The sequence below is a fragment of the Verrucomicrobiia bacterium genome (assembly GCA_019634625.1).
Classification (GTDB): domain Bacteria; phylum Verrucomicrobiota; class Verrucomicrobiia; order Limisphaerales; family CAIMTB01; genus CAIMTB01.
The window spans coordinates 1-57,671 of record JAHCBA010000039.1; the positions used below are offsets into that span (position 1 = coordinate 1).

Genomic DNA, 57,671 nt, shown 5'->3' on the forward strand with positions numbered 1-57,671 from the left:
AGGTTACGGGGCGGTGAATTGACAAGGCAAGCGCCGGGGGGGCATGGTGACCGCCGTTCGCGAGCGCGGGCGTAGCTTAGTGGTAAAGCTCCAGCCTTCCAAGCTGGCTATGAGGGTTCGATTCCCTTCGCCCGCTCCACTTCCTGGGGAATCCGTCTTCTGGGGATTCCGTATCCATCCGCCACGGTCAGGTTGCCACGGGAATGCCGACAGGGTGAAGGTGGAGCCATGACGACGATGCTTCCGATCCGGGCGCTTCTGATTTCGTGGGTGAGCTGCATGACGGTGTGGGGGGCCGGGGCGAGCCGGTTCGAGGACGACTTCCGGGGCGGGCCGGCATCGGGTTGGACCGTACTGCGGGAGCGTTCCGATGCCTGGCGGATCGGGGAGCGGGGACTGGAGGTGCGGGCATTGCCGGGGAACCTGTGGGGCCCGGCGAACGATGCTCCGAACACGTGGGTGCGTCCGGCACCGGATCCGGAGAAGGGGCCGGTAACCGTCACGGTCGAGGTGGAGAACCGTCCGACCGAGCAATACGAGCAGGTGAACCTGGTGTGGTATTACGACGACGGGCACCAGGTGAAGCTGGGCCAGGAGATGGTGGACGGGAAGCTCTGCATTGTGATGGGGCGGGAGGAAGGAGACCGGACCCGGACCATTGCGATCGTTCCGATCGAGGCCGACGCCTGGGTGGTGGAGGTGCGGTTCGAGGTGGAGGGGCGGACGATCAGGGGGTTGTTCCGGATGCCGGGATCGGAGGACTGGCGGGAAGCGGGTGTGTGCGATCTGCCGGTGAAGGGGGAACCGAAGATCAGTCTTCAGGTGTACCAGGGGACGGACCGGGTGGAACGGTGGGCGCGGTTTGGTCGGTTCCGCATGGAACAGCGGCGGGAGTAGCCCTGCAGCGACGCAGGGGTGGGGGGACAATGGAGACGGACATCGTCCGGACTAGACGTTGAGGCCGGGGGTCCGGGATGCGGCGGGTTCCGTCCGAACGATTTTCGGGCGACCGTTCAGGCGGGGACGGTTTCGTCCACGGGTTTGTCCACGGGTTCGATTCTGACGTCGGCCGGGGCGGGCAGGGATGGCGGCGGTTCGTCGTGGGTCCGGGCGGCATCCTCCCAACGGTCGAGGACCTTCTTCAGTTCGGCGAGGGTGACGGGTTTGGCGAGGTGATCATCCATGCCGGCGTCGAGGCAGCGTTCGCGGTCGCCGGTCATGGCGTTGGCGGTGAGGGCGACGATGGGGAGGCGCCGGCTGGGGGCATGGAGGAGGCCGACGCGCTGACGTTCCAGTTGGCGGATGGCGCGGGTGGACTCGTAGCCGTCCATGTCGGGCATGAGGCAGTCCATGAAGACGAGTTCGTAGGGGAAGCGCCGGACCATCTGCACGGCTTCGCGGCCGTTGCCGGCGACGTCCACGCGGCAGCCCAGACGTTCGAGCATGCGGATGCCGACGCGTTGGTTGACCGGGTTGTCCTCGGCGAGGAGGACGCGGCGGCGGGGGTGGTTGCCGTTGGGCTGGGTTGGGGGGGAGGGAACCGGGGATTGGGAGGGGTCCGGTGCCAGAGGCGGGGAGGAGGGACCGGGGGCAATGCGGAGGGGATGATTGGTCCAGGCCTGGGCAAGGACGTCCAGGAGCTGGCGGGGACGGACGACGGGTTTGAGGAGGAAGCCTGCGAAGCCGGCATCGAGGAAGCGTCGGGCGTCGCCGCGCTGGCTTCCCGAAGTGAGCATGATGAGGGCGGTCGAGCGGAGCGTGGGATCCTGGAGGATGCGGGCGCCGAGGGTCGCGCCGTCGGTCCCGGGCATGAGGTAATCGAGGAGGGCGATGTGGAAGGGTTCGCCGGCGGCGGCGGCGGACTGGAGGCATTCGAGGGCCTCGTCGGCGGAGGCGGCGGCGTGGCAAACCAGGTGCCAGCGATGGAGCTGGGTGGTGAGGACGCGGCGATTGATGTCGAGGTCGTCCACCACCAGGACACGGAGACGGGCGAGGTCGGCGGGATGAACGAGGGCTGCCGGACCTTCGTCGTGGGCGTGTGCGGGGGCGATGGGGAGGGTGAACCAGAAGGTGGAGCCGCGACCGGGCACGCTTTCGACGCCGATCGTGCCGCCCATGCGTTCGACGAGGCAGCGGCAGATGGCGAGGCCGAGTCCGGTCCCGCCGTAGCGGCGGGTGGTGGAGGAATCGACCTGTTGGAACCGGTGGAACAGGATGGAGATCTTGTCGCGGGGGATGCCGATGCCGGTGTCGTGGATGGCAAAGCGGAGGCGGGGGGAGGGATGGTCGGGATGGTCGATCCCGACCTGGAGGGCGACGTGGCCCCGGGCGGTGAACTTGATGGCGTTGCCGACGAGATTGAGGAGGACCTGACGGAACCGGCTGACATCGCCGAGGCCCTGCGGGAGGGAGTCGAGGCCGGGGTGGAGGACCAGTTCGATCTGCCTGGCCTCGGCCTGGGGGGCGAGGAGGTCGAAGACTTCCTCGACGGCGGCGGCGACGGGGAAGGGGACGGATTCGAGGGCGAGGTGACCGGCCTCGATCTTGGAGAAGTCGAGGATGTCGTTGAGGAGGTTGAGGAGGGAGTGGCCCGAGGACTGAATGGTCTCGGCGTAGTCCCGCTGCTCGTCGGAAAGGGGGGTATCGAGGAGGAGGTTGGTGCAGCCGATGACACCGTTCATGGGGGTGCGGATTTCGTGGCTCATGGTGGCCAGGAAATCGCTCTTGGCGCGGTTGGCCTCCTCGGCGCGGGCGGCGGTCTGCTTCAGTTCGTCCTCGATGCGTATGCGTTCCTCGATTTCGAGGCGGAGGTCGCGGGTACGTTCCTCGACGCGGAGTTCGAGTTCCGAGTGGCTCCGGCGGAGGGCGTCGTCGCGCCCGGCGATCTCGTCGAGCATGGCATTGAAGCTGTCGATGAGCGTGCCGATCTCGTCGGCGGTCCTCTTGCTGGCCCGGACACTGAAGTCCTTGTGCTCTCCGACGCGGCGGGCGACGCGGGTGAGATCGAGGATGGGCGAGGAGACGATGCGCTGGAGGCCGCTGGAGACGCCGAACGTGACAAGGAGCGAGACGAGGAGGGAGACGCCGAGGAGGCGGGCGTGGTGGTGGAGCCGGTCATGGAACTCGCGAAGATCCGACTGGAGGAGGACGGCGCCGATGGGCTGACCGTTGACGAGGATGGATCGATGGACGGTGAGGCGGTCCTTGTGGAACTCGTGTCCGCCGAGGGAAAGAAGATTAGGGCTGGCGGGATCGGCGGGAAGGCCCGGGCGTCGATACTCGGCGAAGGGCTGGCCGTCGCGGTCGTACACCCAGCCGGCGACAACGCCGGGTTCGGATTCGACGGACCCCAGGATACTGTGGGCGGTTTCCGGGTCCTCGAAGGTGAGCGCGGCGTCGAGGTTCCGGCCGACGACATCGGCGACGGTGGAAAGGTGGCGGACGGTGGTCTGGCGGAGGTTGAAGAGTTCCTGGGTGGCCAGTGCGAGGCCCAGGGCCAGCAGTCCGATGGCACTGGCGGCGACGATCACCAGGCTGAGCTTGCTGCGGATCGAAAGGCTCCGGAAGCGTGACATATCAGGGGGAGGGTTCGTTGGGTGCGCGGTGGATCCGTTGGGCAAGGCGCAGGAGTTGGGCGTGGACGCGGAGGTTGGCGGTGGAGGCGGAGGCGAGGTTGACCTCGAAGCGCAGGCGGGTGCCGTCACGAACCAGGTGAATGACGCCGCCGCGACGGGCGAATCCGTCGATCTCGCCGGTGGTGAGGGTTCCGGCGGTGTGGAGGGACTGGAGTGCTTCGGCGAGGCGCCAGTCGGCGTTGGCGGCGAAGTGGACGATGTGGCACGCGGGCAGGTCGCGCCAGGTCGGGGCGGGGCGCACGACGACGGGGCGTCCGTCGAGGCCGCGTTCGCGGAGGATGGATTCCAGGTCGGAGGCGAGTCTGGGGTCGGCCACGATGCCGAAGACCAACGGGGTGTCGGCCGACTCGAAGACGTGGGACGGCCAGGTGACGAAGCGGGCGAAGTTGAGGAGGAAGGCGGCCTTCAACTGGGATTCGGTGGGCGTCTGGGCGGCCGGGCTGGCGGCGCGGGCCGGCGCGAGAAGGAGGGACAGGCAGAGACCCAGTTGGAGGGCGGAAGAAAGGGCCCGCACAACGGCGTTTCCGGCCGCGCGGGGAAGCGGGACTGGATCGCGGTGGCTGGGGGTGGGGCCCATTTCTAGAAGCGGTAGGTGAGTTTGAGGCGGAATCCGAGGCCGTCCTGGGGGATGGTGTCCTGACGATGGTCTGCGGCCCCGGGGATGGCGTAGCGGGTGTCGAAGAGGTTGTAGAGGGTGGCTGAGGCGTCGAGGCCGGGGAGGAGTTCGCGTCCGAAGAGCGTCAGGTTGACGAGGGCGAAGTCATCGGCGGTGTTGCCGAGGAGGGTGCGGGATTCGCCGCGATAGCGGACTTCGAGGCCGGCGAAGAGCTTCTGCCGGTGGATCGGGGCGAGGAGGTGAAGGCGGGCGAGGTGCCGGGGGGAATTGCTGAGTTCGGCGCCGGTGGTGCAGTCTTCGGCCCGCTGGAGGGCGTAGCTTGCCTGGGCGATGATGCCGTGGCCCAGGTGGCTTTCCCAGGCGAGTTCGACGCCGTGGGACAGGGCGCGGTCGAGGTTGGCGTAGAAGATGGAGCCATCGTCCGGATCCACGGTCTGGGAGATGAGGTCGTCGATCGTGTAGCGGTAGGCGGAGAGGCGGAATCGATGGGCCGGGGCGAGGCGCTGTTCCCAGACGAGTTCGTAGGTGTCAATGGTCTCGGGGCCGAGCTGGTCGGAGGCGCGGAAGTTGCTGGCGGACAGATAGTGCTGCTCGAAGTCGTTGGGGGCGCGGAAGGCGCGGCCGTAGAGGGCCTTGAAGGTCGTCGAGGACCATGGGTGGTAGATCAGTGCGGCCCGCGGATTCACGCTGTCGCCGAAGGACGAGTAGTGGTCGTAGCTCAGCCCGGCGATGAGGTGGAGGTCCTGAAGAAGGGCGATGTCGCCCTGGGCGAAGGCGCCGACATTGCGGCTTCCATGTTCGTCGTCCAGGTACACCGCCGGGGGGTCGTCGTCGGTATTGGACTGGAATTGGCGGAGGTTCTCGCGGTAGTCGGCGCCGGCGATGAGGACGTGGCGGTCGGCGAGGGTGCGGTTGTACTGGATCTCGGCACCGGCCCATTCGCCGGCCGACCGGTCCCGGTTGAGGATGACGCCTCCGGGGCCGGAGTCGTCCGCGTAGGGGTAGGTTCCCCGGTAGTGGTACCGGTCGTAGAAGACGCGGCCGAGAAGGCGGCTGTCGTCGTCGAGTTCGCGGTCGAAGGCGAGATCCAGGTAGGCGCGGGTGTCGCGGGTGGCTTCCCGGCCGTCATTGAAGACCGTGCCGTAGGAGGCGGTGGGGACGGTCTTGTCCCTTTGATTGAAGGCCCCGGTGAGGGTGAAGCCGCCGAGGGAGGCACGGGCGGAGAACCGGTACGCCTGTTCGTCGTCGAGGCGGCGGGCCCAGCCGTCGCCGTCCTCCGGGTTGTCGAACTCCGGGTAGTAGAGGGCGCTGTGGCCGGCGCTGTCGTAGAGGGAGGCGGAGGCGACGAGGTCGAGATCGTTCTGGAAGCGTTGACCGAAGGTGAGGCGGCCCGAGTAGGTGTCGAGGCTGCCCGCCTCGGCGGAGGCCTGGAGGCCATTGATGGCGGCGCCGGACTTGGTGACGACATGGACGACGCCCAGCAGGGCGTTGCTCCCGTAGAGGGTCGAGCCGGGTCCGGGGATGAACTCGATGCGCTCGATCAGGTCGAGATCGACGATCCCGTCGGCGCCCAGGTAGAAGCTGTCGTAGAGGTTGTCGTTGATCCGGTGGCCATCGACGAGCATGAGGACCCGCGAATTGTAGTCGCCCGGACGGAGGAAGCCGCGGACCCCGAGGTAGGAATAGTTGCGGTCGTTGGAGACGTAGAGGCCGGGGATGGCTCCGAGGGCTTCGCCGAGGTTGCGATAGCCGAAGTGTTCGATGTCGCGGGCGGTGAGGACGGTGACCGCGGCCGGGGCGCGGTTGGCCTTCTGGCTGAAGCGGGAGGCACCGTACACGGTGGGAACCTCGATCTTCATGAGGGCATCGAGGTCGAGGGCGGCCAGGTCGAGGGGGTCGGGGTCGGACGTGGCGGGGAGCTCGGCAGCCGGCAAGGGGGTGGTCAGGGCGCCCAGCAAGGCGGCCAGCGCGAGGCCGGGGGAAGATCCGTGCGGGCGGCTTCGGGCATCGGGGCCCCTGGAGACAGGGGGCCGAGGGTGGCGCCGGCTCTGGACTGGGAATGGATGAATCACGTGGAGTGCGACAGTGGCACTCCATGGACTAACGGCGTCATCCGCTCGAACTGAAGGTCCCGAGGCCGGATCAAGGGGCCCGGCGGTTGCGGAACCGCCTCCAGATGAGGATGAAGCCGCTGGCGAAGTCTTCCGGGCGCCGGTCCACCCAGGACGACACGACATCCGGGTGGAACCATTCGCCGCGGTCGATTTCCTCGGGTTGGAGTTGGAAGGGGCCGTCCGAGGCGCATCGGTACACCCAGACGAATTCGTGGCCGGTTTCGGGGCAGGCCCGGACGTAGAAAAGTCGTTGGGGCGGGGTATCGAGGGTCAGGCCGAGTTCCTCACGGAGTTCGCGGACGGCGCAGGGGTCGTAGTCTTCGCCGCGGTCGAGATGCCCGGAAGCCGAGGAATCCCAGGTGCCGGGAAAGCAGTCTTTGCGGAGGGAACGCTTCTGGAGGAAGAGGCGTCCGGCGGAATCGAAGACCAGGACATGGACGGCCCTGTGGTTCAGGCGGAGACGGTGCACTTCCGAGCGCGGCCGTTGACCGATGACGACGTCGTGGTCGTCCACCACATCGAAGATTTCCTCGCTCATGTGGGGAGTGTCGGGGGAGGGCGGGGAAGGGGAAAGCGGGAAGAGGGAAGGGGAGGGGTGCGATCGGAGGGCCGAGCTCTGCGAGGCCGCAGGGGAGTGGAGCGATGGATTGAGGACTCGCGGAGCTCGTCCCTCCGGGTTCACGGGACCGGGGTGTTAAGGAGGTGGGTGAGATCGGCGAAGGTCCCGGGGGGAAGGGTTTCGGCGCGGGCGTCGTCGGACAGGTGCAGGGCGGTCCAGGCGGGGGCGAGGCGTTCGTCGGGCCAGGCGGCGCGGAGGACTTTGCGGACGCGTTTCCGGCGCTGGGAGAAGGCGAGCTTCACGAGGCGGGAGTAGTTCCGGGCGGATTCGCGGGTGGGGGTCAGGGGTTGGGGGCGGCGGACGAGGCGGACGCAGGCGGAGGTGACATCCGGGACGGGGAAGAAGCAGGTGGCGGGGATGGGAAACGACGTTTCGACGGAGAAGGTGTGGGCGAGCAGGAGGGAGAGGATGCCATAGGCGCCGGTGCCGGGCCGGGCACGGATGCGGTCCACCACCTCGGCCTGGAGGGTCACAGTGGCAGACGTGGGGGGGAGGGGGAGCTGGGCGAGTTCGACGAGGATTGGGGAGCCGACGGAATAGGGGAGATTGGAGACGACGTGCTGGTCGGAGAGATCGGGTTGATCGCGGACCAGCCAGTCGAGGGCGTCGGCTTCGAGGATCTGAAGATCGGGGTGATGGGCGAGGCGCTCCCGAAGGATGGGGATGAGGCGGCGGTCTTTTTCGATGGCGAGGACCCGGGCCCCGGCGGCGAGGAGGACTTCGGTGAGGGGACCGAGGCCGGGCCCGATTTCGAGGACGCGATCTCCGGGGCGGATCCGGGCGAGTTCGACGATCCGGCGGAGCTGGTTGGCGTCGTGGAGGAAGTTCTGGCCGAGGGACCGGGTGAGGCGGAGTCCGCGGGCATCGAGGAGCTGGCGCATTTCAGAAGGCGTCATGTCTCGTTTTTGTAACGCTACGTCCCTTGCGCCTTTTCGGAATGTGGGGAACCTAGGCGCGCACCGCCGTTCCACCCCCGGCCAAGACGTACCATGAAAACTGCGACCGACACGATGTTCCGCCCGGAGGCGTTGCGTGCCACCGGCCGGTGGTCGCCCGCTGAGGGGCGCCTGCAAGTCAACACGAGCGACTCGGATTCGCCGTTGCTGCGACTCCTGGCGCACCGCCTGCAACGGCGGGAACGGCGGCGGTTGTTCAGCACGCGGCCAGTTCCTCTCCCAGCGCGCGTATCGCCCGCGATAATTCCGTCTGCGGAATGACCAGTGGCGGGGTGATTCCGATCACCTCGCCCTCGGGACCTTCCGGAAGGAGGATGAACCCGCGATCGAGCAGGCGCCGGACGACGCCCAGTGCGGCCGGGCCGTCCGGGCTTCCCGCCGGAGTGCGCAGTTCCAGGCCCTGCATCAATCCCACGCCGCGAGCGACGGCGGGACGTCCGCGTTTCGAGGTCTGGCGGGCGAGGGTGACAAGGTTGCTGGACAGGGACCGGCCCAGCCGTTCGGCGCGGGCGGGAAGACGGAGGCGGCGGAGTTCCCGGATCTGGGCGAGCGCCATGGCGCACCCGACCGGGTGTCCCAGGAAGGTGCTGGTGTGGATGGCTTCGCCGGTGCTCTCGGGCCAGGCGTCGTCCATGATCGATGCCCGTCCCACGCACGCGGAAAGGGGGAATCCGCCGGTCATGGCCTTGCCGAGGCAGACGACATCCGGGACGACCCCGACGCGATCCGAGGCGAACCAGCGTCCGGTGCGCCCGAAGCCGGTGTAGATCTCGTCGAGGATGAGGAGGATGCCGTGCTCGTCGGCGCATCGTCGGAGGAACGGAAGGAAGTCATCGGGCGGGACGCGGACGCCGCCGCGGGCCTGGATCGGTTCGACCAGGATCGCGCCGATGGGGTGATCGCGGAGGAGGCGGGGCAGGTGGGAACGGACGGCGTCCATCGAGGCGCCGGACGGCTCGTGGACATCCGGGAACGGGAGGAACCGGGCGAATTCGCGGAGCTGATCGCGGAAAGGATCCCGGAAGTGGGTTCGGTGGGTGGCGTTGAGGGCGCCGTAGCCGAGCCCGTGATAGGCGCCCTGAAAGGCGATGATGCCGGGCTTGCCGGTGGCGAGGCGGGCGGTCTTGAGGGCGGCCTCGACGGCTTCGAAGCCGCTGTTGGTGAAGAGCGTTTTTCCAGGGCCGGCCTGGTGACGTTCGAAGACCAGGCGGCTGAGTTCCCGGGCGAGTTCCCCTTTGAGGGCATGGGGATGAACGTCGCCCATGGCATGGAGGAGAGAGGCCATCTGGCGCTGGCCGGCACGGACTACGGCCGGGGCGGCATGACCCGCCGCGGCGACGCCAAAGGCGGCGGTGAGGTCGAGGTAGCGGCGGCCCTCAATGTCCCAAACGTGGGAGCCTCGGGCCCGGGTCCAGACGATCGGCCAGCCACCGTCGTGGGCGATGAAGGTGACATTGCGGCATTCGTGGCGCCGGAGCGTGTCGAGGACGGCGCGGGTTTTTCGGCCGGGCCGGGGCCTGGATCGGGAACCGGCGGGGCGAGGTGGTTTCGGGGGAGGTTTCATACCCCGCGCTGGTCGGGGGGCCAGATGAGCTTGTGGAGCTGGGATTGGAACCGGACGGGCAGGGCGTCGACGACGAGGGCCTCGACGAGTTCGCGGCGGTCCATCGGGGTGTGGTGCGCGGGGACGGGGCGAAGGGATGGGTCCTGTTGCTCGCGACTCAGGGGATGGACCCAGGAGACGAGGAGCGGGCAGATCGAGGCGAGGCGGTGCCGTTCGATGATGTCGCGGGTCCAGGCGTAGTCCTCATGCGTGCCGATGACGAACTTGATTTCGTCGGTGGGACGAAGGAGGGCGAGGTTTTCCCAGCGGTTCCGTTCGGCCTCGCCGCTGCTCGGGCATTTGAGGTCCATGATTCGGCGGACGCGGGGATCCAGAGGGGAGAGGTCCACGGCACCGCCGGTTTCGACGAGGGTGGTGTAGCCAAGGTCGCAGAGGGCGGTGAGAAGCGGGATGGCGGCGGGTTGGAGGAGGGGTTCGCCACCGGTCAACTCCACCAGCGGCAGGCGATGCGCGACGGCCGTTGGGGATGGAGGAAAGGGTTGGGCGAGGCGATCCACTTCCGCGAGCACCTCGTCGGGGTGGCGTCGCGTGCCGCCGGTGAAGGCGTAGGCGGTGTCGCAGTAGGAGCAGCGGAGGTGACAGCCGGTGAGACGGATGAAGACACAGGGGAGCCCGGCGAAGGTGCTTTCGCCCTGGAGGCTCAGGTAGATCTCGTGGACCCGAAGGCTGTCGGACACCGGGGCAGGGTAGCGGGAGGCGGGCTGGCGGGCCATCCCCGTGAGCGTTCGGATGGGGACCGGGATGCCGCGACGGCGTGACATCCCGGTTTCGATTCGCCGCAGTCGCCGCTTTCGACTTGAACCGTCGGCGCGATTCCCCAGCCTGACCGGCTCACAGTAACGCGATGCAATTCGTACCTACCCAAAACATGAGCAAGACCCTCCGCTGCCACCTTGCGGCGGCCTTGGTGAGCGCCGCTATCGGGCTCGCCCCGGCCTCGCACGCGGCCATCACCGATGGCCTCGTGGTTCACCTGCCGTTCGACGACACCTTCAACGACGCCACCGGGCGCGGCAATCACGGCACGCCCGTGGTGGTCGAGGATGCGGATGTCGTCGATCCCACGCTGCCCGGATTTGTCTCGGGTGGGGCGATCGGCTCGCACGCCTTGCGGTTGACGCTTGGCCAGTACGTCACCCTGGGCAGCCCGTCGGATCTCCACTTCGGTCCGGACGTCGATTTCTCGGTGGCCTTCTGGGTCAAGGGCGATCCGGGCGCATGGACCAGCGATCCGTCCTTCTTTTCGAACAAGGCATGGGCATCGGGCGGGAATCTCGGTTGGATCATTGCCGCGCAGGGCAACGGCGGCTGGAAATGGAACTGGCGCGCCTCCGACTTCGGCCGTCGCGACACTCCGAACCTCGCGGTCATCGCCACGGGCGGATGGCGACACATCGCGGTGACCCACAACCGGCAGGGAAATGCCGTTTTCTATCTGGACGGCGTTCCCATCGGTGCGGAGATCCCGATCGTGGATGACGGGGACATCGACAACTTCGACACGGTCTACAACATCGGCAACGACGGCACCGGCGGGTACGGCTTCAACAACGACCGTGGTGCGCGATTCCTGGATGTGCAGATGGACGATTTCGGCGTGTGGCGCCGGGCGTTGTCCGCGGGGGAAGTGGCCGAGATCTACGGTGCGGGTCTGCAGGGATACAATCTCGCCAGCACGGCCCAGGCCGGGGCGTTCTTCCAGAATCTTGCGCCGGCTCCCGGGGCCGTCGATGCGCCCGCTTCGCCGATCATTCGCGGCGAAATTCAGGCCGGCGCGTCGGCCATCAGTGCCGACAGCGTCCGCCTTCTCCTCAATGGCACGGCGGTTGCGGCCGAGGTTACGCAGGCCGGAGGTGTGACCTCCGTGCGCTACGCCGTTCCGTCCCTCGTTCCGGCGGGATCCGTCCACACGGTGCGCATCGAGGCCCGGGACGCCGCGAACATCGAGGTGGTGCAGGAATGGTCCTTCACGGTGGCGAATTACCAGACCCTGCCCGCCAGTCTGGCCCGTCCGCTGGACAGCCGCGGCAGTCCCGGACTTCTCTTCCGTTCGGTCTGGGCGTCTTTCGGGTCCCTGGCCAATACCATTGCGCGCGCCGAGGCCCAGCTTGCCGGCACCCTGATCGACCCGGCGACTGAGGAGCCGTACTTCGATGATGCCGAGCCCGGCCCGATCAACGGGTTCTACGCGGTCGATGTGATCAACTTCGAGCAGGCCGCCCAGAACGCCGGGAACTTCCCCGGAGATCAGGCGTTCCCCGGTCTGCCGGAGATGGACGTGAACAATTTCTCGACCGAGGCGCTGGCGTGGCTGGAACTGGCGCCCGGATTCTACCGACTTGGCGTCAATTCCGACGACGGCTTTGAGTTGCGCACCGGCGCTCCGCCGCGGGACGTGCTCGACGGGATCCGGATTGGTGCCTTTGATGGCGGACGCGGGGCGGCGGACTCGTTGATGGACATTGTGGTCACGGAAGCGGGTTTGTATCCGATCCGGCTGATCCACTTCGAGGGCACCGGCGGTGCCAGTTGCGAACTCTTCTCCGTGGACGTGGCCACCGGCGACAAGATCCTCGTCAACAACCTGGGCGATTCGCGCGCCATCAAGGCCTACCAGACCTCCGTTGGGGCACCCAGCCTTCCGTTCACCCGAAGCGTCTCTCCGGCGCCTGGCTCGACCGGCGTTCGGGAGAACGATCCGATCACCGTGACCATCGTCGATGGCAGCGCGCAGGTGAACACCTCGGGGATTCAATTGCGCGTCAACGGCGTGGACGTCACGCCGACCCGCAGTCGCGACGGCAATGTTTCCACGGTGAACTACGTGCCTTCGCCCCTGCTGCCTTCCGACAGCCAGGTGACCGCCACGGTGATCTACGGCGATGGTTCCAACACCAAGACCCAGTCGTGGACCTTTACCACCCAGCCGCCGAGCCAGCCGCCGGCGATCGTTGGGCATTGGGACTTCAACGGAAATCTGGGCGCCACCGTCGGGTTCCCGCTGGAATACAGCAGTGCGGCGGCGCAGGCTGCTTCGCAGTTCGGTACGACCGAGAGTTTTGGGATTCCCGGGATCGGCGGGCAAACCCTCCAGGTGCTCCGCTTTGCCGGTGCCTCGGCTCGGGACATCCACTACACCATGCGGCACAATGCCGCGCCCAACGGGGATGGACGCCTTGTCAATCTCTGGACCCTCATTCTGGATCTGCACTTCCCCGAGAACGGCTCTGGCTCCTGGTTTTCCTTCGGGCAGATTGACAACCTCGACAACACCAACGACGGGGAATTGTTCGTCAATTTCGCCGATCGGGATGGCGACGGGATCCCCGACGGCGGCATCGGCATCGGCGGTCAGTACACCAACGTCGAGGACTTCGAGACCTACATCCAGCGCGGCTCCTGGCACCGGATCGCCTTTGCCGTGGACAAGACCAACGACAACGACTTTGGCGAGGCGGTGCTGTCGAAGTTCATCGACGGAAAGCCGTTCCAGAACCAGCTCCGCGGAAACACCCAACTGGACGGTCGTCACGCGCTGCGCGACCGGTTGCTTCTCTTCGCCGACGAGGACGGCGAGTCGCAGGTGGTGTTTGTGGGCAGCATCCAGATCCGCAACTACAAGATGACCGATGCCGAGATCGCGGCTCTGGGTGGACCCAGCGCCACCGGCATCCCGATCAACACCGCGGTCATCAATCCGCCGGCGCCGGTCGATGACGTGGAACTGGCCGCAACGATCGCAGGCAACCAGCTCACGCTGACCTGGACCGGTGGCAGTGGCACCTTCCAGGTCCAGCGCCGGGCGGCCTTCGGGGAAGGCACATGGACGACCGTTGGCACGACCACCGACCGGACTTTCACGACTGAGGTGACCGGCGACGCTGCGTTCTACCGGATCGCCCAGTAATCCCATCGCTCCCATCGCACGCTCCCTGTTGGAGGGAACGTGGAACTCACGGGCGCCGCAGGTGGCCAATTCCAGGCTGCCGCGGCGCCCGCAACGTTTGGCGACTTACGACACCGCATCGACTCGCAGATCGCGCAGCACGGTAAGCCCCGGGATCGGGGCGCCTCGAATGATCCGTGCGCCGCTCTTGCGGCCCTTGCTGAACTTGTCCCGGTGCTGCTCCCACATCCGGTCCACAAACTCCTTCGATCCCAGGAACACCCCGTCGGTCATATGCCGGATCCGCAACCGCAGGATCTGACCCAGCGGCAGTTGACCGCCCCGCGCCAGTTCCGCCCGGATCGCCTCAGGGTCCAGCGCCCGCTTGTCACTTCGTCCTGACGTCCCGCCAATCACGTAAAGCGCCAGGCGATATTCTGCTGACGCCGCGCTCCAGTCGGCTGCGCCCAGAAAGCCCATGATTCCGCGGCGGATGACCTTGTCGCCGGTGAGGGCGGCGGCGTAGCCGCAGAAGCGGTAGTCCTTGGGATCGTTGACCAGGCCGGCACGGACGGGGTTGAGGTCGATGTAGGCGGCGATGGCGCGGAGGGTGCTGGGACAGTCCTCCACCAGGACACTGCGGAAGCGTTCGCCCCAGAGGTAGCCGGTGCGGTCGTGACGGCGGTTGTACCAGCGGGAGAAGCGTTGTTTGAACTCCTGGAGGAAGATGGAGAGGTCGGCGATGCGGGAGAGGACGGCCTGGCGGATGTCGTCGGGGATGGGTTGGCCCTTATTGAGGGCGGCACGGGCGAGGGTGGGGAGGGTGGCCTTGGACCCGTAGAAGTCCTCGAGTTTGGCGAGGATGACGTCGTCCGGGATGGAGTCGGGGAGGGGTTTGGGAGGGACGCGGATGAGGAGATGGAAGTGGTTGGACATCATGCAGAAGGTGATGACGTCGATGTCGCAGAAGCGGGCGAGGTGGTGGAGGATGTTGATGAGCTTGTGTCTGGCGGCGTCGTCGAGGAGGTGGAGGCGGCCGGCGACGCGGGACATGCAGTGATAGACCGCCGGGAGGGAGGGATCGGCTTTGATGCGGTGAGTTCTCATAAAGAGTGGGGGCATTAGCATTAGCAGAGTGTCAGGGTGTCAAGAGTTCACGGCGAGGGGGGCGACAAAGTGGGGGGCGACAAAGTGGGGGGCGGGTGAACTAGAATGAAGTGAATGCTTGGATGAGAGGATGCACGACGTGGGCGACCAAGTCAATTTCATTTAAACTGTCTTATTGTAGTTTGTTAAGTTAATATACCTGTCATATTGACATTGATATTGAGTCTCGGGACGGACACTCGGGACGGACCGTCTTGCCATGGGAACGGGATCGGGGGAGGGTCGTCCATTCCTGGTGCACGGATCGGAGGTGGATCGGTGCCGGGCCGGGCGATCAACCACACGAGCCTGAAACGAAAATGACCGAGGATATGCTGCTGGAGGCGGTACGAGAGGTGTTGGGCCGGTACACGGAGGTGCCGGGGCACCAGATCCATGCGGGGCTGAGCTTTGAAGACCTGGGCATCGATTCCCTGACGGCGGTGGGGGTGGTGGCGGATCTCGAGGAAAAGCTGGGGATCACCATTCCGAACGACGAGGCGCTGGAGGTGCGGTCGGTGGGGGATGTGCTGGAGAGGCTGGGCCGGCACTTGGGCCTGGAGGGAGGCGAGGCCGGGGGGACGGTGACGGCAGGGTAGGATCATGCGGCGCGTGGTGGTCACGGGGATGGGGGTGATCAGTGCGCTTGGGCGCGGGCGCGAGGCGTTCCGGGAGGGGTTGCGGGTAGGGCGATGCGGCATCGGGCCCTGGCAGGGGTCGTTGGGGGAGGGCTTGCGCATGGCGGTGGGGGCGCAGGTGACGGGCTTCGACCCGGCGACGATCTTCCAGCGTGGCCCCTTGAATGTGATGGATCGATTCGCGCAGTTCGGAGTGTGGGCGGCGCGGGAGGCGTGCGAGCAGGCGGGGTTGAAGGGCGGCGGGGCATGGCAGGAAACGGCGGGGGTGGTGATGGGCACGTGCGTGGGGGGGCAGCAGTCCACCGATGATGGGTACGCGGCGCTCTACCGGGAGGGGAAGGCGGCGATCAGTCCGTTCACGGTGCCGCGTGTGATGGGGAACGCAGCGGCGAGCCAGATTTCGATGGAGTTCGGATTGCGCGGCCCGTCGTTTTCGGTGGCGTCGGCATGCGCCTCTTCGAATCATGCCCTGGGGTTGGCGCTGCACCTTGTGCGGTCGGGTCTGGGAGAGGTCATGATGGCGGGCGGCAGCGAGGCGCCGCTGGTGTACGGGCACCTGAAGGCGTGGGAGGCGTTGCGGGTGGTGGCGCCGGAGGTCTGCCGGCCCTTCTGCGCCGAGCGCCGGGGAATGGTGCTCGGGGAGGGGGCGGCGGTGCTGGTGCTGGAGTCCCTCGACCATGCGCGACGTCGGGGCGCGACGGTGCTGGGGGAACTGGCGGGGGCCGGGATGAGCAGCGATGCGGGCCACATTACGCAACCCTCGGTGGAAGGTGCATCGGTGGCCATGGAGCGGGCCCTGGCGGACGCAGGCCTGACTCCGGACGACATCGATTACATCAACGCGCACGGCACCGGAACGAAGGTCAATGACGTGACCGAGTCGCGGGCGATCGGGAGGGTGTTCGGGGAGCGGGCGCGGACGATTCCGGTGAGTTCGACCAAGTCGATGCATGGACACACGCTGGGGGCGGCCGGGGCGATCGAGGCGGTGGCGACGCTGCTGGCGCTGGGGGATGGGTTTGTGCCGCCGACGATGGGGTTCGTCCGGGCGGATCCGGAGTGTCCGCTCGACGTGGTTCCGAACCGGTCCCGTCCGGCACGATTGCGGGCGGCGATGTCGAACGGGTTTGCGTTCGGAGGGCTGAATGCGGTGCTGGTGTTTCGGCGGTTGCCCGCGGAGGACGGGGGCGGGTAGAGTTGTCCCGTGCTCGCCAAGGTGCGCTCTGCCGCCGTGCAGGGCGTAGAAGCATACGCCATTGAAGTGGAGGTCAACGTCGGCTGGGGGGACACCCAGATCGTCGTCGTTGGCCTGCCCGATGCTGCCGTGAAGGAGTCCCGGGACCGGGTGATCACGGCGCTGACGAACTCCGGGTACAAGTTCCCGCTGGGCAAGACCACCATCAATCTTGCACCGGCCGATGTGCGGAAGGCGGGGCCGAGCTTCGATCTGCCGATCGCGCTGGGGATGCTGAAGGCCAACGGGCAGATGACCGGGGAACGGCTCGACCGGTATCTGGTTCTGGGGGAACTGGCGCTGGACGGGGCGGTGCGCCCCGTGAAGGGGGTGCTGCCGGCGGTGCTGCATGCGCGCGAGGCGGGACTGGCGGGGGCCCTGGTGCCTCTGGACAATGCCGCCGAGGCGGCGGTGGTAGGGGAACTCGAGGTCATCCCGGTGGGCAATCTGCGTGAGGCGGCGGCGTTTTTGGACGGGGAGATCCTCCTTGAACCATGCCGGGTGGATGTCGAGGCGCTGTTCGCGTCGGCGGGGTCGGATGAGATCGATTTCTCGGAGGTGGGCGGGCAGGAATCGGTGAAGCGGGCCCTGGAAATCGCGGCGGCGGGTGGGCACAACGTGCTGCTATTGGGTCCGCCGGGGACGGGGAAATCGATGCTGGCGCGGCGGCTTCCGACCATTTTGCCGCCCCTGACGCTTGAGGAGGCGCTGGAGACCACCAAGGTGCACAGCATCGCGGGGATGCTGGGTTCCGGGCAGGCGCTGATCACGAGGAGGCCGTTCCGGTCACCGCACCACACGGCCAGCGACGCCGGTCTGTTGGGGGGCAACGTCCAGCCCACGCCGGGGGAGATTTCGCTGGCCCATCACGGTGTGTTGTTTCTGGACGAACTGCCGGAGTTCCGCCGTTCGGTGCTGGAGACGCTGCGTCAGCCGATCGAGGAGGGGAGTGTGACCATCAGCCGGGCGGCCGGGACCATGACCTTTCCGGCCGAGTTCATGCTGGTGGCCGCGATGAATCCCACGCCGGACGGCAAGATGCCGCACGAGAGCAAGTGTTCGCCCCGGCAGATCCAGTCGTATCTCGGGCGGATCAGCGGGCCGTTGCTGGACCGGATCGACCTGCATATCGAGGTTGGCGCGGTGCAGTTCCACGAGATCTCGGGCGAACGGAGCGGGGAAAGTTCGGCCGCCATCCGGGCCCGGGTGATGGCGGCACGGGAACGGCAACGAAGCCGGTTCGGGAACGGGTCCGGCCCCACCTGCAACGCGCGGATGAGCGGGCGGGAGGTGCGCCGTCATTGCCGGCTGGACGAGGTGACGCGCGAGGCGCTTCGCAATGCGATGTCGGAGTTGGGGCTGAGCGCGCGGGCCTACGACCGGATCCTCAAGGTCTCGCGGACGATCGCGGACCTCGCGGGGGCGGACGATCTGGTGCAGGAGCACGTCCTGGAAGCGATCCAGTTGAGGTCACTCGACCGGCAGATCTGGGGGTAGGGCGAATTGCGGAACCCGCGATCCGACGATCGCCCAGCCTCAATCGTCAATGGATGGATTTGACCCTATTGCCTCCATCGCCTGGGGCCGGCCGGAGCCGCGGGGGAGGGTGGTGAGGCGGTCGAGGGGGATGCCGGAGAAGGATTCGACAGTGCCGTCGGGCCATCGGACTTCGACGCGGTCGATGGCGGTGACGGGGCCGAGTCCGAAGTGGAGACGAGGATCGTGGCTGGAGAGGTAGCTGGTGGCGGGTTGCAGGACGGCGATGAAACGACGGGAGCCGGCAACGACGGTGGCCTGGGCGCCGATGGCGTCGCGTCCGCCCACCGCGGGATCGATGAGGCGCAGCAGGACCCAGCGGCCGCGGCGGGGAGCGATGTTGCGAAAGAGCCGCACGGGTCCGGCGGTGCCGGCGAGGACGAGATCCGGGGCGCCGTCGTTGTCGAGGTCGGCGACGGCCAGACTGCGCCCGACCATGGCCCAGCGGGTGAAAGAAGGCTGGGCCTCGGAGACGTCGCGGAAGCGGCCGCGTCCGTCGTTGGCGAAGAGTTGGGGGCGCTGGGCGTAGCGGGCCCACCATTCGGGGACGCCTGGCAGGACCGGGGTCTGGCCCGGGGTTGCGCGGCGGACGAGTCCGTTGGCGATGGCGAGGTCCGGGGCACCGTCGAGGTCGAAGTCGGCGAGGACGGTGCCGAAGCCGGTGCCGCGCCAGGCCTGTTGCTGGAGGCCGGCCTGGGCGACGGCATCGAGGAAGAGCCCGGGAGCATCCTGGCGGAAGAGGGAATGGAATTCCTCGGCGAGGTGGGTGACGAAGAGGTCGGGACGTCCATCGCCATCGACATCGGCCCAGGCGACGCCCATGTCGGCGGCGGGCCGGCCCATGGCGTTGAGGGCGAGGCCTCGGGGGACGGCCTCTTCGCGGAAGGTGCCGTCCCGGCGGTTGATGAAGAGCCGGTTGGGGCGGCCGTCGTCGGCGCAGAAGATGTCAGGCCAGCCGTCGCCATCGAGATCGGCGGCGAGGAGGCCGAGAGCGGCGCCGGGATGGGCGGCGAGGCCGGCGGCGACGGTGTGGTCTTCGAAGGTGGGGGTGGCGCCCGGGGTGGAGGTGGTGTTGCGCCAGAGGCGGGTGAGGGTGGGTGGGAAGGCGTGGGGGGCGCAGAAATCCTGGCGCCCGTGGGAGTCATGGCAGACCTGGGTGGGGTCGTAGTCGAGGTAGTTGCCGATGACGACATCGAGCCGGCCGTCGCGATCGAAGTCGAGGAAGGCGGCCGGGGCGGCCCAACCGGGATGATCGAGGCCGGATTCGGCGGTGACCTCCTGGAACCGGCCATTGCCCAGGTTTTGGAAGACCCGGACGCCGCCGTACTCGGTGACGACCAGATCGGTCCAGCCGTCGTTGTTGAGGTCGGCGGCAAAGGCACCCATGCCGAGGCCGGTGATGTCGAGACCGGAGCCGGCGGACACGTCCTCGAAGGTGCCGTCCTGGCGCTGGCGCCAGAGGCTGTTGCGGGCGGGGGAATCGGGACCGCCGAGCTGCACGAGGTAGAGATCGAGGAGACCGTCGTTGTCGAAGTCGAGGATGGCGATGCCCGAACCGACCTGATCGGGCATGAAGTAGCGGGTGCCGGCGACGTGATGGAAGGCGAGGCCACGGGCATCGGTGACGTCCTCGAACCACGGCGGGTCGAGGGGTGTGGAAGTCGGCAGGGCGGGGTCGGGGCGCGGGGTGGTTTGCGGACCGCAGGCCGTGAGCCCGACTGCGAGGGCCATCAGGGCGACGAGCGTGGGTGCGGGGATCGGGATGGCGCTCATGTCTGACCGGCGGTGCGGTGCGGTATCTGAGGTTCTCTCAGCACGCCTCCCACTGGCCTTCGGGATGCACGGGTGGGAGTTCGATCGCAGCCCTTCGACTGGCGCGGGGACGAGGTTCAGCGGTGGGCGGCCGTTCCCTTGACGCCATGACGGCGGAGGCTGGCGAGGCATTGGGGGACATCGAGGCCGCGGCGGGCTTCGGCGGCCCAGGAGTGGCAGCGTTTGCGCCAGGCGGCGGTTTCGCCGGGAGGGGCGGGGTAGGGTTTCTGGTGGGGGACATCCTGACCGATGAGGAGGGCGAGGTAGCCATCCATGCCGAAGGAATTGGAGGCATGGAGGAGCTGGGCGCCGGCGACCACGCTGGGGCCGTTTTCGCGGTAGAAATCGACGAGGAACTGGGCGCCGTGAAGGGGGGTGTCGGCGCGGCAGGCACGCCAGAAGGGGGTGTCGAGGCGGGTATTGAACTTGTAGTGGACGGCGAGGAAATCGCGGATGTCGTCCCAGGCCTGTCCGTTGTAGCGGTTGTAGAGTTCGACGAGGGTGGGAGTGGGCTGGCAGAGGCTGTCGAGGAGGGAATCGGCGAGGGTGCTGGTCTCGACGCAGATGATCTGGAGGGCGGTGGCTTCGAGGGGTTCGACGAAGCCGACGGAATTGCCGATCCCGACGACGTTGCCGACCCAGTTGCGGGTGCGGCGACCGGAGCGGAAGCGGACGACGCGGGGTTCGGTGGCGAGTTTGGGATTGCGCTCGCGGAGTTCGGCGAGGGCGGCGTCGTCGTCGAGGAAGGCGGAGGCGAAGACGTAGCCGCGATTGATGAAGTGTTCGTGTTCGATCTGCCAGCACCAGCCGGCGTTCATGGTCTCGACGGTGGTGTAGGGGGCGACGGGTTCATCGGTGCGGGGCCAACCGGCGATGACGGCACGGTCGCAGAAGAGGGTGTCGGCGTAGGAGAGGAAGGGTTCATCGAGGGTGCGGCCGAGGATTTCGGAGCGGAAGCCGGAGGCGTCGAGGTAAAGGTCGGCGGTCCAGCGTTCGCCGGAATCGGAGACCAGGGCGGCGACGGTGCCATCGTCGGCGCGTTCGGCGCGGACGGTGGCGTTGGTGATGGGGATGGAGAAGGTGGCGCAGAGGCGTTCGAGCCAGGCGACGAACCGGGTGTTCTCGATGTGATAGGCGTGGCTGTTATGGAACTGGGGTTCGCCGTTGGGGCGGCGGGGGAAGGCTTTGTCATGGGCCATGAAGGCGGAGACGGGTCCGGCCCAGGGGGTGGAGGGGTCGTAGTAGAAGCCGTTGTTGCGGTTGAGTTCGGGGAGGCGCTGCTGGAACTCGTAGGCGAAGGTGTAGAAGAAGCAGGGGTGGGGTCCCCAGAGGAACTTGAGGCCCAGTTTCCAGGTGGGTTCGGCCAGATCGTAGAAGCCCTGGGGCTGGAGCTTGAGGTATTCGAAGAAGTGTTTGGGGAAGGCGAGCGTGGTGCCTTCGCCGACGCCGATGATGCCGAGTTCCGGGCTGCGCACGACCTGGACATCGAGTTGGGGCAGGCGGCGTTTGAGGGTGATGGCGGCCATCAGTCCGGCGCTTCCCGCCCCGAGGACCAGCACGCGGCGCACGTTCATGGGCGGCATCCTAGGCGGGGGGAGGGGAGGAGGGCAAAGGTTGCGGAGGCGTGGGAGGGGGAATCGGCGGCTGGCGCGGGTCTGGCGGCATCGAAGGCCGAGGGGTCGAGGAGCAGGCGCTGGAGCGCCTCCGGGGCGAGATCTCCGGCGAGCAGGAAGAGAAGGTTGTCGGCCGTCCAGGCCACGGTGCCGAGACGATTGACGGCCCCTTGGGTCGGTTGGTCAGGAAGCCTGCCGTGCAGGGAGCGGGTGGAGACGACGAAGAGGTAGAACATGCCGCGCTCGGCGCCGTCGAGGCAGACCATGGCAACCTTGTGGCCCTGCCAGGAGAGGATTCCACACCCGGCGGGAGGGATCCGGGCGAAGGCTTCCGGGATCGGGAAGGAGGCGGGGGCCTCGCGGGATTCGAGGAAGTTGCGGATCCGGTCGAGGTCGGCGGTGACGAGATCCATGCGGTATTCGCGGAGGACGGTTCGCACCATGCGGTCGGCGAAGGTTGGGAAATCGGCGCGTTCGCGTCCGGAGGGTCGAAGGGCGAAGAGGACCAGAGCGATCACCAGGCAGGCGGCGGCGGCGAGCCAGGCAGGTGGGAAGGGTAGCAAGCTGCGCCGGGATGGGGTGGCGGTCTGGCGCAGGATGCGGTCTGCGAGGCCGGGTGGGGGCGGCAGTTTCCGGAGGGCGAGGCGGGTGCCGGCCTGGAAGGCGCGGTGCCGTTCGAACCAGTCGCGGAGTTCGGGATCGCGGGCGGCGAGATCGAGGGCCCGGGTCCATTCGGGATCGTCCGGAACGTGGGGTTCCGGGCGCCACAGGCTGAGGATGTGCCGCGCTTGGTCGCGGTTCATGGGCGGGGTTTTGCAGGGGTGTCGGAGGTTCGGCTGAGCAGGTGCCGCTGGAGTTGGGCGATGCCGCGGGCGACGCGTGACTTCACCGTGCCGACGGGAACCCGGAGGATGCCGGCGATTTCTGGGTAGGTGTAGTTCTCGAGGTAGAACAGGGCAACGGCGGCGGCGAACGGGGCGTCGAGGCGGGCAAGGGCTTCGAGGACCAGGCGGCCGTCGGTCTCGGCGGGGGCGGCGGGTGGGATATCGGGGAGTTCGGGCTCGACGTCCGCCAGGGAGAAGTGCGGGAAGCGGAGGAGGCGTCGGCGTCGGGCGCCCGCCTCCCGATAGAGGGTGGTGAAGAGCCAGGCACGAACGCGGCTGGGATCGGCGAGGCGATGTCCGTGGCGGGCCCAGCGAAGAAAGGTCTCCTGGACAAGATCGGCGGCGTCGGATGGCTGGCGGGACATGCTGAGGGCAAACCGATACAGGGCGGCGTGGTGATCCCTTACAAGTTCCTCGAAGTCCACGTCGCTGCGTATCACGGGGTGCCGAGGTTGAGAGGCGTGAAACGAGTCTTGGGTTCCCGGGGCCATGGGCCGGCCGTCAGGATGTCGCGGGATGCGGCGTGGGGACGACTCCGAATTCCGGCGGTGGAGGACACCCGAATCCTTGATGGATCCCTGGATGCCCCGCATCGCCGCCTTTGCCGGCCTGCTTCCCGGATCTGGAATGGGTTCAACGACATCAAGGACAACGCCTTGTCTACGGCTACGCGGCCGACAAGGCGGGAACGTCAGCCGCTGCAGCCTGATGGGGGGAAGGCGTGGGCATGTCTTGGGGGGGGCTGGACAAGGGGGCAGCGTCAACAGTAATGAGCCTGACATTCTATTGCTTCTGTGGCGTCAACAGCAATCAGCCTGACAACCTGTTATGCTTCTGCGGTCAATGTAACAAGACGGTCCAATTATTTTAAGATGTTGACCGACAGAGGATTCGTCCGGTAGTGAGACTTTCTCGGGCGTGACACGGATTCTTGGGAGAAGAATTCCGGGAACCCTATCCGGGGGAAGATGCTCTTACCGCCGTGAACCAACTCGATGTGATTCTACCTGGAGAGGCGGCGCACCGGCATAGTCTTTGCATGTCCAGAGCCCGAGAGGGTTGGATCGCAGTGCTGACGTTACTGGCTTGGGGGGGGCCTCCGGCGGTCAAGGCGATGGACTTCCGGGTGGCGCAGCTTCCCAACGGGCATGTCTTTCAATGCGCGAACTGCCATGTCAGTCCGGGGGGAGGCGGGCCGCGCAATCCATTCGGGCAGGCCGTCGAGGCGATCACCGGGACGACTTCGAGGGCCTTCTGGTCGGCGGCGCTGGCGGCGCTGGATTCGGATGGGGACGGCTTCACCAACGGGGAGGAACTGGGCGATCCCGAGGGGACCCGCAATCTGATTCCCAATCATCAGGTGACGAATCCGGGCGATCCCAACAGCCGCCCGGCGCCTCCCGCCAACCAGCCGCCGACTGTGGCGCTGATTGCTCCGCTGGACGGAGCACGGTTCGAGGCTCCGGCTTTGGTCGAGATGGTGGCCGAAGCGTCCGACCCGGACGGGAACGTGGTCCGGGTTGAGTTTCTGAGGAACGGGGAGGTGGCTGGCGAGGTGGCGGTGCCGCCCTACGTGCTGACGCTCCCGTTGGCGCCCGGGGTCCACATGCTGGCGGTGCGGGCCACCGACGACGACGGCGACACGGCGACCTCCACTGCCATCTCGGTTGAAGTGGGCGACGCGCCCGGGGTGGAGCCGACGCGGTTGACCGGCGTGACTCCAGTGGCGGAGGGGTTGGAACTGAGCTGGTCCGATGGGGTCGGCCCGTTCGTGGTGCAGTCGGCGGTGCATCTCGATGAGCCATGGGTGGCCACGGGTGGCGTTTCGGCGGCGCGGATGGCGACGGTGCCCTCCGATGGGGCAGGGGGCTACTTTCGGATCGTGGACTTGGCGGGGGCGGGACCGATCGGGTTCACGGTGACCCTGGCGGGGGCGTTCGAACGACCGGAACCGGTGATCACCGACGGCACGGGGGCGGGCACGCTGCGGTTGGATGGCGAGACACTGACCTTCGAGATCGAGTATGCGGGGCTGTCGGGTCCGGCGGTGGCAGCGCATATCCACGGTCCTTCGGACATGACGGCAAGCTCCGGGGTGATGGTCAACCTGGCGCCGTTCCATGAGGGTGACTTCGGCGCTTCGGGACGATTCTCGGGCTCGGTCCCGCTTGAGCCCGCCGTCAAGGCCGCGCTGCTCGACGGGCGGACCTATGTGAACATCCACACCGGGGCGCATGGGGGTGGGGAGATTCGCGGGCAGGTGCTCCCGATTTTGCATCAGGCGGTTCTCAATGGGGCCAGCGAGCGGCCCAATCCGGTGGTGTCGAACGGGCGGGGCACGGCCTTGTTCCTGCTCGACGGGCTTCAGCTCACCCTGGAGATCGCCTACCGCGGATTGTCGGGGCCGGCGACGATGGCTCACATCCACGGTCCCGCGAATGCCGCGGGCACGGCCGGGGTGCTCATTGACCTGGAGCCGTTCCACGCCGGGCCGTTCGGGGTGTCCGGGCATTTTTCCGGGACGGCGACCCTGACCCCTGCGCAACTGGAGGCGTTGGCCGGAGGGTTGACCTACGTGAACGTGCACACCGCCGCGAATCCGGGTGGGGAAATTCGCGGCCAGATCCGCGGGTCCGTCACCGCCATGCCGTTTGCCGTGGCCATGTCAGGCGCGGCCGAGCGACCGAACCCGGTGGAGACGCCGGGCACCGGTTCCGGGATGGTCGCGCTGGAAGGGAATACGGTGTGGATGAACCTGCAGTATCGGGACCTCACCGGGCCGGCGGTGGCGGCGCACATTCATGGTCCCGCGGGTGTGGAGGAAAGCGCCGGGGTGCTGGTCAATCTCGCCCCGCAGCACGTCGGGCCATTTGGGGCGGGTGGAGCCTTCTTCGGCGTTGCTCACCTGACGTCGGAACAGGTGACAATGCTCCGGGACGGGTTGACCTATGTGAATATCCACACCGGGGCACATGGGGGAGGGGAGATCCGGGGACAGGTGGTGTCCGCAGTTTCGCCGTGAACTCCGATGGGGAGGATGGACGGACCTCTCCGTCGATCCTCCCCGGGATGCGAATGACCGGACTGATCAGGGTCGTCCCCAAAGAAAAGGCCCGAGGCACCTTGAGTGAGGCGCTTCGGGCCGGAGGGGGCGGTGGGTTCAGCTCCGGGGGAGAATGACCGAATCGATGACGTGGATCACGCCGTTGCTCGCGGAGATGTCGGTCTTCACGACCGTGGCCTTGTCCACCTGGACCTTCCCATCCGTCACGCTCACGGTGAACTCCTGACCCTGGACCGTCTTGACCTTGCCGGGCTTGACGTCGGCGGCTTTCACGGTGCCGGGGACGACATGGTACTTGAGGATGGCCTGCAACTTCGCCTTGTTCTCCGGCTTGAGCAGTTCGGCGACGGTCCCTTCGGGGAGTTTGGCGAACGCCTCGTCCGTGGGGGCGAAGACGGTGAAGGGACCCTTGCCCTGCAGGGTTTCGACGAGACCGGCCGCCTGGACTGCGGCAACCAGCGTCTTGAACTGTCCCGCCGACTGGGCGACAGCAACGATATCGGACGGCTTCTTGTAATCGGCCTGAGCGACGCCGATCAGGGCGGAGGTGGCAGCGACGGTGAGGATGGCAACGAGCTTTTTCATGGTTTTACGAGTTCGGATGGATGATTTGGTTGGTACAGGTTCGAACGACGAACGGGTTCAAGGTGGCCAAGGTTTATGTAGTGTCAAAAAAGAGTTTAGTATTTGTCTAAATAACTTTTGGAGTCTTGGCTCTTGTTGATCTTTTGGATAGCATTTGTCGATTGAACGCGGTGGGAGTGGGGCTGCCGAGGTCGCGTGGGTTGGGAAGCGCGATCGGTCTGGGGCGGCGAGGGGCGGGCTCCGTGTTCGTTCCGGCGGAGGCCTGGGGTTAGCGGGGCGGTGAATGCCTTGGGAATCTGGGCCGGCCGACGCCGATGGCGGTGACCGCGACGCAAAGCCATCCGAAAAGGTCGCCGAACCGGCGATAAGGTGTCGCCGGGCCGTTGGACCATCCGATCGAGGCGATTTCCACCCCGGCGCGGTACACGTCGTCGCCCCGGGTCAGGCGGGACGCGTGGATCCGTCCGTGGGGATCGATCCAGCAGGTGATTCCGTTATTGGAGCAGCGGACGAGGGGCAGGCCGGTTTCGATGGCACGGAAGACGGCGTTGGCCATGTGCTGCCATTGGGCGGCGCTTTCGCCGAACCAGGCGTTGTTGGTAAGATTGAGGAGAAAATCGACGCCCTCCTCGGCATGCTGGCGGGCCTGCTGGGGAAAGTTGTCTTCAAAGCAGATCAGGACGGAGGTGGTGGCGTTGAGGTCTGCCAACGGGAAGCGGACAGGGGCATTGCCGGGCTGGAATCCGTCACCGATGGGCGCGAGGCGGCGCAGGAACGGAAGCCAGCGACCGAAGGGGATGTATTCCCCGAACATGACCAGGCGGCGCTTGCGATAGAAGGCCAGTACCTGGCCGTCCGGGTTGACGAGGAAGGCGGCGTTGTAGTAGCGGACGGCACCGTTTGCGGCGGGATCGGGATCCTCCTCGGAATCGTCCGCGCCGAAGATCATCCAGACCCGGGCGGAGCGGACCACCTCGATGAGTCGTTCAAAATCGTCCGGCCCGAGCCCACCCGGCAGCGAAGCCTCGGGCCAGACGATGAGGTTGGGTTGGAAAGCGACTGCCTGGCGGGTGAGATCGAGGAGGGCTTCAAAGCGATTGGCGGACTCTGCCGGATCGAAGATGACGGTCTGCGGGATGCTGGGCTGGACCATGGCGACGGCGAGGCGCGATGGGGGGGGCGGAGCGCGGAGCGCAGCGAATCCGGCAACGCAGGCGACGAGGACGGCAAGACCGGGAGGGGCCAGCGTGCCGTACCAGAGGGTGCGTTGCCCCGGATAGCGGACCAGCAGGAGGAGGGCGATGGCCAGAGCGGACGAGAACCAGACCACGAGGAAGCTGATGCCGTACACGCCTGCGATCGAAGCCGTCTGCACGAGAGGAAGAATCCGGTACTGGGAGGCTCCGAGGAGGTTCCATGGAAAGCCTCCGAACAGGCGGGCGAGAAGCATTTCCCAGGCGACCCAGGCGGCGGCGGCGGTGAGGCACCAACCTTGCAGTCGCCAGGCGGAGATCCCGCGGAGGTGCACGGCCCACTGCCGGGGTGGGCACGGTTCGGCTCCCAGCACACCGAGGCGGCGTCCGCAGGTGGTGACGGCGAGTACCCAGAGGGGCGGGAAAAGGGCCAGGAAGAGGCTGAGTGCCACCCATCCGGCGTAGGCGCCGGCTGGGAAAGGGATGTAGCGGAGCCAGGACAGGCTGATGGCGTAGTGGACGGCCCCGGCGACGTAGGCGGTGCGGAAGGCTAGGCCGGGTTGGGCGCCGGTGACCAGGAGCAGCAGGGCACCCGGGACCAGCCAGGCAAAGGCGGCCATGTCGAGGCGGGGGAACGACGCCGCCCACAAGGTGCCCACGCCTGCCGCCGCGGCGAGTCTCCAGCCATCCGAAGCGAGTGCCTTCAAGCGGCGGCAGCTTGGTTGCGAAGCGCTGCCGGCGGCAAGGATGCGTCTTGGGGAGGGTTGATTCGAGGACTGGGGCGATTGACAAGGGAGGGCGTGCCGTATTTGACTGGTCCCCCGCCCATGTGGCGCGTTCGTCTATCGGTTAGGACACGGCCCTCTCAAGGCTGAAAGACGGGTTCGATTCCCGTACGCGCTACCAAGCTTCCAGGCTCCTCATTTCCAGAGCTCCAGGCTCATCGAATCCCCGGGATCGAGGGTGCGGTGACGACTCCGAGGTGGCGAAGGAGAGGATCCGCCCGGGCCGCAAGCCGCGTAACATCAGCGAGCCGATGGCTGCCATGTGCGGGCAAATCGCCTGGCGGGCGATGAACCTGTTCCCAGTCATCGAGGACGCTCGCCCCTCCCCCCGTTCCGGATGGACGTTAATGCGAGGCGGACTCGGGGGGGGCGGCGCTGATCTTCAGGCCTTCGAGTCTTTCTCCGGTGGAGGTGCGGAGGCGGAGGCAGAACTCCCAGGGGCCGGTGTCCTGGGTGATCTTGAGGAGGAGGAGATTCCAGCCCTGGCGGAGGGAGACGATGGTCTTGAATTCGCCGGGGACGGCGGCGCCACCGCGGTTTGCCTGGGAGACGGGTTCGCCGTTGCACCAGAGTTTGTGTCCGTCATCGGCTCCGAGTTCGACCTGGGCGGGCTGGGCGACGGCGGAGTGGACCCAGGTACGGGCATAACCGGCGCAGCGGTTGGGTCCGGTGCCGGTGGCGAGGAGGTCCATCATCCAGGGGCGATGGGCCTGGGTGCCGGCGGGGAGGGGTTGCCACTGGACTGAGGGATCGTCTCTTTCCGGGGGGAACTCCCGGGCGAAGAGGGAACCGCCTTCGCCGGCGAAGAGGGTGTAGGCACCGGCGAACTGCCAGGCCGTGATGTAGTCGCCGTATTGGTCGAGGCGTTCGAGGACCCGGGCGGCCTGGTCCCGGATGGAGGCATCGGTGGAGGAGGCTTTCAGTTGTTTGGCCAGGGCTTCGGCCTGGGCGGGGGCGGAGGAGGTGAGATGGGTGGCGATGCTGAGGAGGGCGGATTCGGCCTCGGTCCGGATGGAGGGATCGGCGAGGAGCGGCTGGACGACGGGGATGGCGTCGGGATCGGGGACGGAGCCGAGGCCGGAGAGGATGAGTTTGCGGTCGTCGGGTCGTTGGGCCAGGGCGAGGAGGTCGCGATAGGCGGGGAGGCGTTGGGCGGGGGCGAGATTGCCTTGGGCGAGGAGGCGGACGGCGCCGCGGAGGGCGAGGGTTTGGTGGACGGGTTGGGCGGGGGAACGGAGGACCTGAACGAGGGCGGGGATGGCCGCGGGATCGCGCCAGGCTGCGAGCACGCGGAAGGCGGTATCACGGACGGATTCGTCGGGGTGGGCAAGATGGGCGTGGACCGCCCGGAGACCCCCTGGGGTGGCGGTGGTGCCGAGGATTCGGAGGAGGGCGGCACGGCCCTCGGGTTCGGCGTTGGCGAGTCTGGACAGCAGGGGGGCGGTGGCGCCGGCCTTGTCGGAGATCCGGTCGCAGGCGGTATCGAGGGCGGTTTCGAGGTCTTCCAGTTCCTCTTCGGAAGGGGCGGCGAGGAGGAGATCGGCAAGGGGGCCGACATGGGCGGCGGTGCTGGCTTCGCCGAGGGCCTGGATGGCCTGGCGACGGAGCTGGGGGTTGTCGGATTGTGCGGACTGGAGGAGTTCGGGGACGGCCTCGGCGATGCGGCGCTGGCCGGCGAGGGAGACGAGGAGGAGGCGGGTGGGGCCGGAGGCCTGGGGGAGGCGGGCGGCCAGGGCGCGGTCGATGGCGTCGCCGGGGAGGCGGGTGAGGGCGCTTTGAGCGGCCTGGGCGACATCGGGTTGGGGATCGACGCCGGCCTGAAGGAGGGCGGGGATGGCGTCGGCGGAGCCCTGGCGTTCGAGGGTGGAGATGGCGGCAAGGCGGAGCGGGGTGGAACCGCGATTGACCGCGCCGAGGATGGCCGGGGCGACGGCATCGTCACGACGGTCGGCAAGGGCGAGGAGGAGGAGGGACTGGCGGTCGTCCGGGAGGCGGTAGAGTTCGGCGGCGAGGGCTTCGGTGACGGGCTGGCCTGGGAGTTCGCGGGCGGTCCGGAGGCCCATGGCGAAGGCGGGGTGGAGGGGATTGCGGAGGGTGTCGAGGAGGAGGGGGAGGCCGGAGGCCGGTTGGGCGAGGATGGCGCCGCGGGTGGCTTCGAGCTGGCGTTGGAGGGGGACGTTCGCCTGGCGGACGGTGTGGAAGAGCCGGGAGGCCTGCCCGGGTTGTTGCTGATCGAGGGCGCTTTCCGCGGCGAGGATCAGGGCCTCGGCGACGGAGGAGCGGAGGGCGGATGGGGTTGACGCGAGGGCGGCTTCGAGAGCGGCGACGGCGGGGGTTGAGGCGATGCGACCGAGCGCGATGGCGGCGGCGTTGGCGACTTCGGTGTTGGGATCCTGGAGGTGGAGGATCAGGGGATCCACGGCCAAGGCGTCCTGGCGGACGCCGATGGAATTGATGACCCCGGCGAGGAGGTTGCCATTGAGGCGGGAGAGCGCCTGACGGAGGGCCAGGTCGGCTTCGGGACCGGGGATGACTTCGAGCGGGATGCGGGCCCAGGAGGCGAGTTGGGGATCGGAGAGGAGGTTGGCGAGGGCGGGGACGGCCTCGGGTCCGCCGTACACGGCGAGGCGTTTGCAGGCCACGGCCTTTTCGGAGGGGGGGGCGCTGGATTGGAGGATGGAGAGTGCCTGGCGGGCCTGTTCGGCCGAGGCGTAGGGAGGCTCGGCGGCGAGGGTGGGGAGGGCCGCCAGCAGGGCGATCAGGGAGGCGGCAAGGGAGGCGATCGAGGAGCGGTTCATGAGGATGGGGGACGGGGGTGGCTGGCAGGTGCAGGGAGGGGGTTCAGATGCGCCAGGGTTCGCGGAGGGCCTCCGAGCGGAGGCGGTTGGCCTCGTCATCGCCGATGAACGCCAGCTTCACGGGGTCGAAGGTGACTTTGCGACCGAGGAAGAGGGCAATGTTGGCGGCGTGGCAGGTGATATGGGACCAGCAGGCGACGTCGGCGTTGGCGCGGGGTTGGGCGCGGGAACGGACGCAGGCGAGGAAATCGCGCACATGGAAGTTGGCGGGGTATCCGGCGATTTTGGGTCGGGAGCGGTCGATGAGGTTTTCGGGGTGGGCGGCGACTTCGCCGTTGTCGCCGGTTTCGACCCAGCCGAGGGAGCCTTCGTAGCGGACGGGGCAGGAGCCGAGGGGGAGCCAGCCATCGTTGCGGAGGACGAGTTTGACGCCGTTGGCGTAGCGGGCGTGAAGTTGATCACCCACGGGCCAGTACTCGACCGCGGCGGTGTCGTCGGCCTGGTTGGCCCATTGGCAGAGGTCCACGCAGTGGGAGCCCCATTCGAGGCAGCCGCCGCCGACCATGCCGCCGCCTTTTTCGAAGCCGCCGCCGTTATTGAGGAGGCTGCGATTGAAGGGGCGCCAGGCGGCCGGGCCGAGGTAGAGGTCCCAGTCGGCGTCGTCCTTGTCGGGTTCGGGTTGGGGTTCGGCCCAGCCGCTGGTGCCGGTGCCGAGGCCGCCGGGGTGGGCGTGGAGGGTATGGAGCTGGCCGAGGCGTCCCTGGTGGCAGAGTTCGGCGGCGAAGGCGAAGTTGGGGAGGCTGCGGCGCTGGGTGCCGGCTTGGAAGACGCGGCCGGTGCGGCGGAAGGTTTGGGCGAGGGCGATACTTTCGGCGATGTTCTTGGTGCAGGGTTTTTCGCAATAGACGTCTTTGCCGGCCCTGGCGGTGAGAATGGAGGCCGGAGCATGCCAGTTGGGTCCGGTGGCGATCAGGACGGCGTCGATGTCGGGGCGGGCGAGGAACTCGCGGAGGTCGCGGTAGGTGGCGCAGTTGGTGTTGCCATAGCGGGTGTCGGCCATGCGCTTGACCGCCTGCCGGCGGTTGGCTTTGACATCGCAGATGGCGACGAACTGGACGCCCGGTTCATGGAGGAAGGCTTCCAGGACGTGGGTGCCACGGCCCCCGATGCCGATGGCTCCGAGGGTGATGCGGTCGCTGGGCGGGGTATGGCCGTCGCGGCCGAGGGCCCGGGCAGGAATGAACGTTGGGAGGGCGACGGCACCGCCGGCGAGGGCCCCGAGGCGACCGAGGAATGAGCGGCGGCTGGAGGCTGGGCTGGGAGTATGGTGGGAGGCGTTCATGGGACTCGATGGGGGTTGGAGTTGGGGACGGTATCGAAGATGGGGGATGAGGGGGTAATGGGAGCTGGAGGGAGCTGGATTGGCTCAAGGAAGGGCGTAGCCGTACACCTCGATTTCCTGGCGGACGTTGAGGGCGCTGAGGCTGCTGCCGGTGGTGTAGGAGCGGATATAGCGGGCGACCACGCCGCCAGCGTCGAAGGTTCGGCCCTGGTAGGTTTCGAAGTACTCCTTGTCGGTGCCCACCCCCTGGCCGGCTGAGTTGTCGCGGTCGTTGTTGTAAAGAGTTCGGACGTTTTCGATGAAGTCCGGATCGTCCGCCACCTGGATAATCACATCGCGGAAGAGCTGGAGGAACCGGTGGTCATGCCAGACGACGATGGCATGGAGGGTGGCCGGGGCACCGAGGTCGATTTGGACCCATTGCGTTCCACGGCGGAACTCCACCACCTGATCATCATCCGGTTCCTTCCGGCCGTCGGTCACTTGGGCGAGGCTGCCCGTGAAGGGGCGGACGCTGCTGGTGACCCGTTTGGCGAGGGCGAGGTTGGTGACGCCTGGGGGTGCAAGGAAAGGGGGGAGCGGCTTCTCCGGAGGGGGTTCGACGTGAGGCCCTGAGGGAAGGTCGCTGGGGGTTCCGCGGAGGGTGGGGGCCGGGAATTGAACCGGCAGCGGAGCGAGTTCCTCGCCATGAACGAGGAGGGGCCCGGACATGAGGGCGATGGACAGCCACGTGGAAAGGCGGAAGCGGCGGGGGGCCCTGGTCGGTTTCACGAGCCCCATCCCATCGCGAGGACGGGGACGTTGCCAAGTATATTGCGGCCGGGCGCGGGAGGGAGGGACGATGGGAGCGGCAATGAGGCGCCTGGGGTGGGGAGAAGCGGGGGAGTGGAGAGGTGGTGCGGATCAAGCAAGGCAGAAGGCAGGGTCAATTTATAAATCGTCTGTCTTATTGAATGGAATCGGTAAATGTTTAAATCGCCTGGCCTATTATTTATTTATTTGGCGGTGGCGGGGTGGTGGGGAGTGAAGAGTGGAAACCTGGTGCAGCTCAGGCAGGGTCAAAATTAAATCGACTGTCTCATTAGCAATCAGTAAACAATTAAAGCGCCTGGCCTATTGTTTTGGTGTTTTGGTGATGGTCAAGAATCCAAGAACCGCCTGGTCACTTAACAGGGTTACGGGTCAAGGGGGGGCAATGAGGGGGTTGGAGGCGATTGTGGGAGTGGTCGTAGGAAGGCGCCCTGAATGCTTGCTACTCGGGGGCTGGGGTGTCGGGGATGACGAGTTCGCCTTTGAAGAGTTCGAGGGCCTCCTTGATGAGGGGGTCGTTCTTGAACTCGACCGGGTCGATCTTGATGGGGGCGACTTTGTCGGTGGGGGCAGGGCGGCGACGGGCCGGGGCGGCCGTTGAAGATGCGGCAGGGGGCGGGGTGCGCGGGGTGGATGCGGGCGGTGGCGTCGGGGCAGGCGAGGGGGTGGCGGGATCGGCGGCGGGGTCGTCGGGGAGGCGGATGAACCGGAGGGTGAGCGGGGCGCCCAGTGCGGACAACCGTGCCTCGAGGGCCTTCCGGGTGCGTTCCTGATCCACCAGGGTGCGCTGATGGTCGTGGGCGGGCGGGTAACCGACCGAGAGAACGCCGCGTTCGATGTGCAGGGGGTGTCCGGACTGGAGGGCGGCGCGTGCCATCGGACTGGCGGCGGCAACGAGGCGGGTCCAAAGGGAGACGGGATCGTCGGGAATGCCTTCTTGGGCCGGGGCGGAAGGGGCGGACGAGGTTGGAGCCGGGATGGGGGGTGCGGGTGCGGGTGCCCGTGCGGGGGCAGCGGCGGGTGTGTCAACGGATGGGCGGGAGGCAGGGTGGGAGGGGTTGGCGGCGACCGGCGCGGCGGTTGGGGCGGCCGGTGAGGAGGGCGGCGTCGGAGGTTGGGGTGCGGCAGGTGCGGCTTCGTGACGAAGTTGCTGGAGGTGCTGGAGGACGAGGTCGAGGTTGACAGCGTTGCGGGCCTCGATGGCTTTGAGGAGAGTCACTTCGAAGAAGATCTTCCGGGCCACGGCGTCGCGGAGGCGGCGTTCGGCGGAGGTGAGGATATCCAGGATGCGGGTGACGGCGTCCTGGGAGGCAGTGGAGGTCTGGCCGGCAAGTTCGAGGGCCTCGGATTCGGTGACTTCGAGGAGGGAAAGGTCGCCATGGGTGACCTGGGCGATCATGAGGTTGCGGAAGTGTTGGAGCAGATCGTGGAGGAGTCGGCTGAGGTCCTTGCCGTTGCGGGCGAGTTCGTTGAGTTCCGTGAGAGCGGCGGCGGGATTGGATTCAAGGACGGCGCGGGCGAGGGCGAGGATCTGGCCTCGGGCGGCGAGCCCGAACATGGAGAGGACATCGGACTCCTCGATGCGGTCTCCGCAGAAACTGATGAGCTGATCGAGCGTGCTTTCGGCGTCGCGCATGCCGCCATCGGCGCCGCGGGCGATGGCCTGAAGGGCGGGCGTGGCGATGGTGACACCCTCGGCTTCGGCGATCGATTGAAGGTGGCGGACGATGAGGGTGGCGGGGATGCGGCGCAGGTCGAAGCGCTGGCAGCGGGAGAGGATGGTGGGGAGGACGCGTTCGGGGTCGGTGGTGGCGAAGAGGAATTTCACATGGGCGGGGGGTTCCTCGAGGGTTTTGAGGAGGGCATTGAAGGCCGCCGTGGTGAGCATGTGGACCTCGTCGATGATGTAGATCTTGTAGGTCGAGGCGGCGGGGGCGAAGCGGGCGGTATCGCGGAGTTCGCGGACTTGTTCGACGCCATTGTTGGAAGCGCCGTCGATTTCGAGGACATCGAGGGAGCGGCCTTCGGCGATTTCCCGGCAGCGGGGGTCGTCGAGGTCAAAATCGGCGCTGGGTCCGCCGGTGGCGTTGAGGGCCATGGCGAAGATGCGGGCGATGGTGGTTTTGCCGGTGCCGCGGGGGCCGCAGAAGAGGTAGGCGTGGGCGATGCGTCCCGAGCGGATGGCGTTGGCGAGGGTCTGGGTGACGTGTTCCTGTCCGACGACCTCGGCAAAGCGCTGGGGGCGGTATTTGCGGGCGATGACCTGGTAGCTCATGGCGCGGGAGGGGAAAGGGAATGCCAGGGACACCACGGCAGATGCGGAGCGAGCTACCGTTGCTGCCTTCCGGCCCTGGCGGGGTTTGCAGGTCCGCATTCCATGGGCCCTGGCGGCGTCAGTGTGGGGGGACGGGCGCGCGGTGGGGCAAGGAGATTATCCGGAGGAAGTGCAGGGCCCGTGCAACCCGGAGTTGTGGGGAGAGGGGCGAGCCTGGCGAAGCGTGGCATTGGGGGGGCGGGTTCCACGCGGCCGCAACGGTGGGGTGCAGTGGGTTGGGGACTCGCGAACTCGTCCCTTCGATTCGGGCCTCCGCACCCACATAGACGGGGATGCACCGGGGCAGGCCAGAGGGGCTGACCCAGGCGGGGGCGAGGGCGGACTTTTGCTTCTCCGGGGAGGGAGGGGTGGCCTAGGGTACCGGGGTGGGCGTGATGTCCGACCGATTGCTGTTTGGGGTGGCGGTGCTGTTCTATGCGGCAGCGACCGGGTATGCGGTGCTGTTGTGGCGGCGCGGGTTCCGGCGGGACGACAGCTGGTGTTACACGTGGCTGGCGCTGGCGTGCGTCCCCCACACGGCGGCATTGCTGGCGCGTGGATTCTCGCTGCAACGCTGCCCTGTGACCAACCTGTTCGAGGCGGTGATGTTCATTTCCTGGACCGTGGTGGTGCTGCACCTGGTGGTGGGGATGTGGTCGCGACTGCGGTTTCTGTGTGCTTTTGGGGCGCCGCTGTTGCTGATGATGGGGGTCTTTGGGCTGCAGCCCGGATTGGACCGGCCTGCACCGGCGATGGAATGGGAGGTGACGCGCGGCCTGGTGAGTCTGCATGCGGGGTTGATTCTGCTGTCGTACGGGACGTTCGGGCTGGGGGCGGCGGCGGCGATGCTGTATCTGGCGCAGGAGCACGATCTGAAGTTCCACAAGGTGCGGGCGCTGCTGTCGCGATTGCCGGCGATGGAGCGGTTGGAGAAGGTGGTGACGGGATCGTTGGGGGTGGGGTTGGGATTGCTGACGGCGGGGCTGTTGCTGACGGTGGGGTTGATGCGGGAGGTGGGTGTGGCGGCGGTACGGGGGGATCCGAAGGTGGTGTGGTCGGCGGTGGTGTGGGTGGCGTATGCGGCGCTGCTGGGATTGCGGTTGCGGCACGGGTGGGGTCCGAGGCCGCTGGCATGGGGGGCGCTGGGGAGTTTTGCCTTCGTCATGCTGACCTTCTGGGGTACGAACCTGATGTCGCCGCTGCACAAATAGCGTCATGCCGGTTTACTGTGTTGGCCTGAGTCATCGGACCGCGCCCGTGGAGGTGCGCGAGCGTTTCGCCTTGGAGGAGACGGCGATCCCGGCGGCGCTGGAGGGGTTGCGGACGGGAGGCATTGCCGCGGAGGCGGTATGGTTATCGACGTGCAACCGGGTGGAGGTGTACCTGGAGATCGAGACTGCCCGGGTTGAGGAGGCGCGGCGTTACCTGATCGAGGCGAGCCGGTGGGATGGAGAACCGCCGGGCGAGGTCTTGTATGTGCATTCCGAGCCGGCCAGCATCGAGCACCTGTTCCGGGTGGCGAGCGGGTTGGATTCGATGGTGCTGGGGGAGACGGAGATTCTGGGGCAGTTGAAGCGGGCGTACGAACTGGCGCGGCGTCACGGGCACACCGGGGCCCGGCTGAACCGGGCGTTTCAGAGGGCGTTCAATGTGGCCAAGCAGATCCGGTCGGAAACGCAGATTCAGCGCGGGGGCATTTCGGTGGCGTCGGTGGCGGTTGAGTTGACCGAGCGGATTTTCGAGACGGTGGAGGGGCGGCAGGTGCTGGTGGTGGGCGCGGGGGACACCGGGGAGAAGGTGGCGCGGGCGTTGTTGTCGCGCGGGGTGGCCCAGGTGTGGATTGCCAACCGGACGGTGGAGCGGGCGGAGGCGCTGGCGGGGGTGCTGGGGGAGCGGACGCGGGCGATCGCGGACTGGGAGGAGGCGGCGCCGGACGCGGACGTCTGGATCAGCAGCACGTCGTCGCCGGGGTATGTGCTGGATGTCGGGCGGGTGGAGGCGTTGATGGTGGCGCGGGGGCGGCGTCCGCTGTTGCTGGTGGATCTGGCGGTACCGCGGGACATCGACCCCGGGGTGATCGGAATTTCGGACGTGTATCTTTTCAACGTGGACGATTTGGAGGCCATCGCGAAGGCGCATCTGCGGCAGCGCGAGGCCGAGGTGGCGCGGTGCGAGGCATTGATCCGGGAGCGGGCGTCCGGTCTGCTCACGGCGGTGGTTTCGGCCCGGGGCGCGGCGGCATCGGGGGCCATGTCGGCCCCGGCCTAGAAGGAGCACCGAGATGGCGCATCGGAGGGACGACGAAACGAGGCGGGTACGCATTGCGACCCGGGGCAGCGCGCTGGCGATGGCGCAGTCGAGGTTGGTCGCGGGGTTGTGCCGGGACGCGGACGGGCGGCTGGAGGTGGGGTTGCAGGTGATCAAGACCACGGGGGACAGGATGCAGGCGGCGTCGTGGCGCGCCTCCGGGCAGACACTGCCGAAGGGGCTGTTCACGAAGGAACTCGAGGTGGCCTTGATCGAGGGTGAGGCGGACCTGGCGGTGCACAGCTTGAAGGATCTGCCCACCGAACTGCCGGACGGCCTGCGTCTGGGCGGCGTGCTGCTTCGGGCTGACCCGAGGGATGTGCTGGTGGGCCGTCGCGGTTGGGACGTGCGGTGTCCCGGCGGCGGCATGGAAGCGTTGCGGGAGGGGGCGGTGGTGGCGACGAGCAGCACCCGGCGGGCGGCGCAGTTGCGGTGGCGACGTCCCGACATTCGGATCGTGGGAATCCGCGGGAACGTGCCGACGCGGTTGGCGAAGCTGGCGGCGACGCAGGAATTCGATGCCACGCTGCTGGCGGCGGCGGGTTTGGAGCGGTTGGGGATCCGGCTCGACGCCGAAGGGCGGGTCCTCGAAGCGGAGGATGGAAGCGTCGGGGGATGGGGGTTGGAACTGCGCGGTCGTCCTCTTGACCTGGAGGAGATGCTGCCTGCGCCCGGCCAGGCGGCGATCGGTCTGGAGATCCGCAAGGGCGATCGGCGATTGCTGGCTCTTTGCCGGCGAATCGAGGACGCCGTCAGCCGGGAGTGTGTGGAGGCTGAGCGGGCTTTTCTGGCGGGCTTCGGCGGCGGCTGCCTGAGTCCGGTGGCGGCCTGGGCCCGGGTCGAGGGCGAGGCGTTGCGTTTGCGGGCGGTGGCTTTCGAAGGCGAGCGACGGTGGGAAGGAACCGGAAATGCGCCGGTGTCCGGGGCCCGGCGGTTGGGCCGCACGATGGGTCGGGAGGCCCGGCGGGCGCTGGCGCGACGGAGCGGCTGAGTCCCGGGGGCGTCTTGAACCCTGGTCAGCGGGTGGGGTCTGAAGCGAGCAGGGCGGCCACCAGCCCGTCGAGGGTGTGGGGTCGTGCCTCGGCCGCGGGGCTCAGGTCGAGGGCGGTGATGGCCTTGGAGGTCTCGGGTCCGATCGAGGCCAGACGGAGCTGTGGATGGCGGGCAAGGAGGGCGGTCAGGGGGAAGCGCTTGTGGAAATGCTCGACGGTCGAGGCACTGGTGAAGGTGATCCAGTCCACGCCCTCCTCGAGCCAGCGCGCGTGGGGGTCTGACGGGGAAGCGGGTGCGGCGAGGGTCTCGTAGAAGGCGACATCGTCCACGATGGCACCGTGCTTCTCGAGTTCGCGGCAGACGTCGGGATTGGCCACCTGGGCGCGGGCGAGGAGGATGCGGAGGTTGTCGAGGCTTTCCTGTTCGGCGATGGCGGCGGCGAGGTGGCGCCCGAGGAATTCGGAGGGGACGGCGTCGGCACGGACGTGGAAGTCGCGGAGACGGGCGACGGTGGCGGGCCCGACGGCGGCCAGACGGGCACGTCCGAGGGTGCGGATGTCGTCGTAGGCAGCGAGGAGGGCACCGAAGAAGGCGGACACGCCGTTGGGGCTGCTGAAGACGATCCAGTCGTATTCGCCCAGGCCGGCGAGCGCCTCGACGACGGGTTGCCGGGCGGTGGGGGCCTGGATGGCGATGGCGGGGATTTCAAGGACTTCGGCGCCCAGTTCTTCGAGGCGGGCGGTGAGGTCGGCGGCCTGTTCACGGCGGCGAGTGACGACGATACGCCGGCCGAACAGGGGGCGTTTTTCGAACCAGTTGAGGTGGTCGCGGAGGCGGACGACCTCGCCGACGACCGCCAGGGCGGGGGCGGCGAGGCCGACGGTACGAACCTTTTCGGCGATGTCGGCCAGGGAGCCGGTGACCGTCTGCTGGCGGGCGGTGGTGCCCCAGCGGATGACGGCCACGGGGGTGGTTGGGGGGAGGCCTCCGGCGACGAGGGCCTCCACGATGGCAGGCAGTCGTTCGAGGCCCATGAGGATGACTTTCGTGCCATGGGCCCGGGCCACTGCGCCCCAGTCCACCATGGATCCCGGCTTGCCGGGATCTTCATGACCAGTGACCACGGTGACGGCCGAGGCGTATTCGCGGTGAGTGACGGGAATGCCGGCGGAGGCGGGTGCAGCCAGGAATGAAGAGACGCCCGGGACGATCTCGAAGGGGATCCCGGCGTCGGCGAGTTCCTCGGCCTCTTCGCCGCCGCGTCCGAAGAGGCAGGGATCGCCGCCCTTGAGGCGGACCACTGTGCGGCCTGCGCGGGCATGCTCGATGAGCAGGCGGTTGATGTCCTCCTGAGAGCGGGGAGGGGCGGGCGGGGTCGGGCGGGCCGGAATGGACTCGGCCTGGGGCGGGGCATGTCGGATCAGGAGCGCGGTGGGAACCAAGGCGTCATGCACCACCACGTCCGCGCGTCCGAGGACCTGAGCCCCGCGGAGTGTTAGGAGTGACGGATCGCCCGGACCTGCGCCCACGAGATAAACCTTCCCCGGCTTGCCATGCGCCATGCGGGGCAAGGTAACGGGAGAGGAGTGCGCTGGGCAAACAGGGGTGCGATTTGGTGTGGGCGGATGGCCCCGAGGCTTTGGCGAGCTGGTTGGCTTGAGAAGAATGAGAGTAACACTGGGATAATATTGTTGACTATGCAGACAACACTCCCGGCATCATATTGTTGACTATTTAGGCAAATAGACCGGCACTCTATTGTTGACGGACGTATACATACAAAACGCCCTGCACGTAGTTATTGACTGTCTAATAAGAATTGACCGACCTATTATATTATATTACTTGTTGACGATCGGAGATCAGGGCGTCCCAGGCGGGACGATGAGATTCAAGGGGGGGCGGGCAGAGGAATGTGCGGCAACAATAAAGAGTCGGACTCTATAAATTGGTTAGTGGTTAGAGTTCACCCGGCCCCGAGGCCTGAATTTCCCGCCAAGCGCCTCGTGCAGGATTCGCGCGACGGGTGCCTCGTCGCCCCAAAAACCAGCAGCTTACTGCATGGTTACGGCTTAGAGGACCCGGGTCCAGCGGACCTTGAGGTAGCGGCTTTCGGGGCAGGTGGAGAGGACGGGGTGGTCGGGGGCGGCGCCGGTGCGGTCGAGGAACTGGAGTCGTCGTCCCTGCCGGTGGGCGGCCTTGATCACGATCCGGTCGAATTCGTCCTCGTCCACCATCCCGGAGCAGGAGCAGGTCACGAAGAGGCCGCCGGGACGGACCAGGGAAAGGCCGAGGATGTTGAGGTCCTCGTACTTCTTCGTGCCGCCGTCGGTGTCTTCGCGGTCGAAGACGAGCTTGGGGGGGTCGAGGACCACCACGTCCCAGCGTTCGCGGTTCTTCTGCATCTGGCGGCACCAGGTGAAGGCGTCGCAGTGGATCCACTCGATGCGGGCCTGATTGAGGTTGGCGTTGCGGCGGGCGCGGGCGATGGCGGTTTCGTCGAGGTCCACACCGGTCACTTCGGTTGCCTCTCCTGCGATCCTGGCGGCGAGTGCAAACCCGCCGGTGTAGCAGCAGAGGTCGAGGACGCGGGCGCCGCGGGTGAAGGCGGTGAGGCGACGTCGGTTGTCGCGCTGGTCGCAGAAGAAGCCGGTCTTGTGGCCCTCCGCGAAGTCCACTTCGTGGCGGATGCCGTGTTCGCGGATCTTGACCGACTGGAGCGGGGGCGGGGGAGCGCCGGCGCGGCGGATGCCTTCGAAGCGGGCGGCTCGTTCGTCGACCTCGATCACGGCATGGCGGGTTCCGAGGCGGCGATGGAGATGATCCAGCCAGTTGGGGAGGCGTTGGAAGACGCCGAGGCTGTGGACGGAGACGCTGAGGACATCGGCGAAGCGGTCCACGACGAGGCCGCTGAGGCTGTCGCCATCGGAGTGGACGACGCGGTAGGCGTCGGTGTGGTCGGGGAGGCGGAGGACGTCATGGCGCAGGGCGACAGCGCGGTCGAGTTGATCGAGGAGGTGCTGTTCGGTAACGGCGTCGGGTCCGTGGTGGAGGACGCGGAGGGGGACGCGCGCGCGGGGATGGTAGAAGCCGGCACCGAAGGGGTAGCCGTCCTTGTCGTAGACGGCGACCAGGGAACCGGGGGTGGCGTCGGGGGACGCTCCTCGGATCATGGCCGGGTAGAGGGTTGGGTGATAGCTGAAGGTGCGGAGTTGCACCCAGGGGGTGCGGCGTTCGGTGGGGGGATGGGCGGGGGCAGGGACGGGCGGGGGCATGGCGGAGGGAGGGGGCGCGGGGTTATTCCCGGATCTGTCCGGTGCCGGTGCCGATCCACTTGTACGTGCAGAGTTCGTCGAGGCCCATGGGGCCGCGGGCGCCGAGTTTGTCGGTGCTGATGCCGATTTCGGCGCCCATGCCGAACTCGGCGCCATCGGTGAACCGGGTGGAGGCATTCCAGTACACGGCGGCGGAATCGACTTCGAGAAGGAAGCGGCGGGCGGCGGCCTCGTTGCGGGTGACGATGGATTCGGAGTGGGCGGAGCCGTGGCGGCTGATGTGGGCGATGGCGTCGCCGAGGCCGTCCACAACGCGGACATTGAGGATGAGATCGTTGTATTCGCGGGACCAGTCGTCGGGCTGGGCGGCGACGAGTTTTCCCTCGGGGGGGCGGCCTTTCATGCCGAGGAGGGTGCGGGTGGGGACATCGGTGCGGAGTTCGACCCCGCGTTCCCAGAGTTGGGCGGCGAGGGAAGGAAGGAACCCGGTGGCGATGGGCCAGTCCACGAGGACGGTTTCGGCGGCATTGCAGGTGGAGGGGCGCTGGCATTTGGCATTGACGACGATGGCCTCGGCCATGGCCGGGTCGGCCTCGCGATCCACGAAGATGTGGCAGACGCCCTTGTAATGTTTGATGACGGGGACCTTGGAGCAGTCGGTGACGGCGCGGATGAGGCCTTCGCCACCGCGGGGGATGCAGAGGTCCACCAGGTCGGGATGGGAAAGCAGGGCGGGGATGGCTTCGCGGTCGGGGACGGGGACGACCTGGATGGCGTGTTCGGGGAAGGCGGGAACGGCGTCGCGGGCGGCGGCGACCATGGTGGCGGCGATGAGGCGATTCGAGTGGAGGGCTTCCTTGCCGCCGCGGAGGATGGTGGCGTTGCCGGTTTTGAAGCAGAGGCTGGCGGCGTCGGCGGTGACGTTGGGGCGCGACTCGTAGATGATGACGATGACGCCGATGGGAGTGGCGACTTTCTGGAGACGGAGGCCATTGGGGCGGGTGCGATCGTCGAGGACACGTCCGACCGGATCGGGGAGGGCGGCGACATCGCGGAGGCCCTGGGCCATGGCGGCGACGCGTTTCCCGTCGAGTTTGAGGCGGTCGAGCATGGCGGCGGACAGGCCGAGTTCGCGTCCGGTCTCGAGGTCGCGGGCGTTGGCGTCGAGCAGCGCGGGGAGGGCGCGATCGAGGGCGTCGGCCATGGCCCGGAGGCAGGCGTCCTTGTCGGCGGTGGACAGTTTGGCGAGACCGCGGGAGGCGCATTTGGCCTCCGCGGCGAGGAGCCTCATCTGCTCGGCCAGCGTCATGGAGCCGAGCCTAAGGGGCTAGCGGCTGGGCGGCGAGCGTGGAGACGAGCCCGGAGCGGTCCTGCGGTTCAGGCGGCGGCCGGGGAGTCCGGGAAGCGGCGGAGGACGGCATGGCCGAGGATTTCGGCGGCCTCCTCGACGGAGAAGGTGTCGGTATTGAGAACCAGGTGGTAGGCGAGCGGATCGTCGATGTCGGCGTCGAAGTGGGACTTGAGGTGGCGACGGCGGGCGGCGTCCTCCTTCTGGATGTAATCGTGGGCGGCGGCGAGATCGAGCTGGCGGAGGTCGGCGATGCGCTGGGCGCGTTTCCCGGGGGAGCCGACCAGGCGCAGGTGGAAGGCGGTGGGGAGGCTGGCGAGGATGAGATGGGCACCGCGTCCGACGAGGATGCAATTCCCGAGCTGGGCGAGGCCGAGGGTGGTCTCGGCGACCTGCTTGTCGAGGGTGGTGGAGGAGGGGTGAAGGCCGAGGAGTTCCTCCATGGTATCCCGGATGTAGGAGACGCGGTCCTCGGGCATGTAACGGACGAGGGTGGCGGGGAGATTATGTTCGGCGAGAGCTTTCTCGACGAGGCTTCGGTGGAAGACGGTCCACGGGGCACGGTTGCCGGGGCGATGCTTCTGGAGGAACCGGGCGAGGTGTTCGGCGACGGCGATGCCACCGGAGCCGGCCATGCGGGAGAGGGTGACCGTGGGCGGGGTTCGCGGGTGCTCGTGGCGTTTCCAGGGGGCGATCTGGGTCTCGACGTAACTCAGCGCGTGTTCGAGTGAGGCGACGGTATTCATGGCGTCAGGGTGGGGGTGGTTTCTGAAGCTGATCATCTCCACGGCACGGGGAAAGTCTCGTCCCGAATTGGCGGAAGGGCACCGTGGGTTGGCGGGTGTCGAAGGGGCGTCGGTGCATCGTTGAATTGCGGGTGAGGAGGTGGCGAATTGGCGTCTTCGGGCTTTTCCCTGGGGGGGCGCGGGAGTAGAAGGGCCCAGATCGTTCAACCCAGGAAGCCCCATGAAGATCGCACGACGCCAGTTTCTCAAGACTTCGGCCCTTGGTATCGGCGGCGCCATGCTTGGCGCGCAAAGCGGCTGGGCCGCCACCGAGCCGCGCCTTTCTGCCCTTGGGGCTTATGACACGGTGACGCTGGGGCGGACGGGCATTCGGACGTCGCGGGTGAGCATGGGGACCGGGGTGCGGGGAGGGATGCGGGAATCGAATCACACGCGAATGGGGGTGGAGAATGCGCACCGATTGATCCGGGAGATCCATGAGCGTGGGGTTCGGAGTTTTGATCTGGCCGACATGTATGGGACGCACGGGTTGTTTCCTCCCGCTCTGGAGGGGGTGCCGCGCGACCAGTACATGCTGATGAGCAAGATCTGGTTCCGGCCGGGGGGGATTCCCGAGCCGGAACGGTTGGATGCGGACGTGGTGGTGGGGCGGTTTCTGAAGGAACTGAAGACCGATTACCTGGACCTGGTGCTGCTGCACTGCGTGGAGTCGGCGACGTGGCCGAGGGAGCTGGCGCGGCAGATGGAGATCCTGGCGGAGCTGAAGCGCAAGGGGGTGATCCGGGCCCACGGGGTGTCGTGTCATTCGCTGGCGGCGCTGGAGGCGGTGGTGGATGAACCGTGGGTGGATTCGGTGCATGCCCGGATCAATCCGTTTCAGATGGTGATGGACGGGCCGCCCGAGAAGGTGGCGCCGGTGCTCGAACGGATTCGGGCACAAGGCAAGGGCGTGGTGGGGATGAAGATCATCGGCGAGGGCCGGCTGAGGAACGACGAGGAGAAGAAGGATCAGTCGATCGGTTACGCCTGGGCGAATGGCCTGGTGGACATGGTGACGGTGGGCTTCGAGAAGACGGAGGAGCTGGACGATTTCGATGTGCGGTTGCGGCGGGTGACACGGTTGGCGGCGTGACGGGCCTGGAGAGGGCGCATGGGAGTGGAGCGGAGGGATGAGGACTCACGGAGGGGTGCTGCGACCCCTGGCGGGGTCGTGTGCGAGTGGGGATAGCTGCCCGGGGGTCGAACCCGCGGAGCCGGGTCCGACCCCCGGCTAATCTCTGGAAACCCTCCGGGTTTCCGGGACCCGATCGCAGGGAAACTGCCGGCCCTCCAGGGCGATTCACAAAGTCACGAGGCGTCTGGTCTGAGGCTCTTGGACAGGATGATCAGGATGAACAGGATGGAGCGGAGCAACAGACAGGGAGTTCTCGACCCACCGCGAAACCCGGCAGGCAGGCGGATCTTCTGGATCCTGTGGATCCTGTGAATCCTGTCCAAACAACTGCGGGTCCTCCTTGGGGACTATGTCAAAGACCCCGACCCCGACGTTCCCCTCGTTGTATGCCTCGACCGATGGAATCTCCGACACCATGGAGATGCGTCCGGGGGGGAATTCGGTCGGGACAATGAAAGGCGGCAGGCGCAGGGTACGGCGATGCGCGTTCGAATGGCTTGGGTGACGGGCTGTCTGGGTCTTGCGATGGCAGGCGTGGTTCCGGCGGCGGATGAGTACCGGCTGGGTCTGGAATCGACGGAACGGGCGGCTGGGGTGCCGAAGGGGCGGGTGGAGTCGTTCGAGTTCGAGGCGTCGCGGGTGTTTCCGGGAACGCATCGGCACGGCTGGATCTACATCCCGGCGCAATACCAGGGTCGGGAGCCGGCAGCGGTCATGGTGTTTCAGGATGGGCACGCGTATGTGGGCGAGACGGGACTGATGCGGGTACCGATCGTGTTGGACAACCTGATTGCGAAGGGGGCGATGCCGGTGACGATCGGGGTGTTCGTCAATCCGGGGCACCGGGGCGGGGGCGGGCCGGACGGATCGGGCTGGGGCAACCGGAACAACCGGAGTGTGGAGTACGATTCCCTGGGGGACGCCTATGCGCGGTTTCTGATCGAGGAGTTGCTGCCCTTTGTGGAGCGAACCTTCGAGGTGCGGTTGTCGGACGATCCGGCACGGAACGCGGTGGCGGGGATGAGCAGCGGCGGGATCTGCGCCTGGACGGTGGCGTGGGAACGGCCGGACCGGTTCGGGAAGGTGCTGAGCCACATTGGGAGCTTTGTGAACATCCGGGGCGGGCATGTCTATCCGGCGTTGATCCGCAAGACCGGGAGGAAGCCGATCCGGGTGTTTCTGCAGGATGGAAGCAACGATCTGAACAACGCGCACGGGAACTGGCCGCTGGCGAACCTGGAGATGGCGAGTGCGCTGGCGTTTGCGGGGTACGATCACCGGTTCGTGTACGGGGACGGAGCGCACAACGGGCGGCACGGGGGCGCGATCCTGCCCGAGTCGTTGCGCTGGCTGTGGCGCGAGGAACCCGGGGCGGGGGTGGGTCTGGAGGCGGTGCTGCCGGATGGGGGCATCCGGGAGGGGTGGGAATTGGTGGGCGAAGGGTATGCGTTCACCGACGCCGCGGCCTCGGATGCCGACGGCAACTTCCATTTCAGCGACCTGCCCCGCGGGGATGTGTACCGGGTGCCGGCCGCGGGGGGGACGCCGCGGCTCTGGCTGGAGAACGGGCCGAAGATCAGCGGGATGAAGTTCGGCGCCGATGGCTGGCTCTATGCCTGCGTCCAGGCGACCGGCACCAACGAGACGCGCCGCATCGTGGCGATCGAGCCCGGATCGAAACGGGTGGAAACCATGGCGACGGGCGTGCAGCCAAACGACCTGGTGGTGACGCGGAGCGGCCATGTGTTTTTCACCGACACCGCGGCGGGCCAGATCCAGCGGGTGCCGACGAGCGCCCGTGAGATGTCACGTCCGCCGACCGTGGCGGGGGGGATCGCCCGGCCCAACGGGATTGCGCTGAGTTCCGACGAATCGGAGCTCTGGGTCAGCGAACACGGAGGACGTCACGTCTGGCGGTTTGCCCTGAATCCGGACGGCAGTCTGGGCGGCGGCGAACGGCGGGCGGTTCTGGCGGTGCCGAACGGGGGGGCGGACAGCGGCGGGGACGGGGCGGCGACGGATGGGGAGGGGAGGGTCTGGGTGACGTCGCATCTCGGCATCCAGGTGTTCGACGGCGAAGGGCGGTCGCTCGGGGTGGTGTCGCGTCCGCAGGACAAGGGGAGCGTGAGTGTGGCATTTGGGGGGACGGGACATCGAATGCTGTACGTGTGCAGCAGCGACCGGGTGTACCGGCGGATGACGCGGACGTTGGGGCGGTAGGGCCGGTGCGATGAGGGAGCAGGGACGCTTTGCTCCCTGCTGCATGGCGGCGGGTCAGGTTCGGCGGCTACGCAGCGGGGAGGTGACGACGATAGATCTCGCGGATTTCGGCGCGCCAGCGGGCGAGGTCGTTGAGGAACGGTTCGGTGGCGGAGTAGCCGCAGCGGGTGGCGACGCGGAGCAGGGCGGCGGGGTCGTCGGGGAGGACGGCTTCGCCTTCGAAGCTCCAGCGGCGGAGGATGGATTCCATGTGGCGGAGGCGGCGGAAGTTGGCGATGAGGCGGGTGGCGTCGTCGGGGGTGAGGGCGTGCTGGTCGGCGGCGTGGCGGAGGGAGAGGAGGGTGTTGGGTTGGAACCAGCCGTGTTGGAGGGCGAGGGTCTGGGCGAGGAATTCAGCGTCGATGAGGCCGCCGGAGCCGGTTTTGAAGGCGAGGGCGTCGCGGCCCTTGGGGGTTCGTTCGAGTTCGATGCGGCGTCGCATGCGGGCGATTTCCCGATCCCAGCCGGGCTGGAGGGCGGCGAGGGGAAGGGAGGGCGTGTGGAAGTTGGTGAGGCAGCGGGCGAGGGATTCGAAGGCGCGGCCGGTGGCGTCGTGTCCGGCGACGGCGCGGGCGCGGGTGAGGGCCTGGATTTCCCAGAGCAGGGCGCGTTGACGGTAGTAGTCCTCGTGGGCCTGGAGGGTGTTGACGAGGAGGCCCTTGTCGCCGTCGGGGCGAAGGCGGGTATCGAGGGGGAAGACGGCGCCCTGGGGGGTGCGGGTGGCGAGGAGGTCGATGACTTCGTTGGCGAGTTTCTGGAGGCGCGGGAGGTCTCTGGTGTCGGTGGGGGCGACGAAGATGACATCGAGATCGGAGCCGTACACGAGTTCGGCGCCGCCGAGTTTGCCGAGGCCGATGACGGCGAAGGGCGGGGTGCGGAGGCGGGCGCGCCGGGTGACGACCTCGACGGCGTACTGGATGCAGGCTTCGGCGAGGTGGGTGAGTTCGCGGTTGGCGTGTTCGAAGTCGGCGAGGCCGAGGATGTCGCGAAGGCCGAGGCGCATGAATTCGGTTTGGAAGTAGCGCCGGAGCCAGAGGTGCTGGTCGGGATCGTCACGACCGTGGCGGAGGTCGGCGAGGGTGAGGGCGGCGTCCTTGTGGCGTTGGAGGTGGGCGCCGGCTTCGAGCTGGTCCACGAGGTCGGGTTCGCGGATGGCGAGTTCGGCGAGGAACTCGGAGCGATCGAAGAGTTTGAGGATGTGTTCGAAGACGTTGGGGCGGGCGGTCCAGAGTTCGTAGAGGGAGGCGCGGGCGCCGTAGTTGCCGATGTAGCTGTCGAGGCGGACGAGGACGCGGTCGGGATCGGAGAGCTGGAAGGGGGGGGCGTCGGGGGACGGCGTGAGCGAGGGATCGGCGGCCCGGGGCTCGGGGGCGTCGGCGGCGGGGGCGGAGGCGGGGATGCAGAGTTCGAGGAATCGGGCGAGGAGCTGGCGTCCGAGTTCGCTGGTGCGACGGGAGACATGACCGAAGCCGGGGCCTTCGAGGAAGGCGCGGACCATGCGCAGGGCCTGGTCGGGGTCACGGAAGCGATGGTGCCGGAGGAGTTCGAGCCATGTCGGAGTGTGGGGCGGATCGAAGGTGGGGGGGAAGGGATCGGCCGGGCGGGCGGCGGGGTCGGACTGGAAGACGCGTTCGTAGTGGGACCGGACCTGGCTGGTGTGACGGCGGAGGATTCGGGCGAAGGCCTTCCGGTCCGGGGCGCCCATCAGGCGGGCGATGCGGTCGAGGGCGGCGGGATCGTCGGGGAGGGTATGGGTCTGACGGAGTTCATCCATTTGCAGCCGGTGTTCGACGTCGCGGAGGAGGCGGTAGGCATCGGACAGGGCATGGGCATCGGCTTCGGGGAGCAGTTGATAATGGGCGAGTTTGTTGAGGGCTGGGAGGGTTTGATGGGATTGGAGGAACGGATTGCGACCGGCGTGGAGGACCTGGAGGGACTGGGCGATGAATTCGATTTCGCGGATTCCGCCGCGGCCGAGCTTGACGTTGCGATCGAGTTCGCCGGGCCGGACGATTTCCTGTTCGAGCCGGGCCTTCATGGCGGCCATTTCGTGGAGGATGCCTTCGCCGAGGGCGCGCGGGTACCGGAAGGGATGGATGACCTCGATGAATTCGCCGGCGAGGGACAGGCTGCCGGCGACGCCGCGGGCCTTGAGGAGCATCATGCGTTCCCAGGACTGGCCCCACTCGGCGTAGAAGTTTTCGTAGGAGTCGAGGGAGCGGACGAGGGGACCGGCGTCGCCTTCCGGGCGGAGGCGCATGTCGATGCGGAGGGCGCCGACGTCCACGCCGCGGCTGGAGGCTTCATGGATGAGGGCTTCGGCGAGCCGCTTGAAGAAGGCGTGGTTGGAGAGGACGGCGGAGGAGGTGGAGGTGCGTTGTTTGGGGGGGGTGCGGAAGGAGTAGCCCTCGTCGGTGTACAGGAAGAGGAGATCGACGTCGGAGCTGTAGTTGAGTTCCTGGCCACCGAGCTTGCCCATGCCGAGGACGCAGAAGGCGGTCTGGGTCCAGCGCTGGTCGGGGTCGTGGTGCCAGGGGGAACCCCAGCGTTCGGTGAGTTCGGGGGTGATGCGGCGGAGGATGCCCTCGAGGAAGACATCGGCGGCGTTGGAGAGTTCGAGGAGGATCTCGGGGAGGGGCGCGACCCGGGCGAGGTCGCGGGCGGCGATGCGGAGGAGTTCGCGCTGGCGCAGGCGGTGAAGTCCGTCGAGGGCGGCGGTGCGATCGGGGAGGGCGGTCAGGGTGTCGATTTCGCGATCGAGTCCCTGACGGCGGCGGGGCTGGCGGAGGGCGTCGGGATCGGTGGCTTCGGCGATCCAGTCGGGATGTTGCCGGAGGAGGCTGGTGAGCCAGCGGGAGGCGGCGAGCAGGTTGATCAGGAGCTGGCGGGGTTCGGGCGGGCCGGCTTCGAGGGGGGCGAGGTCGGCGGCCTCGGCGAGGATTTGAAGGTGATGGGTGGCGCGCCTGGGATCGGGGGCGTCTCCGAGGAGGGATTTCCAGCGCCGGGGGTCCATGGGCCGCGATTGAGCCCGAACCGGCGGGCGGCGGCACGTGCAAAGTCGGAGAGGGCGAGGCGAACGCCTCCTGACGTTGGCGACGAGAGAACTGGAGGATTGTAAATGGACGTGTCTGACCCGGTTGCCCTAGCCGGGGGCGATGACCACTTCGATGCCGCGCTGGCGGAGCCGGTCGAGGAGCGCAGCGGGGGCGGCGCGGTCGGTGACGAGGGTGTCGATGGCGTCGAGGTCGCAGAGGGGGGAAATGGAGCGGCGTCCGAACTTGGTGTGATCGAGGCAGAGGATGACCCGTCCGGCGGCGGCGATCATGGCCCGCTGGATGTCGATGAGGAGCCCGTGGGAGTTGGTGATGCCTTCGAGGGTGAGGCCGCCGCTGCTCATGATGGCGACGTCGGCGTGCATGCGGGAGAAGGTCTCGACGGCCAGCGGGCCGACCAGCACGCCGAGGCGCGGGTAGAGCACACCGCCGGACAGGAGCACTTCGACGCGCGAACTGGAGGTGAACAGGTTGGCGACCGGGAGGGAGTTGGTGATGATCTGGGGAGTACGGGATTCCAGGTGGCGGGCAACGTGGAAGACGGTGGTGCCGGCATCGAGGATGAGACTCTGGTTGGGGCGGATCAGCTCCGCGCAGGCGCGTCCGATCGCCTCCTTTTCGTCGAGTTCATGGGTATCCCGTGCGGCGAAGACGAATTCGTCGGAGCGGGGGTTGACCAGCCGGGCGCCGCCATGGGTACGGCGGACGGTGCCGCGTCCCTCGAGGGTCTGGAGGTCGCGACGGACGGTGGAGGGGGAGGCATCGACGAGTTCGGCGAGTTCGTCGAGGGACGCGAACTCGGCACGATTGAGGTGGTCTTCGATGCGGGCCTGACGTTCCTCGGCTTGCATGAGGCGGGGTTGAGAGGGCCTGAACGCGGGGAGAGTTTGGAAGATTTTGGAAGATTCTGCAAGATTTGGATTGACCCGGGAGGCGATGCCTGTCGGGATGCGGGGCATCGATACATGGCAGTAGCCTCGTCTTCCATGCCTCGGGCGGTTGTTGAGCACCTGGTGCGCCAGGAGGTGTACCGGCGTTTGGGGAAGCCTTTGCCGCGGTCGGCGGGGGGGCCGAGTCCGCTGGTGGTGAACGTGAGTGCGCGGCATTGTCACCTGACGCAGGCGGCGGTGGAGGCGTTGTTCGGGGTGGGGCATTCGTTGACGCCGTACAAGTGGTTGTACCAGGAGGGGCAGTTTGCGGCGCGGGAGACGGTGACGTTGATCGGGCCGCGGAGCCGGGTGATTTCGAACCTGCGGATCCTGGGTCCGTGCCGGAGTTTGAACCAGGTGGAGCTGGCCTATACGGATTCGATCTCGCTGGGGTTCGAGGTGCCGTTGCGGAGTTCGGGGAACATCCAGGGGACGCCTGGCTGCATGCTGATGGGGCCGGCGGGGTTTTTCGAGATGAACGAGGGGGTGATCCGGGCGCTGCGGCATGTGCACATGCATCCGGACGACGCGGTGCATCACAAGGTGAAGAACGGGGAGACGATGCGGTTGCGGGTGGGCGGCGGGTGCGGCGTGGTTTTCGAGAAGCTGCTGGTGCGGGTCGATCCGAGTTTCAAGCTGGAGGTGCACATCGACACCGACGAGGGCAACGCGTGCCATTTGCAGCCGGACACGCCCTGCGAACTGCTGCGGTAGGGTGGCGGCCGTAGGATGGCTGCGGAAGGGAACGCGGAGCGGCGCGGGAGATGGGAACGATTTGAGAGATTGGAGTGGTTGAAGCGATTCGGACAGAGCGAGACGAGAGAACTGAGCATTCCCACAGCGTATGAGCGAAGCCATCGGCATGATCGAAACGAAGGGCTTCACCGGCAGCGTCGAGGCGACCGACGCGATGGTGAAGGCCGCCAATGTAAGCGTGGCCCGGACGATCCCCATCGGGGGAGGGCTGATGACCGTCGTGGTGCGGGGCGACGTGGCCAGCGTGAAGGCCGCGGTGGATGCCGGATCACGGGCGGCGGCCAAGGTTGGCGAGCTGGTGAGTGCGCATGTGATTGCGCGTCCCCACGACGACCTGGTGAAGGGATTCCTGGCGGAGTCCGGGGCGGTCAAGGCGGCGAAGTGAGCGAAGCGAGGGCGAAGCGAGGAACGCGGAGCGGAGAGAGAGCAACCATCAACCGGGATTCGGAGATTTATGTCTCAAGCCATCGGCATGATTGAAACCAAGGGTCTGTGCGCGCTTCTGGAGGCGACGGACGCCGCGCTGAAGGCGGCGCACGTGACCTTCACCGGCTGGGAGAAGGTGGGCAGCGGATTTGTGACCGCGTTTTTCCGGGGCGACGTGGCCAGCGTGAAGGCCGCGGTGGACGCGGGCGCGGCGGCGGCCTCGTCGATCGGGCAGATTGTCTGTGTGCAGGTGATTCCGAGGCCGCACGAGGGATTGAGCGGCCTGGGGAAGTGGCTGCAGTGAGCGGGTGCCGCGGGCTGCCGGGCCGGGACGTCGGGGAGTTTTGGGCGGGCGGTGCCGCCCGACGGGTGTTGCCGGGCGCGACATCCAATCCTGCGAGGCCCGTGCCGGGCCGGCGTTGATCGTGATGAAGATTCTCGTCGCCAATCTGGGGTCCACGTCGCTGAAGTGGCGCCTGTTCGAGTTTTCGGACGGGGGCGAGCGGATGCTGCACAAGGGGGGCTTCGAGCGGGTGAGCGATTATCCGCGGGCGATCGAGGACTGCCTTGGGCAGTTGCGGGAGGGGGGGCATATCACGGACGAGCGGGAGTTGGCGGCGGTGGGGTTCAAGACGGTGATGGCGCGGGGGGTGGATGGCTGTGTGCGACTGGACGAGGCGGCGGTGCGGGCGATGGAGGCGTACAACGCGATCGCGCCGGCCCACAATCCTCCGTACATCTCGGGGGTGCGACTCTTCGCGCAACGGCTTCCGGAGGTGCCGTTGATCGGGTTGTTCGAGACGGCCTTCTACCAGTGGATTCCCGAGCCGGCGCGACGTTACGCGGTGCCCGGGGCGTGGCATGAGGCGGGGGTGCGGCGCTGGGGATTCCATGGGGCCAGCCACAAGTTCATCGCGGAACGCTCGGCGGAACTACTGGGGCGTCCGGACGTGGCGGAGCGGGCGAGGCGGCTTTATGTGGACGGGGGGAGCACGGCGGTGACGGGGCCGGAACTGCGGGTGATCTCGTGTCATCTGGGCGGGAGTTCGAGCGTGACGGGGATCCGCAACGGGGTGGCGATTGGGAACAGCCTGGGAATGAGTCCGCAGTCGGGGATTCCGCACAACAACCGGGTGGGCGATCTGGACGCCTTCGCGGTGCCGTTCGTAATGCGGACGCTGGGATTGAGTCTGGAGGAGGTCGAACGGCAGTTGTGCAAGGAGTCGGGATTGAAGGGGGTGAGCGGGGTGTCGAACGACGTGCGGGACATTCTGGCGGCGGCCGGGCAGGGCGACGCGGGGGCGAAGCGGGCGATGGAACTTTTTGTGCACGAGGTGCGGCGATGGATCGGCGCGTATCTCGTCGAGCTGGACGGGGCGGATGCCGTGGTGTTCACGGCGGGGATTGGTGAGAACCAGGGCGGTCTCCGGGCGGCGATCGTCTCCGGGATGGAGAAGCTCGGGCTGGTGCTGGATGGGGAACGCAACGCGGCGGCGCGGGGGGTGGAGGCGGAGGTGTCGGCGGCGGGTTCGCCGGTGCGGCTGCTGGTGATTCCGACCAACGAGGAATGGGTGGTGGCGCGGGAGGCGAAGCGCTTTCTGGAACGGGGATCCGGAGGATGAAGGGGGTGGACGGACGACCGGACGGACGACGAATGAACGAAGCCGCGACGATTTGACCGAACAAACCAACGACCGAACGACCGAACGACCGAACGACCGAACGCAGCGCGCAGGAGAGAATTGATATGCCACAGCAAGCCATTGGATTGATTGAAACCCGCGGTCTGGTCGCCCTCGTGGAGGCGACCGACGCCATGCTCAAGGCCGCCAATGTGGAACTGGCGGGGCCGATGACCCAGGTGGGCAACGCCCTGGTGACGGCCGCCGTGGTGGGCGACGTCGCGGCGGTGAAGGCCGCCACCGACGCCGGGGCCCAGGCGGTGAAAGCCATCAAGGGCGAACTGGTGAGCGTGCACGTGATTGCCAGGCCGCACGCCGACACCGACCAGGTTCTGCCGAGGAAGAAGTAGATGTTTCTCGCCCGGGTCGAAGGTCTGGTGGTCTGCACCAAGAAGGACGCGGCCATGAGCGGCCGGAAGCTGCTCCTGTTGCGGCCCCTGTTGGTGGACGAGAAGGACCCGACACAGTTCCGGCCGGGAATGAACACGGTGGTGGCGGTGGACAGCGTGGGGGCGGGGCAGGGGGAGACCGTGTTGTTCTGCCAGGGCAGCAGCGCGCGGCTGGCCCCGGGGATGAAGGAAGCCCCGGTGGACGCCGTGATCATCGGGATTGTCGATTCGGTGGATGTGTTCGGCAGGCAGATTTATTCGGCGCGCGCGGCGTCATGACCCATGAACCCGGCGGACCCGGCGAGCGCGGAGCGGGGCGGCGGGTGACCAGCGAGAGCGGTATTCCATGAGCACTTTGAACGAGACATTGATACGCGAGGTGGTGACCGAGGTGCTGTCGCGGCTGGGTTCCGGGGGGCGCCCCGGTTCCGGCGATGGGAGCGGCGGCGGCGGGGCGGGAGCCGGGACGTGCCGCGTGGACGGTGGAGCGGGGGGCGGAACGGGCTCGGCGAAGGGGCGTCGGGGGAGCTTCGGAGTGTTCCAGGACGCCGATGAGGCCTGCGCGGCGGCGCACGAGGCGTATCTCCAGCTTTCCGAGAAGGGCGTGGCCGGGCGGAACAAGGTCATCGGGATCGTCAAGGACCTCTGCGAACGCAACGCGGTCGAGTGGGGACGGATCGAGCTTGAGGAGACGAAGATCGGGCGGCTGGATCACAAGATCGAGAAGCTGAAGGCGCAGCGCGGCATTCCCGGGGTGGAGTTTCTGAATCCGTACGGATTGAGCGGCGATCACGGGATCACCCTGGAGGAGTATGCCCCGTTCGGGGTGGTGGGGGCGGTGACGCCGAGCACGCATTCGATCCCGACGATGGCGTGCAACATCATCAGCCTGGCGGCGGCTGGGAACTCGGCGGTGTTCAATGCCCATCCCTCGGCCTACCGGTGCGCGGTGACGGCGGCGCGGGAATTCAACCGGGCGATCCATCGGGAACTGGGGATCGAGAACCTGGCCTGCATCGTCGAGCCGCCGACCCTGGAATCCTTTGCCGCCATCGGGAGGCACGAGGCGGTGAAGCTGTTGTGCGTGACGGGGGGCCCGGGGGTGGTCAAGGCGGCCATGGCCAGCGGCAAGCGGGCCATCTGCGCGGGCCCCGGCAATCCGCCGGTGCTGGTGGATGGGACGAGTTGCCTGGACAACGCCGCGCGTTGCGTGGTGGCGGGGGCGGCGTACGACAACAACCTGCTTTGCATCGGGGAGAAGGAGGTCTTCGTGCTCGACGCCGTGGCCGATCGGTTGCTGTCGGCCCTCGAACGGCACGGGGCGCACCGGTTGAACGGGGAGCAGGTCGAAAGGCTGACCCGGGCCGCCTTTGTATTTTCGGCGGGACAGGGGGCGGGCTGTCCGCATCCGGTGGTCAACCGGGACCTGGTGGGGCGCGATCCGGCGGTGCTGGCCCAGGCGGCCGGGGCGTCGGTGCCGGCGGGGACGCAACTGCTTTTTGCCGAGACGGCGGCCGACCATCCGTTTGTGGACGAGGAACAGATGATGCCGTTCCTGCCGGTGGTGCGGGTCCGTTCCGTCGAGGAGGGGGTGGCGTTGTCGAAGCGGGCGGAGAAGGGGTACAAGCATTCGGCGATGATCCATTCGCACGATGTGGCGCACATGACGGCGATGGCGCGGGCCCTGGAGACGACGTTGTTCGTGAAGAACGGCTCGTGCCTGGCGGGGCTGGGCAGCGGCGGCGAGGGGTACGCGAATTTCAGCATTGCGACGACCACCGGCGAGGGCATCTGCAATCCGCGGACGTTCACCCGTGTGCGGCGCTGCGTGATGGTGGACAAGCTGAGAATCTTTTAGGCGGCGCATCGAGACGCCGTCATCCGACCGATGTTGCTGGCCCGAGTCGAAGGCAACCTGACCGCCACCCGGAAGCATCCGAGCTTCGAGGGCTGGCGGCTTGTGGTGTGCCAGCCGATCGATGCCGGGGGCCGGCCCGAGGGCGTGCCGCAGGTGGCCATCGACCCGCTTGGGGTCGGGCTGCACCAGAGGGTGGTGTTGTCCAGCGATGGCGCGGCGGCCCGCAAGACGGTGGGCGATGAGCGGAGCCCGGTCCGCTGGCTCATCGCCGGGATCGTGGACGAGGCCGCGGGGAAGGGACCGTGACGTCATGCGACTGGGCAAGGTCATAGGCCGGGTGACGTTGAGTCGTGTGGTTCCTGAACTGGTCGGGGCGCGCTGGCTGGTGGTGAACCCATGCAACCGTCAGCAGTTTCCCAACGGGAGCGAGGCGCCGGACGGAATGACCACCGAGCCGAGCCTGGTCGTGTACGACAATCTGGGCGGCGGCGTGGGCGATCTGATCGGGTTCGTCGAGGGACGCGAAGCGGCCCAGCCCCTGGACCCGCTGGCGCCGATCGACGCCATTCACGCCGCGCTGGTGGACCATGTGTTTCATCGTCCGTTTCAAGGTCCGCCGCCCTGACCGCCATTCACCATGCCAACAGTCATTACCGCGAAGGATGTCGAGGCCCTGATCGGCCGGGGGGAGGATCCCGCGACCCTGCCTGCGGACGCCATCCTCACTCCGTCGGCCCGCGATGTCCTCCGGGACTGGCGCGGACGGAACGGGGCGGGAGCGTCCGGAGGGGGAGCGGGATCGGGGGAGCCGTTGAGCCAGACGGCCAGGGCGTTTCCGAAGCCGGTTTCGGCGGCCAGTTCGCCGGAGGAACTCGAGGCCTTTTTCCGGTCGGGTCCGATGGAGACGCTGAAGGAGCAGATCTGCGACATCGGCCGGCGGCTCTGGCAGCGGGAATACGTGGACGGCAACGGGGGCAACATCGCGATCCGGGTGGCGGACGATCTGGCGCTGTGCACGCCGACGCTGGTCAGCAAGGGCTTCATGAAGCCGGCCGACATGTGCCTGGTGGATCTTGAAGGGACCCAGAAGGCGGGCCGGAAGAAGCGCACCAGCGAGATCCTGATGCACTTGCAGATCATGAAGCGGCAGCCGCGGGCCAAGGCCACGGTGCATTGTCACCCGCCCTACTCGACCGGGTTCGCGGTGGCGGGGGTCGCGCCTCCGACCTGCATGATCCCGGAGTACGAGGTGTTCGCGTCGGTGGCGGTGGC

Annotated in this window: 45 protein-coding genes, 2 tRNA genes and 1 other RNA gene (1 of these 48 running past the window's edge); 23 read left to right on the forward strand and 25 right to left on the reverse strand. The window is 67.5% G+C overall.

The window, feature by feature from the left end:
* Positions 1-65: 65 nt before the first annotated feature.
* Positions 66-139: transfer RNA gene (locus KF833_18990), tRNA-Gly, on the forward strand.
* A gap of 89 nt (positions 140-228) precedes the next feature.
* Positions 229-897, forward strand: a complete 669-nt coding sequence (locus KF833_18995; protein ID MBX3747402.1) for a hypothetical protein — start codon at positions 229-231, stop codon at positions 895-897.
* A gap of 116 nt (positions 898-1,013) precedes the next feature.
* Here the strand turns inward: KF833_18995 and KF833_19000 are convergent, their stop codons facing one another.
* The 7 genes from KF833_19000 to KF833_19030 form a co-directional block, all read right to left on the reverse strand.
* Entirely contained in the window at positions 1,014-3,575 is a 2,562-nt protein-coding gene (locus KF833_19000) for a response regulator (GenBank protein MBX3747403.1), read from the reverse strand.
* A gap of 1 nt (position 3,576) precedes the next feature.
* The gene (locus KF833_19005) at positions 3,577-4,149 is read right to left on the reverse strand and encodes a YfiR family protein (protein MBX3747404.1); all 573 of its coding nucleotides are present in this window, start codon (positions 4,147-4,149) and stop codon (positions 3,577-3,579) included.
* A 65-nt stretch (positions 4,150-4,214) separates the two neighbouring features.
* Positions 4,215-6,185 (reverse strand): TonB-dependent receptor, encoded by a 1,971-nt coding sequence (locus tag KF833_19010; GenBank protein ID MBX3747405.1) that lies wholly within the window; start codon positions 6,183-6,185, stop codon positions 4,215-4,217.
* A gap of 208 nt (positions 6,186-6,393) precedes the next feature.
* On the reverse strand, positions 6,394-6,903 hold the full coding sequence (locus tag KF833_19015) for an NUDIX domain-containing protein (GenBank protein MBX3747406.1): 510 nt from the start codon (positions 6,901-6,903) through the stop codon (positions 6,394-6,396).
* 140 nt (positions 6,904-7,043) lie between these two features.
* Positions 7,044-7,880 carry a ribosomal RNA small subunit methyltransferase A gene (rsmA, locus tag KF833_19020; GenBank protein MBX3747407.1) on the reverse strand — a complete coding sequence of 279 codons (837 nt, stop codon included), beginning with the start codon at positions 7,878-7,880 and terminating at the stop codon, positions 7,044-7,046.
* A 256-nt stretch (positions 7,881-8,136) separates the two neighbouring features.
* Entirely contained in the window at positions 8,137-9,504 is a 1,368-nt protein-coding gene (locus KF833_19025) for an aspartate aminotransferase family protein (GenBank protein MBX3747408.1), read from the reverse strand.
* A complete protein-coding gene (locus KF833_19030) occupies positions 9,501-10,277 on the reverse strand; it encodes a radical SAM protein (GenBank protein MBX3747409.1) in 777 nt (258 codons plus the stop codon). Before KF833_19030 ends, KF833_19025 begins: the two co-directional genes overlap by 4 nt.
* A 155-nt stretch (positions 10,278-10,432) precedes the next feature.
* Between KF833_19030 and KF833_19035 the strand changes: the two genes are divergently transcribed.
* Complete coding sequence (locus KF833_19035; protein ID MBX3747410.1) at positions 10,433-13,471, forward strand: hypothetical protein; 3,039 nt, start codon at positions 10,433-10,435, stop codon at positions 13,469-13,471.
* A gap of 105 nt (positions 13,472-13,576) precedes the next feature.
* Here the strand turns inward: KF833_19035 and KF833_19040 are convergent, their stop codons facing one another.
* Positions 13,577-14,557 carry a transposase gene (locus KF833_19040; GenBank protein ID MBX3747411.1) on the reverse strand — a complete coding sequence of 327 codons (981 nt, stop codon included), beginning with the start codon at positions 14,555-14,557 and terminating at the stop codon, positions 13,577-13,579.
* Positions 14,558-14,916: 359 nt separating this feature from the next.
* On the opposite strand from KF833_19040, the gene KF833_19045 reads away from it, so the two are divergent.
* From KF833_19045 to KF833_19055, 3 genes are read left to right on the forward strand one after another with little or no spacing between them, the layout of a single operon-like run.
* Entirely contained in the window at positions 14,917-15,195 is a 279-nt protein-coding gene (locus KF833_19045) for an acyl carrier protein (GenBank protein MBX3747412.1), read from the forward strand.
* A gap of 4 nt (positions 15,196-15,199) precedes the next feature.
* Positions 15,200-16,429 carry a beta-ketoacyl-[acyl-carrier-protein] synthase family protein gene (locus tag KF833_19050; protein ID MBX3747413.1) on the forward strand — a complete coding sequence of 410 codons (1,230 nt, stop codon included), beginning with the start codon at positions 15,200-15,202 and terminating at the stop codon, positions 16,427-16,429.
* Between the two features lie 9 nt (positions 16,430-16,438).
* Positions 16,439-17,965: a YifB family Mg chelatase-like AAA ATPase gene (locus KF833_19055; GenBank protein ID MBX3747414.1), complete on the forward strand. Its 1,527-nt coding sequence runs from the start codon at positions 16,439-16,441 to the stop codon at positions 17,963-17,965.
* Between the two features lie 39 nt (positions 17,966-18,004).
* On the opposite strand, the gene KF833_19060 is transcribed toward KF833_19055, so the two are convergent.
* The 4 genes from KF833_19060 to KF833_19075 all read right to left on the reverse strand — a co-directional run bounded on the left by KF833_19060 (position 18,005) and on the right by KF833_19075 (position 22,753).
* Positions 18,005-19,777 (reverse strand): CRTAC1 family protein, encoded by a 1,773-nt coding sequence (locus KF833_19060; protein ID MBX3747415.1) that lies wholly within the window; start codon positions 19,775-19,777, stop codon positions 18,005-18,007.
* Between the two features lie 116 nt (positions 19,778-19,893).
* Entirely contained in the window at positions 19,894-21,390 is a 1,497-nt protein-coding gene (locus tag KF833_19065; GenBank protein ID MBX3747416.1) for a tryptophan 7-halogenase, read from the reverse strand.
* Positions 21,387-22,232, reverse strand: a complete 846-nt coding sequence (locus KF833_19070) for a hypothetical protein (GenBank protein MBX3747417.1) — start codon at positions 22,230-22,232, stop codon at positions 21,387-21,389. The genes KF833_19065 and KF833_19070 overlap by 4 nt, the downstream gene beginning before the upstream one ends.
* Positions 22,229-22,753, reverse strand: coding sequence for an RNA polymerase sigma factor (locus tag KF833_19075; GenBank protein ID MBX3747418.1), 525 nt, complete (start codon positions 22,751-22,753; stop codon positions 22,229-22,231). The genes KF833_19070 and KF833_19075 overlap by 4 nt, the downstream gene beginning before the upstream one ends.
* 599 nt (positions 22,754-23,352) lie before the next feature.
* Here KF833_19075 and KF833_19080 point away from each other — a divergent pair.
* Positions 23,353-25,335: a CHRD domain-containing protein gene (locus KF833_19080; protein ID MBX3747419.1), complete on the forward strand. Its 1,983-nt coding sequence runs from the start codon at positions 23,353-23,355 to the stop codon at positions 25,333-25,335.
* Between the two features lie 138 nt (positions 25,336-25,473).
* Here KF833_19080 and KF833_19085 read toward each other — a convergent pair whose 3' ends face one another.
* Positions 25,474-25,962 (reverse strand): fasciclin domain-containing protein, encoded by a 489-nt coding sequence (locus KF833_19085; GenBank protein MBX3747420.1) that lies wholly within the window; start codon positions 25,960-25,962, stop codon positions 25,474-25,476.
* Between the two features lie 268 nt (positions 25,963-26,230).
* On the reverse strand, positions 26,231-27,862 hold the full coding sequence (gene lnt, locus KF833_19090; GenBank protein MBX3747421.1) for an apolipoprotein N-acyltransferase: 1,632 nt from the start codon (positions 27,860-27,862) through the stop codon (positions 26,231-26,233).
* A gap of 124 nt (positions 27,863-27,986) precedes the next feature.
* Here lnt and KF833_19095 point away from each other — a divergent pair.
* Positions 27,987-28,061: transfer RNA gene (locus KF833_19095), tRNA-Glu, on the forward strand.
* 223 nt (positions 28,062-28,284) lie between these two features.
* Here KF833_19095 and KF833_19100 read toward each other — a convergent pair.
* From KF833_19100 to ffs, 5 genes are all read right to left on the reverse strand, one after another.
* Positions 28,285-30,738 carry a HEAT repeat domain-containing protein gene (locus KF833_19100; protein MBX3747422.1) on the reverse strand — a complete coding sequence of 818 codons (2,454 nt, stop codon included), beginning with the start codon at positions 30,736-30,738 and terminating at the stop codon, positions 28,285-28,287.
* A 43-nt stretch (positions 30,739-30,781) separates the two neighbouring features.
* Positions 30,782-32,080: a Gfo/Idh/MocA family oxidoreductase gene (locus KF833_19105; GenBank protein ID MBX3747423.1), complete on the reverse strand. Its 1,299-nt coding sequence runs from the start codon at positions 32,078-32,080 to the stop codon at positions 30,782-30,784.
* A gap of 84 nt (positions 32,081-32,164) precedes the next feature.
* The gene (locus tag KF833_19110) at positions 32,165-32,851 is read right to left on the reverse strand and encodes a hypothetical protein (protein ID MBX3747424.1); all 687 of its coding nucleotides are present in this window, start codon (positions 32,849-32,851) and stop codon (positions 32,165-32,167) included.
* A 481-nt stretch (positions 32,852-33,332) separates the two neighbouring features.
* The gene (dnaX, locus tag KF833_19115; GenBank protein MBX3747425.1) at positions 33,333-35,165 is read right to left on the reverse strand and encodes a DNA polymerase III subunit gamma/tau; all 1,833 of its coding nucleotides are present in this window, start codon (positions 35,163-35,165) and stop codon (positions 33,333-33,335) included.
* Between the two features lie 18 nt (positions 35,166-35,183).
* Positions 35,184-35,280: signal recognition particle sRNA small type (gene ffs / locus KF833_19120), an RNA gene on the reverse strand.
* A gap of 319 nt (positions 35,281-35,599) precedes the next feature.
* On the opposite strand from ffs, the gene ccsA reads away from it, so the two are divergent.
* From ccsA to hemC, 3 genes are read left to right on the forward strand one after another with little or no spacing between them, the layout of a single operon-like run.
* Positions 35,600-36,415: a cytochrome c biogenesis protein CcsA gene (ccsA, locus tag KF833_19125; protein MBX3747426.1), complete on the forward strand. Its 816-nt coding sequence runs from the start codon at positions 35,600-35,602 to the stop codon at positions 36,413-36,415.
* Between the two features lie 4 nt (positions 36,416-36,419).
* Positions 36,420-37,472 (forward strand): glutamyl-tRNA reductase, encoded by a 1,053-nt coding sequence (gene hemA / locus KF833_19130; protein ID MBX3747427.1) that lies wholly within the window; start codon positions 36,420-36,422, stop codon positions 37,470-37,472.
* 13 nt (positions 37,473-37,485) lie between these two features.
* On the forward strand, positions 37,486-38,502 hold the full coding sequence (gene hemC, locus KF833_19135) for a hydroxymethylbilane synthase (protein ID MBX3747428.1): 1,017 nt from the start codon (positions 37,486-37,488) through the stop codon (positions 38,500-38,502).
* Positions 38,503-38,527: 25 nt separating this feature from the next.
* On the opposite strand, the gene cobA is transcribed toward hemC, so the two are convergent.
* The 4 genes from cobA to KF833_19155 all read right to left on the reverse strand — a co-directional run bounded on the left by cobA (position 38,528) and on the right by KF833_19155 (position 43,873).
* A complete protein-coding gene (gene cobA / locus KF833_19140; protein ID MBX3747429.1) occupies positions 38,528-40,066 on the reverse strand; it encodes a uroporphyrinogen-III C-methyltransferase in 1,539 nt (512 codons plus the stop codon).
* Positions 40,067-40,576: 510 nt separating this feature from the next.
* Complete coding sequence (locus KF833_19145; GenBank protein ID MBX3747430.1) at positions 40,577-41,779, reverse strand: class I SAM-dependent rRNA methyltransferase; 1,203 nt, start codon at positions 41,777-41,779, stop codon at positions 40,577-40,579.
* 22 nt (positions 41,780-41,801) lie between these two features.
* Positions 41,802-43,088: a glutamate-5-semialdehyde dehydrogenase gene (locus tag KF833_19150; protein ID MBX3747431.1), complete on the reverse strand. Its 1,287-nt coding sequence runs from the start codon at positions 43,086-43,088 to the stop codon at positions 41,802-41,804.
* A 68-nt stretch (positions 43,089-43,156) separates the two neighbouring features.
* Entirely contained in the window at positions 43,157-43,873 is a 717-nt protein-coding gene (locus tag KF833_19155) for a cytidylate kinase-like family protein (protein ID MBX3747432.1), read from the reverse strand.
* A 220-nt stretch (positions 43,874-44,093) separates the two neighbouring features.
* Between KF833_19155 and KF833_19160 the strand changes: the two genes are divergently transcribed.
* Positions 44,094-45,005, forward strand: a complete 912-nt coding sequence (locus KF833_19160) for an aldo/keto reductase (protein MBX3747433.1) — start codon at positions 44,094-44,096, stop codon at positions 45,003-45,005.
* 522 nt (positions 45,006-45,527) lie between these two features.
* On the forward strand, positions 45,528-47,267 hold the full coding sequence (locus tag KF833_19165; protein ID MBX3747434.1) for an SMP-30/gluconolactonase/LRE family protein: 1,740 nt from the start codon (positions 45,528-45,530) through the stop codon (positions 47,265-47,267).
* A gap of 67 nt (positions 47,268-47,334) precedes the next feature.
* Here the strand turns inward: KF833_19165 and glnE are convergent, their stop codons facing one another.
* Entirely contained in the window at positions 47,335-50,319 is a 2,985-nt protein-coding gene (gene glnE / locus KF833_19170) for a bifunctional [glutamate--ammonia ligase]-adenylyl-L-tyrosine phosphorylase/[glutamate--ammonia-ligase] adenylyltransferase (GenBank protein ID MBX3747435.1), read from the reverse strand.
* Positions 50,320-50,448: 129 nt separating this feature from the next.
* Positions 50,449-51,210: a DeoR/GlpR transcriptional regulator gene (locus KF833_19175; protein MBX3747436.1), complete on the reverse strand. Its 762-nt coding sequence runs from the start codon at positions 51,208-51,210 to the stop codon at positions 50,449-50,451.
* Between the two features lie 114 nt (positions 51,211-51,324).
* On the opposite strand from KF833_19175, the gene KF833_19180 reads away from it, so the two are divergent.
* From KF833_19180 to KF833_19225, 10 genes are all read left to right on the forward strand, one after another.
* The gene (locus tag KF833_19180) at positions 51,325-52,002 is read left to right on the forward strand and encodes a phosphate propanoyltransferase (GenBank protein MBX3747437.1); all 678 of its coding nucleotides are present in this window, start codon (positions 51,325-51,327) and stop codon (positions 52,000-52,002) included.
* 130 nt (positions 52,003-52,132) lie between these two features.
* Positions 52,133-52,429, forward strand: coding sequence for a BMC domain-containing protein (locus KF833_19185; GenBank protein MBX3747438.1), 297 nt, complete (start codon positions 52,133-52,135; stop codon positions 52,427-52,429).
* Positions 52,430-52,498: 69 nt separating this feature from the next.
* The gene (locus KF833_19190; GenBank protein MBX3747439.1) at positions 52,499-52,774 is read left to right on the forward strand and encodes a BMC domain-containing protein; all 276 of its coding nucleotides are present in this window, start codon (positions 52,499-52,501) and stop codon (positions 52,772-52,774) included.
* 124 nt (positions 52,775-52,898) lie between these two features.
* Complete coding sequence (locus KF833_19195) at positions 52,899-54,092, forward strand: acetate kinase (protein MBX3747440.1); 1,194 nt, start codon at positions 52,899-52,901, stop codon at positions 54,090-54,092.
* Positions 54,093-54,217: 125 nt separating this feature from the next.
* Entirely contained in the window at positions 54,218-54,502 is a 285-nt protein-coding gene (locus KF833_19200; protein MBX3747441.1) for a BMC domain-containing protein, read from the forward strand.
* Positions 54,503-54,820, forward strand: coding sequence for a EutN/CcmL family microcompartment protein (locus KF833_19205; protein MBX3747442.1), 318 nt, complete (start codon positions 54,503-54,505; stop codon positions 54,818-54,820).
* Between the two features lie 67 nt (positions 54,821-54,887).
* On the forward strand, positions 54,888-56,399 hold the full coding sequence (locus KF833_19210) for an aldehyde dehydrogenase EutE (protein ID MBX3747443.1): 1,512 nt from the start codon (positions 54,888-54,890) through the stop codon (positions 56,397-56,399).
* Between the two features lie 30 nt (positions 56,400-56,429).
* Positions 56,430-56,705 (forward strand): EutN/CcmL family microcompartment protein, encoded by a 276-nt coding sequence (locus KF833_19215; protein MBX3747444.1) that lies wholly within the window; start codon positions 56,430-56,432, stop codon positions 56,703-56,705.
* A 4-nt stretch (positions 56,706-56,709) separates the two neighbouring features.
* Complete coding sequence (locus KF833_19220; GenBank protein MBX3747445.1) at positions 56,710-57,024, forward strand: ethanolamine utilization protein EutN; 315 nt, start codon at positions 56,710-56,712, stop codon at positions 57,022-57,024.
* Between the two features lie 12 nt (positions 57,025-57,036).
* A protein-coding gene (locus tag KF833_19225) for a class II aldolase/adducin family protein (protein ID MBX3747446.1) crosses the window boundary here: on the forward strand, positions 57,037-57,671 show its 5' portion. It continues 442 nt past the right edge of the window; only the first 635 of its 1,077 coding nucleotides appear in the window; the start codon lies at positions 57,037-57,039; its stop codon lies off the right edge, out of view.

Bases quoted from the DNA above. Each gene is read 5' to 3' on its own strand.
- KF833_18995 (MBX3747402.1), top strand. From the start codon at position 229: ATGACGACGATGCTTCCGATCCGGGCGCTTCTGATTTCGTGGGTGAGC.
- KF833_19035 (MBX3747410.1), top strand. From the start codon at position 10,433: ATGAGCAAGACCCTCCGCTGCCACCTTGCGGCGGCCTTGGTGAGCGCC.
- KF833_19000 (MBX3747403.1), bottom strand. From the start codon at position 3,575: ATGTCACGCTTCCGGAGCCTTTCGATCCGCAGCAAGCTCAGCCTGGTG.
- hemC (MBX3747428.1), top strand. From the start codon at position 37,486: ATGGCGCATCGGAGGGACGACGAAACGAGGCGGGTACGCATTGCGACC.
- KF833_19195 (MBX3747440.1), top strand. From the start codon at position 52,899: ATGAAGATTCTCGTCGCCAATCTGGGGTCCACGTCGCTGAAGTGGCGC.
- KF833_19040 (MBX3747411.1), bottom strand. From the start codon at position 14,557: ATGAGAACTCACCGCATCAAAGCCGATCCCTCCCTCCCGGCGGTCTAT.
- KF833_19105 (MBX3747423.1), bottom strand. From the start codon at position 32,080: ATGAACGCCTCCCACCATACTCCCAGCCCAGCCTCCAGCCGCCGCTCA.
- KF833_19220 (MBX3747445.1), top strand. From the start codon at position 56,710: ATGCGACTGGGCAAGGTCATAGGCCGGGTGACGTTGAGTCGTGTGGTT.
- hemA (MBX3747427.1), top strand. From the start codon at position 36,420: ATGCCGGTTTACTGTGTTGGCCTGAGTCATCGGACCGCGCCCGTGGAG.
- KF833_19085 (MBX3747420.1), bottom strand. From the start codon at position 25,962: ATGAAAAAGCTCGTTGCCATCCTCACCGTCGCTGCCACCTCCGCCCTG.
- glnE (MBX3747435.1), bottom strand. From the start codon at position 50,319: ATGGACCCCCGGCGCTGGAAATCCCTCCTCGGAGACGCCCCCGATCCC.
- dnaX (MBX3747425.1), bottom strand. From the start codon at position 35,165: ATGAGCTACCAGGTCATCGCCCGCAAATACCGCCCCCAGCGCTTTGCC.
- KF833_19210 (MBX3747443.1), top strand. From the start codon at position 54,888: ATGAGCACTTTGAACGAGACATTGATACGCGAGGTGGTGACCGAGGTG.
- KF833_19190 (MBX3747439.1), top strand. From the start codon at position 52,499: ATGTCTCAAGCCATCGGCATGATTGAAACCAAGGGTCTGTGCGCGCTT.
- KF833_19060 (MBX3747415.1), bottom strand. From the start codon at position 19,777: ATGAGCGCCATCCCGATCCCCGCACCCACGCTCGTCGCCCTGATGGCC.
- KF833_19145 (MBX3747430.1), bottom strand. From the start codon at position 41,779: ATGCCCCCGCCCGTCCCTGCCCCCGCCCATCCCCCCACCGAACGCCGC.
- cobA (MBX3747429.1), bottom strand. From the start codon at position 40,066: ATGGCGCATGGCAAGCCGGGGAAGGTTTATCTCGTGGGCGCAGGTCCG.
- KF833_19065 (MBX3747416.1), bottom strand. From the start codon at position 21,390: ATGAACGTGCGCCGCGTGCTGGTCCTCGGGGCGGGAAGCGCCGGACTG.
- KF833_19015 (MBX3747406.1), bottom strand. From the start codon at position 6,903: ATGAGCGAGGAAATCTTCGATGTGGTGGACGACCACGACGTCGTCATC.
- KF833_19080 (MBX3747419.1), top strand. From the start codon at position 23,353: ATGTCCAGAGCCCGAGAGGGTTGGATCGCAGTGCTGACGTTACTGGCT.
- KF833_19205 (MBX3747442.1), top strand. From the start codon at position 54,503: ATGTTTCTCGCCCGGGTCGAAGGTCTGGTGGTCTGCACCAAGAAGGAC.
- KF833_19070 (MBX3747417.1), bottom strand. From the start codon at position 22,232: ATGAACCGCGACCAAGCGCGGCACATCCTCAGCCTGTGGCGCCCGGAA.
- KF833_19165 (MBX3747434.1), top strand. From the start codon at position 45,528: ATGCGCGTTCGAATGGCTTGGGTGACGGGCTGTCTGGGTCTTGCGATG.
- KF833_19045 (MBX3747412.1), top strand. From the start codon at position 14,917: ATGACCGAGGATATGCTGCTGGAGGCGGTACGAGAGGTGTTGGGCCGG.
- KF833_19050 (MBX3747413.1), top strand. From the start codon at position 15,200: ATGCGGCGCGTGGTGGTCACGGGGATGGGGGTGATCAGTGCGCTTGGG.
- KF833_19180 (MBX3747437.1), top strand. From the start codon at position 51,325: ATGGCAGTAGCCTCGTCTTCCATGCCTCGGGCGGTTGTTGAGCACCTG.
- KF833_19175 (MBX3747436.1), bottom strand. From the start codon at position 51,210: ATGCAAGCCGAGGAACGTCAGGCCCGCATCGAAGACCACCTCAATCGT.
- KF833_19185 (MBX3747438.1), top strand. From the start codon at position 52,133: ATGAGCGAAGCCATCGGCATGATCGAAACGAAGGGCTTCACCGGCAGC.
- KF833_19030 (MBX3747409.1), bottom strand. From the start codon at position 10,277: ATGGCCCGCCAGCCCGCCTCCCGCTACCCTGCCCCGGTGTCCGACAGC.
- KF833_19100 (MBX3747422.1), bottom strand. From the start codon at position 30,738: ATGAACCGCTCCTCGATCGCCTCCCTTGCCGCCTCCCTGATCGCCCTG.
- rsmA (MBX3747407.1), bottom strand. From the start codon at position 7,880: ATGACGCCTTCTGAAATGCGCCAGCTCCTCGATGCCCGCGGACTCCGC.
- ccsA (MBX3747426.1), top strand. From the start codon at position 35,600: ATGTCCGACCGATTGCTGTTTGGGGTGGCGGTGCTGTTCTATGCGGCA.
- KF833_19025 (MBX3747408.1), bottom strand. From the start codon at position 9,504: ATGAAACCTCCCCCGAAACCACCTCGCCCCGCCGGTTCCCGATCCAGG.
- KF833_19215 (MBX3747444.1), top strand. From the start codon at position 56,430: ATGTTGCTGGCCCGAGTCGAAGGCAACCTGACCGCCACCCGGAAGCAT.
- KF833_19155 (MBX3747432.1), bottom strand. From the start codon at position 43,873: ATGAATACCGTCGCCTCACTCGAACACGCGCTGAGTTACGTCGAGACC.
- KF833_19160 (MBX3747433.1), top strand. From the start codon at position 44,094: ATGAAGATCGCACGACGCCAGTTTCTCAAGACTTCGGCCCTTGGTATC.
- KF833_19150 (MBX3747431.1), bottom strand. From the start codon at position 43,088: ATGACGCTGGCCGAGCAGATGAGGCTCCTCGCCGCGGAGGCCAAATGC.
- KF833_19200 (MBX3747441.1), top strand. From the start codon at position 54,218: ATGCCACAGCAAGCCATTGGATTGATTGAAACCCGCGGTCTGGTCGCC.